This is a genomic window from Arthrobacter sp. V1I9 (genome assembly GCF_030817075.1).
Lineage (GTDB): Bacteria > Actinomycetota > Actinomycetes > Actinomycetales > Micrococcaceae > Arthrobacter.
The window spans coordinates 3,313,941-3,368,510 of record NZ_JAUSYU010000001.1 but is presented as its reverse complement, the minus strand read 5'-3'; the positions used below and the strand labels follow the sequence as shown (position 1 = coordinate 3,368,510).

55 protein-coding genes and 3 pseudogenes (2 of these 58 running past the window's edge) are annotated in these 54,570 nt (G+C 66.1%); 34 read left to right on the top strand and 24 right to left on the bottom strand.

The genetic code is table 11. The annotated features are described in order from the left end of the window. From QFZ70_RS15740 to QFZ70_RS15720, 5 genes and pseudogenes are all read left to right on the top strand, one after another. Positions 1–271: pseudogene (locus QFZ70_RS15740) on the top strand (glycerophosphodiester phosphodiesterase); it begins 630 nt to the left of the window's first position. 162 nt (positions 272–433) lie between these two features. Next, entirely contained in the window at positions 434–970 is a 537-nt protein-coding gene (locus QFZ70_RS15735) for a hypothetical protein (protein WP_307096931.1), read from the top strand. Continuing rightward, positions 967–1,791: an AzlC family ABC transporter permease gene (locus tag QFZ70_RS15730; protein WP_307097906.1), complete on the top strand. Its 825-nt coding sequence runs from the start codon at positions 967–969 to the stop codon at positions 1,789–1,791. Before QFZ70_RS15735 ends, QFZ70_RS15730 begins: the two co-directional genes overlap by 4 nt. Then, complete coding sequence (locus QFZ70_RS15725) at positions 1,788–2,099, top strand: AzlD domain-containing protein (RefSeq protein ID WP_307096930.1); 312 nt, start codon at positions 1,788–1,790, stop codon at positions 2,097–2,099. Before QFZ70_RS15730 ends, QFZ70_RS15725 begins: the two co-directional genes overlap by 4 nt. Before the next feature lie 184 nt (positions 2,100–2,283). Beyond that, positions 2,284–2,466: a hypothetical protein gene (locus tag QFZ70_RS15720; protein ID WP_307096928.1), complete on the top strand. Its 183-nt coding sequence runs from the start codon at positions 2,284–2,286 to the stop codon at positions 2,464–2,466. A 98-nt stretch (positions 2,467–2,564) separates the two neighbouring features. Here QFZ70_RS15720 and QFZ70_RS15715 read toward each other — a convergent pair whose 3' ends face one another. Then, positions 2,565–2,789, bottom strand: a complete 225-nt coding sequence (locus QFZ70_RS15715) for a hypothetical protein (protein WP_307096927.1) — start codon at positions 2,787–2,789, stop codon at positions 2,565–2,567. A 158-nt stretch (positions 2,790–2,947) separates the two neighbouring features. Continuing rightward, entirely contained in the window at positions 2,948–3,583 is a 636-nt protein-coding gene (locus QFZ70_RS15710; protein ID WP_307096926.1) for a TetR/AcrR family transcriptional regulator, read from the bottom strand. 121 nt (positions 3,584–3,704) lie between these two features. Between QFZ70_RS15710 and QFZ70_RS15705 the strand changes: the two genes are divergently transcribed. From QFZ70_RS15705 to QFZ70_RS15695, 3 genes are all read left to right on the top strand, one after another. Then, positions 3,705–4,028 carry a thiamine-binding protein gene (locus QFZ70_RS15705; RefSeq protein WP_307096925.1) on the top strand — a complete coding sequence of 108 codons (324 nt, stop codon included), beginning with the start codon at positions 3,705–3,707 and terminating at the stop codon, positions 4,026–4,028. Between the two features lie 73 nt (positions 4,029–4,101). Continuing rightward, a complete protein-coding gene (locus QFZ70_RS15700; protein ID WP_307096923.1) occupies positions 4,102–4,779 on the top strand; it encodes an O-methyltransferase in 678 nt (225 codons plus the stop codon). Positions 4,780–4,887: 108 nt separating this feature from the next. Continuing rightward, positions 4,888–5,361, top strand: a complete 474-nt coding sequence (locus QFZ70_RS15695) for a Dps family protein (RefSeq protein ID WP_307097905.1) — start codon at positions 4,888–4,890, stop codon at positions 5,359–5,361. A 72-nt stretch (positions 5,362–5,433) separates the two neighbouring features. Here the strand turns inward: QFZ70_RS15695 and QFZ70_RS15690 are convergent, their stop codons facing one another. The 6 genes from QFZ70_RS15690 to QFZ70_RS15665 all read right to left on the bottom strand — a co-directional run bounded on the left by QFZ70_RS15690 (position 5,434) and on the right by QFZ70_RS15665 (position 9,705). After that, positions 5,434–5,610, bottom strand: a complete 177-nt coding sequence (locus QFZ70_RS15690) for a CsbD family protein (RefSeq protein WP_307096921.1) — start codon at positions 5,608–5,610, stop codon at positions 5,434–5,436. 101 nt (positions 5,611–5,711) lie between these two features. After that, positions 5,712–5,969 carry a hypothetical protein gene (locus tag QFZ70_RS15685; protein ID WP_307096919.1) on the bottom strand — a complete coding sequence of 86 codons (258 nt, stop codon included), beginning with the start codon at positions 5,967–5,969 and terminating at the stop codon, positions 5,712–5,714. A gap of 355 nt (positions 5,970–6,324) precedes the next feature. Continuing rightward, positions 6,325–7,509 (bottom strand): YihY/virulence factor BrkB family protein, encoded by a 1,185-nt coding sequence (locus tag QFZ70_RS15680; protein WP_307096917.1) that lies wholly within the window; start codon positions 7,507–7,509, stop codon positions 6,325–6,327. Between the two features lie 110 nt (positions 7,510–7,619). Then, positions 7,620–8,315, bottom strand: coding sequence for a DUF3618 domain-containing protein (locus QFZ70_RS15675; protein WP_307096915.1), 696 nt, complete (start codon positions 8,313–8,315; stop codon positions 7,620–7,622). Continuing rightward, complete coding sequence (locus tag QFZ70_RS15670; RefSeq protein WP_307096914.1) at positions 8,312–8,743, bottom strand: phage holin family protein; 432 nt, start codon at positions 8,741–8,743, stop codon at positions 8,312–8,314. Before QFZ70_RS15670 ends, QFZ70_RS15675 begins: the two co-directional genes overlap by 4 nt. Then, on the bottom strand, positions 8,743–9,705 hold the full coding sequence (locus tag QFZ70_RS15665; RefSeq protein ID WP_307096912.1) for a hypothetical protein: 963 nt from the start codon (positions 9,703–9,705) through the stop codon (positions 8,743–8,745). The genes QFZ70_RS15670 and QFZ70_RS15665 overlap by 1 nt, the downstream gene beginning before the upstream one ends. A 187-nt stretch (positions 9,706–9,892) precedes the next feature. On the opposite strand from QFZ70_RS15665, the gene QFZ70_RS15660 reads away from it, so the two are divergent. Further along, on the top strand, positions 9,893–10,438 hold the full coding sequence (locus tag QFZ70_RS15660; protein WP_307096910.1) for a hypothetical protein: 546 nt from the start codon (positions 9,893–9,895) through the stop codon (positions 10,436–10,438). Positions 10,439–10,501: 63 nt separating this feature from the next. On the opposite strand, the gene QFZ70_RS15655 is transcribed toward QFZ70_RS15660, so the two are convergent. Further along, positions 10,502–11,557, bottom strand: a complete 1,056-nt coding sequence (locus tag QFZ70_RS15655) for an NAD-dependent epimerase/dehydratase family protein (protein ID WP_307096909.1) — start codon at positions 11,555–11,557, stop codon at positions 10,502–10,504. Positions 11,558–11,703: 146 nt separating this feature from the next. Here QFZ70_RS15655 and QFZ70_RS15650 point away from each other — a divergent pair, with 146 nt between their 5' ends. From QFZ70_RS15650 to QFZ70_RS15600, 11 genes are all read left to right on the top strand, one after another. Continuing rightward, positions 11,704–12,645 (top strand): sigma-70 family RNA polymerase sigma factor, encoded by a 942-nt coding sequence (locus tag QFZ70_RS15650; RefSeq protein ID WP_307096907.1) that lies wholly within the window; start codon positions 11,704–11,706, stop codon positions 12,643–12,645. A gap of 166 nt (positions 12,646–12,811) precedes the next feature. Then, positions 12,812–13,348: an HAD-IIIA family hydrolase gene (locus tag QFZ70_RS15645; RefSeq protein ID WP_307096906.1), complete on the top strand. Its 537-nt coding sequence runs from the start codon at positions 12,812–12,814 to the stop codon at positions 13,346–13,348. Continuing rightward, positions 13,348–14,436, top strand: a complete 1,089-nt coding sequence (locus tag QFZ70_RS15640; protein ID WP_307096904.1) for a glycosyltransferase family 9 protein — start codon at positions 13,348–13,350, stop codon at positions 14,434–14,436. The genes QFZ70_RS15645 and QFZ70_RS15640 overlap by 1 nt, the downstream gene beginning before the upstream one ends. Continuing rightward, positions 14,433–15,467 carry a glycosyltransferase gene (locus QFZ70_RS15635; protein ID WP_307096903.1) on the top strand — a complete coding sequence of 345 codons (1,035 nt, stop codon included), beginning with the start codon at positions 14,433–14,435 and terminating at the stop codon, positions 15,465–15,467. Before QFZ70_RS15640 ends, QFZ70_RS15635 begins: the two co-directional genes overlap by 4 nt. Further along, positions 15,464–16,717: a glycosyltransferase gene (locus QFZ70_RS15630; RefSeq protein WP_307096902.1), complete on the top strand. Its 1,254-nt coding sequence runs from the start codon at positions 15,464–15,466 to the stop codon at positions 16,715–16,717. The genes QFZ70_RS15635 and QFZ70_RS15630 overlap by 4 nt, the downstream gene beginning before the upstream one ends. After that, a complete protein-coding gene (locus QFZ70_RS15625) occupies positions 16,714–17,442 on the top strand; it encodes an SIS domain-containing protein (RefSeq protein WP_307096900.1) in 729 nt (242 codons plus the stop codon). The genes QFZ70_RS15630 and QFZ70_RS15625 overlap by 4 nt, the downstream gene beginning before the upstream one ends. After that, entirely contained in the window at positions 17,439–18,824 is a 1,386-nt protein-coding gene (locus QFZ70_RS15620; RefSeq protein WP_307096899.1) for a PfkB family carbohydrate kinase, read from the top strand. Before QFZ70_RS15625 ends, QFZ70_RS15620 begins: the two co-directional genes overlap by 4 nt. Before the next feature lie 101 nt (positions 18,825–18,925). Further along, positions 18,926–19,627 (top strand): SDR family oxidoreductase, encoded by a 702-nt coding sequence (locus QFZ70_RS15615; RefSeq protein WP_307096898.1) that lies wholly within the window; start codon positions 18,926–18,928, stop codon positions 19,625–19,627. A gap of 42 nt (positions 19,628–19,669) precedes the next feature. Then, the gene (locus tag QFZ70_RS15610) at positions 19,670–21,142 is read left to right on the top strand and encodes an aldehyde dehydrogenase (protein WP_307096896.1); all 1,473 of its coding nucleotides are present in this window, start codon (positions 19,670–19,672) and stop codon (positions 21,140–21,142) included. A 56-nt stretch (positions 21,143–21,198) separates the two neighbouring features. Further along, positions 21,199–22,734 carry a D-glycero-beta-D-manno-heptose 1-phosphate adenylyltransferase gene (gene rfaE2, locus QFZ70_RS15605; RefSeq protein WP_307097904.1) on the top strand — a complete coding sequence of 512 codons (1,536 nt, stop codon included), beginning with the start codon at positions 21,199–21,201 and terminating at the stop codon, positions 22,732–22,734. A 67-nt stretch (positions 22,735–22,801) separates the two neighbouring features. After that, entirely contained in the window at positions 22,802–23,707 is a 906-nt protein-coding gene (locus tag QFZ70_RS15600) for a spermidine synthase (protein WP_307096894.1), read from the top strand. Between the two features lies 1 nt (position 23,708). Here the strand turns inward: QFZ70_RS15600 and QFZ70_RS15595 are convergent, their stop codons facing one another. Further along, on the bottom strand, positions 23,709–24,623 hold the full coding sequence (locus QFZ70_RS15595; RefSeq protein ID WP_307096893.1) for a LysR family transcriptional regulator: 915 nt from the start codon (positions 24,621–24,623) through the stop codon (positions 23,709–23,711). Positions 24,624–24,751: 128 nt separating this feature from the next. Here QFZ70_RS15595 and QFZ70_RS15590 point away from each other — a divergent pair, with 128 nt between their 5' ends. Beyond that, positions 24,752–25,501 (top strand): 3-hydroxybutyrate dehydrogenase, encoded by a 750-nt coding sequence (locus tag QFZ70_RS15590; RefSeq protein WP_307096891.1) that lies wholly within the window; start codon positions 24,752–24,754, stop codon positions 25,499–25,501. Positions 25,502–25,546: 45 nt separating this feature from the next. Here QFZ70_RS15590 and QFZ70_RS15585 read toward each other — a convergent pair whose 3' ends face one another. Further along, on the bottom strand, positions 25,547–25,810 hold the full coding sequence (locus QFZ70_RS15585) for a hypothetical protein (RefSeq protein WP_307096890.1): 264 nt from the start codon (positions 25,808–25,810) through the stop codon (positions 25,547–25,549). A 228-nt stretch (positions 25,811–26,038) separates the two neighbouring features. Then, positions 26,039–26,431: a helix-turn-helix domain-containing protein gene (locus tag QFZ70_RS15580; protein WP_307096888.1), complete on the bottom strand. Its 393-nt coding sequence runs from the start codon at positions 26,429–26,431 to the stop codon at positions 26,039–26,041. A 98-nt stretch (positions 26,432–26,529) separates the two neighbouring features. On the opposite strand from QFZ70_RS15580, the gene QFZ70_RS15575 reads away from it, so the two are divergent. Beyond that, positions 26,530–27,393, top strand: coding sequence for an SDR family oxidoreductase (locus QFZ70_RS15575; RefSeq protein WP_307096886.1), 864 nt, complete (start codon positions 26,530–26,532; stop codon positions 27,391–27,393). A 134-nt stretch (positions 27,394–27,527) separates the two neighbouring features. Here QFZ70_RS15575 and QFZ70_RS15570 read toward each other — a convergent pair. Further along, positions 27,528–29,032: pseudogene (locus QFZ70_RS15570) on the bottom strand (amino acid permease). A 260-nt stretch (positions 29,033–29,292) separates the two neighbouring features. Here QFZ70_RS15570 and QFZ70_RS15565 point away from each other — a divergent pair. Then, positions 29,293–30,264 (top strand): NAD(P)-dependent alcohol dehydrogenase, encoded by a 972-nt coding sequence (locus QFZ70_RS15565; protein WP_307096885.1) that lies wholly within the window; start codon positions 29,293–29,295, stop codon positions 30,262–30,264. Between the two features lie 86 nt (positions 30,265–30,350). On the opposite strand, the gene QFZ70_RS15560 is transcribed toward QFZ70_RS15565, so the two are convergent. Beyond that, positions 30,351–30,923, bottom strand: coding sequence for a DinB family protein (locus QFZ70_RS15560; RefSeq protein ID WP_307096884.1), 573 nt, complete (start codon positions 30,921–30,923; stop codon positions 30,351–30,353). Positions 30,924–31,157: 234 nt separating this feature from the next. On the opposite strand from QFZ70_RS15560, the gene QFZ70_RS15555 reads away from it, so the two are divergent. The 4 genes from QFZ70_RS15555 (at position 31,158) to QFZ70_RS15540 (ending at position 36,039) form a co-directional block, all read left to right on the top strand. Beyond that, the gene (locus QFZ70_RS15555; protein WP_373461600.1) at positions 31,158–31,991 is read left to right on the top strand and encodes an IclR family transcriptional regulator; all 834 of its coding nucleotides are present in this window, start codon (positions 31,158–31,160) and stop codon (positions 31,989–31,991) included. A 205-nt stretch (positions 31,992–32,196) separates the two neighbouring features. Beyond that, complete coding sequence (hutU, locus tag QFZ70_RS15550) at positions 32,197–33,951, top strand: urocanate hydratase (protein ID WP_307096882.1); 1,755 nt, start codon at positions 32,197–32,199, stop codon at positions 33,949–33,951. A gap of 96 nt (positions 33,952–34,047) precedes the next feature. Then, positions 34,048–35,640, top strand: coding sequence for a histidine ammonia-lyase (gene hutH / locus QFZ70_RS15545; protein WP_307096879.1), 1,593 nt, complete (start codon positions 34,048–34,050; stop codon positions 35,638–35,640). 162 nt (positions 35,641–35,802) lie between these two features. Beyond that, positions 35,803–36,039 (top strand): hypothetical protein, encoded by a 237-nt coding sequence (locus tag QFZ70_RS15540; protein ID WP_307096878.1) that lies wholly within the window; start codon positions 35,803–35,805, stop codon positions 36,037–36,039. 92 nt (positions 36,040–36,131) lie between these two features. On the opposite strand, the gene QFZ70_RS15535 is transcribed toward QFZ70_RS15540, so the two are convergent. Then, positions 36,132–36,392 (bottom strand): hypothetical protein, encoded by a 261-nt coding sequence (locus tag QFZ70_RS15535; protein WP_307096876.1) that lies wholly within the window; start codon positions 36,390–36,392, stop codon positions 36,132–36,134. Positions 36,393–36,612: 220 nt separating this feature from the next. On the opposite strand from QFZ70_RS15535, the gene QFZ70_RS15530 reads away from it, so the two are divergent. Further along, positions 36,613–37,476, top strand: coding sequence for a fumarylacetoacetate hydrolase family protein (locus QFZ70_RS15530; protein WP_307096875.1), 864 nt, complete (start codon positions 36,613–36,615; stop codon positions 37,474–37,476). Between the two features lie 43 nt (positions 37,477–37,519). On the opposite strand, the gene QFZ70_RS15525 is transcribed toward QFZ70_RS15530, so the two are convergent. The 4 genes from QFZ70_RS15525 to QFZ70_RS15510 are packed head-to-tail and all read right to left on the bottom strand — an operon-like array spanning position 37,520 to position 41,099. Further along, positions 37,520–37,912: a universal stress protein gene (locus tag QFZ70_RS15525; RefSeq protein WP_307096873.1), complete on the bottom strand. Its 393-nt coding sequence runs from the start codon at positions 37,910–37,912 to the stop codon at positions 37,520–37,522. A gap of 51 nt (positions 37,913–37,963) precedes the next feature. Further along, entirely contained in the window at positions 37,964–39,589 is a 1,626-nt protein-coding gene (locus QFZ70_RS15520) for a tripartite tricarboxylate transporter permease (protein WP_307096872.1), read from the bottom strand. After that, positions 39,589–40,092: a tripartite tricarboxylate transporter TctB family protein gene (locus QFZ70_RS15515; protein WP_307096871.1), complete on the bottom strand. Its 504-nt coding sequence runs from the start codon at positions 40,090–40,092 to the stop codon at positions 39,589–39,591. Before QFZ70_RS15515 ends, QFZ70_RS15520 begins: the two co-directional genes overlap by 1 nt. Then, positions 40,089–41,099 (bottom strand): tripartite tricarboxylate transporter substrate binding protein, encoded by a 1,011-nt coding sequence (locus QFZ70_RS15510; RefSeq protein WP_307096870.1) that lies wholly within the window; start codon positions 41,097–41,099, stop codon positions 40,089–40,091. The genes QFZ70_RS15515 and QFZ70_RS15510 overlap by 4 nt, the downstream gene beginning before the upstream one ends. A gap of 267 nt (positions 41,100–41,366) precedes the next feature. On the opposite strand from QFZ70_RS15510, the gene QFZ70_RS15505 reads away from it, so the two are divergent. Both QFZ70_RS15505 and QFZ70_RS15500 read left to right on the top strand, forming a co-directional pair. After that, complete coding sequence (locus tag QFZ70_RS15505) at positions 41,367–42,941, top strand: sensor histidine kinase (protein WP_307097902.1); 1,575 nt, start codon at positions 41,367–41,369, stop codon at positions 42,939–42,941. Next, positions 42,938–43,618 carry a response regulator gene (locus QFZ70_RS15500; protein WP_307096869.1) on the top strand — a complete coding sequence of 227 codons (681 nt, stop codon included), beginning with the start codon at positions 42,938–42,940 and terminating at the stop codon, positions 43,616–43,618. Before QFZ70_RS15505 ends, QFZ70_RS15500 begins: the two co-directional genes overlap by 4 nt. A gap of 16 nt (positions 43,619–43,634) precedes the next feature. Here QFZ70_RS15500 and QFZ70_RS15495 read toward each other — a convergent pair whose 3' ends face one another. From QFZ70_RS15495 to hutG, 3 genes are all read right to left on the bottom strand, one after another. After that, a complete protein-coding gene (locus QFZ70_RS15495) occupies positions 43,635–44,645 on the bottom strand; it encodes a cation transporter (protein ID WP_307096867.1) in 1,011 nt (336 codons plus the stop codon). Next, positions 44,642–45,145, bottom strand: a complete 504-nt coding sequence (locus QFZ70_RS15490) for a transporter substrate-binding domain-containing protein (RefSeq protein ID WP_307096865.1) — start codon at positions 45,143–45,145, stop codon at positions 44,642–44,644. The genes QFZ70_RS15495 and QFZ70_RS15490 overlap by 4 nt, the downstream gene beginning before the upstream one ends. A 97-nt stretch (positions 45,146–45,242) precedes the next feature. After that, positions 45,243–46,196 carry a formimidoylglutamase gene (hutG, locus tag QFZ70_RS15485; protein WP_307096864.1) on the bottom strand — a complete coding sequence of 318 codons (954 nt, stop codon included), beginning with the start codon at positions 46,194–46,196 and terminating at the stop codon, positions 45,243–45,245. A 177-nt stretch (positions 46,197–46,373) separates the two neighbouring features. Between hutG and QFZ70_RS15480 the strand changes: the two genes are divergently transcribed. Beyond that, the gene (locus QFZ70_RS15480) at positions 46,374–47,678 is read left to right on the top strand and encodes a sodium:proton antiporter (RefSeq protein WP_307097901.1); all 1,305 of its coding nucleotides are present in this window, start codon (positions 46,374–46,376) and stop codon (positions 47,676–47,678) included. Positions 47,679–47,739: 61 nt separating this feature from the next. On the opposite strand, the gene QFZ70_RS15475 is transcribed toward QFZ70_RS15480, so the two are convergent. Continuing rightward, the gene (locus QFZ70_RS15475; protein ID WP_307096863.1) at positions 47,740–49,182 is read right to left on the bottom strand and encodes an NCS2 family permease; all 1,443 of its coding nucleotides are present in this window, start codon (positions 49,180–49,182) and stop codon (positions 47,740–47,742) included. A 113-nt stretch (positions 49,183–49,295) separates the two neighbouring features. On the opposite strand from QFZ70_RS15475, the gene QFZ70_RS15470 reads away from it, so the two are divergent. After that, positions 49,296–49,901, top strand: coding sequence for a copper resistance CopC family protein (locus tag QFZ70_RS15470; RefSeq protein WP_307096862.1), 606 nt, complete (start codon positions 49,296–49,298; stop codon positions 49,899–49,901). A gap of 6 nt (positions 49,902–49,907) precedes the next feature. On the opposite strand, the gene QFZ70_RS15465 is transcribed toward QFZ70_RS15470, so the two are convergent. After that, positions 49,908–50,534, bottom strand: coding sequence for an NAD(P)-binding protein (locus QFZ70_RS15465; RefSeq protein ID WP_307097900.1), 627 nt, complete (start codon positions 50,532–50,534; stop codon positions 49,908–49,910). 423 nt (positions 50,535–50,957) lie between these two features. Here QFZ70_RS15465 and QFZ70_RS15460 point away from each other — a divergent pair. Together QFZ70_RS15460 and QFZ70_RS15455 are read left to right on the top strand one after the other, a co-directional pair. Next, positions 50,958–51,996 (top strand): annotated as a pseudogene (locus tag QFZ70_RS15460) (universal stress protein). Positions 51,997–52,125: 129 nt separating this feature from the next. Further along, on the top strand, positions 52,126–54,570 hold the 5' portion of the coding sequence (locus tag QFZ70_RS15455) for a PEP/pyruvate-binding domain-containing protein (RefSeq protein WP_307097899.1). The gene runs 228 nt beyond the window's last position; the window shows 2,445 of its 2,673 coding nt (coding positions 1–2,445); it begins with the start codon at positions 52,126–52,128; its stop codon lies beyond the right edge, outside the window.

Here is a 54,570-nt window from a genome sequence, read left to right as displayed (position 1 = left end):
TGCCAACGTGATGAAGGCGGCCCAGCTGGAAGGCGAGCGGATCCTGGACCACGGCGAAGCCGCGCTGGCCGGTCCCGGCGTCGACTACGTCCGCCAGCACCCGGCCACCATCCAGCGGTGGCTGGAGCGGGGCCGGCGCTTCCGCGTGTGGACCGTGGACTCGGAACAGGACGTGGCGCTGTGCCAGGGCATGGGCGTCCACGAGATCACCACCAACGTGCCGGCGCGCGTCCTCAGCCAGCTGAAGGTCGCCTCGCCGCAAGGAAGGTAGGCAGGCACGCGGGCAAGCCCTGGCTCTGGGTGCCGGAGGGGCTGCCGCAGCCTTGAACCTAACGGCCCGTGCCCTGCGGAAGTTCGGCTCCCGAATGGGCCTGACGGTCGGATGGCCCGTGACGGTTTCAAAGGCCGGGCGCGCGTGTGATTGAGTGGAGCCATGCCTTTTCCCCGGTCCGGCCGGGCCCGCCAGAGCCTTTCCGCTGCAGCCATGAGCGCCCTGCTTCTGGCCAGCGCCATGAAACACTTCCGCGACCCCGGCTTCTACCGCCAGGTGGTGCCTGACTACCTCTGCCTGAAAGAGACGCGACAGCAAGGAGCGGGCGACGGCGGCGCTGCAGTTGCCGGAACTGCTGCGGTCAACGGAGCTGCTGGCTTCGACGGCGGCCCGGAACCCCTCCGCCGTCGGCCGTTCGCCGTGATGACAAGGGAGGAATGGATCGCGCTCAGCGGCCTGCTGGAGCTGACGGCCGCCGTCGGACTCCTCATCCCTCTGACACGCAAGGCGACCGCAACCGCCCTCACCGCGATGTTCACCGCGTTCCTGACCGGTCATGCCGATGCCCTCCGCCGGGCCTACAGCCCGGAGGGGACCCTTGTGCAGCGCCAGGTGCACACCCTGCGCTTCCCGCTTCAGGCGCCGCTTATCCTCTGGGCCTGGAGCCTTCGGCGGCCCGCAATAGGTTCGTGGCAGTGAAACTCCTGGCTTCCCCGGCCGTGCGGGTGGGACTCTCGATCAGCGTGGCCACCGGCCTTTACGGAATATCATTTGGTGCACTCTCCGTCACGTCCGGCCTCGACTTCTGGCAGACCATGGCGCTGAGCCTGCTCCTGTTCAGCGGCGGCTCACAGTTCGCGTTTATCGGCGTAGTGGGCGGAGGCGGTTCCGGCATCGCGGCGATGAGCGCAGCCACGCTTCTGGGCATGCGCAACGGCATCTACGGCATGCAGCTCAACGCCCTGCTCCACCCCACCGGGTGGCGCAAGTACGTTGCCGCCCAAGTGACCATCGACGAATCCACCGCCACCAGCACCGGCCAGACCGATCCCGCTGAACAGCGCCGGGGTTTTTGGGCAGCCGGCATCGGCATCTATGTGCTCTGGAACCTGTTCACCGCGGTGGGCGCGCTCGCTGGGAGCGGGCTCGGGGATCCCAAGCAGTGGGGGCTGGACGGAGCGGCGGTGGCGGCATTCCTGGCGCTGCTCTGGCCCCGGCTGAAGGGCCGCGAACCGATCGCGATTGCGGTGGTGTGCGCCCTGGCCACGGTTGTGGCAGTGCCCTTCGTTCCGGCGGGCGTGCCCATCCTGGTGGCCGCCGTCGTGGCCGCAGTGTTCGGTTGGTTCGGCTACGGCCGGAGCGATGAAGGCCTTGAGCCGGACGTGGAGCCCTACCGGGAGCGCCACCACGCCGAGTCCCGCCAGCCCGGCACGGACCACCGCCAGTACGGCGCAGACGATTGCCACCACCGCGGCCACGGCCAAAAAGGCGACGGCGGCACATCGGAGGCTGAATCATGAGCCTTTGGGTGTGGCTGCTCATTGCCTGCGCCTTGGCGTATGCGTGGAAGCTGGTGGGTTACCTTGTCCCGGCCCGGCTTCTGGAAAACCCTCGGATGTCGCGGGTTGCCGGCACCATGACCATCGGGTTGCTTGCCTCCCTGACGGTGGTGAACGCGGTGGCGTCGGGGCAGTCGCTGGCAGCCGATGCGCGGCTGGGTGCGCTCGCTGCAGCGGCGATCGCACTGGCACTCAGGGCACCGTTTCTTGTGGTGGTGGTGGCCGGTGCTGGAACTGCGGCGCTGCTCCGCATGCTGGGCTGGAACTAAACCCACCACCAATAACATGACGCAAATCCCTTTTCTTGCCTGTAGGGGGTTTGTACTATGGGAGCGGCTATGCAGTTGGCCCCGACAAATCGCATGAATGGCAACGATGGAAAATCAACTGCACGCGTCCGGGGCAAGGGCCGGTAGAGCTCCCTTACACAAGAATTCCCGATGGCGCGCGGGATTGCCGGCCAAACGCTTCTTTACCCGTTTTTCCGGTATTTCCGACGTCCCTGCCGAGGATTTAGAGGCCCTTTCCCAAAGCCTTACGAGGGCGATGGACGTGGACCCGGCGTCGCCGGTTTCCGCTCTGCACGCCATGGTGCGCCGGGAAATCCGTGCCAGGGAAGCCGCCGACAGCGACTGACCCGCCGAGCACCAGGCAGCCCGGGCCGGACATCGGAAACGTCCCGGCACCAGCGGGAGTACCGGCGTCGTGAGTGGAAAATCGTGAGGGGAAAGTGGTCAGGCGACCCCGTGCGCGGCGCCGTCAGGTACTGCTGACCGGCGCGAGCTCTCTTCAACCGCCATCTCATACCAGGCCTGGGCGCCGAACTCGGGTTCGGGAGTGTCAAGGTTCTGGTAGAGGGCATCCAACAGTTTTGCCAGTTCCTCTGCCGGCAAGGTGGGAAGAATTTCCTCTGGGCCGCGCGGATCGTTGATGTAGTGGAAAAGCCTGGAACTGTTCATCGCGCTGCGGTCGTGTGCCGGAGGTGCAGGAACTGTGGCATGGGTGGCTCCATCTGGAAGGAACAGAGGCTGTCTGCGTAACCCACTTGAAGTGTATTGCACCGGCACGAGGCCCACAATGGGGAGGACTGTGCGCCCGGCGGGCAGGATTCCTGCTGCTAGATGGGCTGCTGGCCCGCCAGGGAAGCGGCCGGCAGCGGCACATGGACGGGAAGAGGCCGGCTGGGCCGGACGGACCGGATGGCATCTTCAATCAAGGCCAGCGGGCGGCGCCATGCGTGGGATCCGGGCTCCATGGTGTCTACCACGCCAATGAGCATGGCAAGCAGCCGGAACATGTCCGTCATGGAGATGTCCGCCCGCAGGCTTCCCTGGCCCTGGCCCCGTACCAGCAGCACACCCATCGACTCCATCAAGGAACCGGTGATACCGGTCAGGAGCTCCCGCCGGCCGGCAACGGCTCCCAAAAGATTGGCGTCATCGCTGGCGGCGGCCATCAGGGCCTCCATGACCCGCAGCAGTCCGGCGGCGGCATCGATATCCGCCAGGGCGCCGTCCACCACCGGATCCACGGTGAGCCGCAGCTGCCTGTTGAGGGCAGCAAGCACCAGCTCTTCCTTGTCCGAAAAATTACGGAACAGGGTGGCCGGGCCCACCCCTGCTGTGGCTGCAATGGTCTGCAGCGGCACTTCCGGGCCGAACTCGCGGAAGCATTGCCGCGCCGCCGTGATGATCTTGTCCACGTTCCGTGCTGCGTCGGCGCGGAGCGGCTTGCGGGCGACTGCGAGGCTCATGCCAAAAGGTTAGCAATCGAGCCTCCGGCGTTCACCGTTACTGAAGGGTAGGGGGTTTTGTGACGGCGGCATCGGCCGCCCTGCCCTGCGGCGTGGCTGGCACCGTGGCACACTGGGCTTCATGCTGCTTGCGTTTTCTGTCGCCCCGTCCGGTACTCCCAGCGAAGGTTCGCGGCCCGGTGACGCGTCCGTTCATGACGCCGTCGCCGCCGCCGTTAAGGTTGTCCGGGAGTCGGGCCTGCCCAACAAAACGGACTCCATGTTCACCACCATCGAGGGTGAATGGGATGAGGTGTTCGACGTCGTGAAGCGCGCCACCGAGGCAGTGGGCCGCTATGGCAGCCGGGTTTCCCTGGTCATCAAAGCGGACATCAGGCCCGGCTACTCGGGTGAGCTGACCGCTAAAGTGGACCGCCTGGAAGGAGCCCTCTCCGAGGATTCCTGACCGCCGTCGTCCCGGCCGCCGTCGTCGGCTAATTTCTCTGGACCCGCGCGTGGCCGCGTGCCAAACTGTGCCCATGTTTGAGCACAAGCCCCGGCCAGAGTGGATTGCCACGGAAAAGTTCCTGTCCGACGTCGTGGTCCATCCGGATCCCGCCGTGCTCCGGGCCGTGCAATCGGCCGTCGATGCCGGTATGCCGGCCATCGAGGTGGCGCCTAACGCCGGCAAGCTCCTCAAGCTCCTGGTTCAGCTCTCGGGCGCCCGCCGCATACTGGAGATAGGCACCTTGGCCGGTTTCAGCACCATCTGGATGGGCCAGGGCCTGCCCGACGACGGCACGTTGGTCACCTGCGAATTCCTGCCAAAGCACGCTGAAGTGGCATGGGCCAACATTGACTTCGCAGGCTTGGGGCAAAAAGTAGAGATCCGCCTGGGACCAGCGTTGGAAACCCTCGCCGCCCTGGCGGAGGAGGACCGGCAACCTTTCGACTTCATCTTCATCGATGCGGACAAGGAGAACAACAGCCGCTACCTGGAATGGGCCATCCGGCTTGGGCGCCCCGGGACAACCGTGGTCCTGGACAACACCATCTGGGAAGGCGCCGTGCTGGACCCCGGAATGGACCCGGTCAACGCGCAGGGAATAGTGGATGCGCTCAGGCTGCTCGGCGGGCACCCCCGGCTCGATGCCACCGTCATCCAGACCGTGGGCTCCAAAGGCTGGGACGGCTTCGCGCTTGCGCGTATCCGGTAGCCCTCGGGGCTGTCGGGCTTCCTGGCTGCCGGCTCAGACTAATAAGTATGCTTAGAGTTATTCGCCGGTTGATCCGCAGCCGGTTGGAAAGCCGCAATGGAGGAAATGATGAAAGCGTCGCCCACCCTTGCCAGCAATCTGCAGATGGTGCTCACCGACCTCATCGAGTTGCACCTGCAGGGCAAGCAGGCCCACTGGAACCTTGTAGGCACCAATTTTCGCGACCTGCACCTTCAGTTGGACGAAATTGTTCTGGCTGCCCGCCTCTTCGCCGACCAGGTGGCAGAACGGATGAGGGCTCTGCATGCCCTTCCCGACGGCCGCAGCAGCACCGTTTCGGCAGGCAGCCGGCTGGAGGAGTTTCCGCAAGGCCTGACCACCACGAAGGACACCGTCAAACTCGTCACCACCCGGCTCGATCGGACAGTCCAGACGATGCGGGACGTCCATGACGACGTGGACGAGGAAGACCCCACCAGCGCGGATCTGCTTCATGCTGCCATCGAGCGCCTGGAACAGCTGGCCTGGATGGTCAATGCCGAGACCATGGCTGCGACGGCGCCGGTCACCGAGCCGGCCTGATTCCTGCCCGGCTGCCGGGGGAGCCAAGAAAGGGGGCTGCTGCGGTGTCCGCAGCAGCCCCCTTTTCTGGACTCAGTCTTTCTTGAAAGCGTCCTTGACTTTCTCGCCGGCCTGTTTCAGGTCCGCTTTGGCCTGATCCATTTGGCCTTCCGTGCGAAGGCCCTCGTCCTTGGTGGCCGCACCGGTAGCCTCCTTGGCCTTGCCGCCCATTTTCTCGGCGGCATTGTCGATCTTGTCATCCAAACCCATGGTGATTCTCCCTTCGGCTGGTGGCCGGCGGACGATAATACGCCGGCCATGCTCAATGCTAACCAGCCACAGGCAGCTTCAACAGGCTTGGAAAAGGAGCGTCACACCAGGTCAGGTGCGCTGGCCACGATGTAGTCGGCGGCGGCCGGGCCGGTCATGGACAAGTTGTTGCTGTCCGGGTCAATTCGCTGCGCCTGCAGTGCGTCCCAGAGGGCTTCCGGAGCCTGAAGCGGGGCCTTCTGAAGAAGGCACCAGCTGGTGTAAAGCCCGTAAAGCTCATCTCGTCCAAGGCCCAGTCCCGGTTCCCTGTCCGCGACGACTGCTTCGGCAATAAATTGTTCAAAATGGGTAGCAGGCATGTTCGCTCATTCGGGGTCGACCGTGTTGCCGCCGTATCTGCTTCAGCGGACCTGCCGGCTCCCGGGGGAGTCAAGCAGAATAATCATGAAGGTATGGCAGTGAGGCTCACTTTGTCCAGTTGAGCCGGGGCACCTTGCTGGATTCGAGGGGGCCGACGGCGACTGGGGGGACTGACCTCGGTCTCAGAAGAGGCCATCTCACCGCCGACCCCGCCTTCGCCCCGGGCCACCCTGCTGACCCGGGAAACCCAAACAGGACCTCCAAGACAATTTTCCCCCATCTTGAAGGTCCTGCCTAGTCCCCGGAAACAACGGCTACCGCCTGCCGGACGCCGTCTCCACGGTCCCGATATGGCTACTCCGGGGTGGTGCCGCGGTCACGCAGCTTGTCCCGTACCCGGTCGCGGTGCGGTTGCGTTGGCTGGCCGTTTTTCTGGTCCTCGTCACCGTTCTGGTGAGAGTCCCCGTCCTCGCCGTTTTCCGCGCTGTACTTCTCACGCAGTTCCCGTCCGTGCTGAATGTCCTCGTCCTCCTGCTTCTGCAGCTTCTCGCTCTTCTTGGTGTCACGCGGCGGCAGCTGGATGGTCTCTTCGGCCTCGATGCCTGCCTGGAGCTGGCGGCCGCGCTCCATTTCGGCGTCGAACTCAGCGCCAAAGAGCAGGGACATGTTCAGGATCCACAGCCACAGCAGCATCACGATGACGCCGCCCAGGGCGCCGTACGTCTTGTTGTAGTTTCCGAAGTTGCCGACATAGAAACCGAAGCCCAGGGATGCCAGCAGGAAAACGAACAGGGCAATGCCCGAACCGAGGCTCATCCACTTGAACTTGGGCTGCTTGACGTTGGGCGTGGCGTAATAGAGGACGGCGATGATCACGATGATGAGCGCCACCATGACAGGCCACTTGGCGATATTCCAGATGGTGAGGAAAACTCCGCTGAGCCCGATCAGGCCGCCGACAGCCTCTGCCACAGGGCCGCTAAGCACCAGCATGCCTGCCAGGATCGCGATGATGACTACCGACAGGAGGGTGACCGCCAGCATGGTGCCGCGAAGCTTGACGAATGGCCGGCCCTCATCCACTTCGTAGACGCGGTTCATGGCACGGCCGAAGGCACCAACGTAACCGGATGCGGACCACAGCGCGGTGGCGAGGCCCAGGACCAGGGTCAAACCTGCTGCCGGCGCGTTTGCCAGTTCCGAGACCGTTCCGCTGACAGTGTTGACCGTCTCAGCAGGGGCGAAACCGCTCACGATCTGAAGCAGGGCATCGGTGGTTTTTTGCGGGTCTCCGAAGATACCGATCAGTGAAACGAGTGCCAGTATGGCCGGGAACAGCGACAGCACGGCGTAATACGTCAACGAAGCAGCGAGGTCCGGACACTGGTCCTTGCTGAACTCACGCAAGGTCTTCTTGGCGATGTATTTCCAGTTCGGCTTGTCCAGGTCCTTGGGGCTGTCCGGTTTCCGGGAGTCGTTTGGATCCGGTGCCTGGCCTGCTTTGGCCGTGCTGCTCTCGGATGCGTCAGGAGTGGCCATGGGGTGTCCTCTCGATAAGGGTGCGAAAACTGAGAGACCGGCTCCGCGCGGGGGCGGGGCCGGCCTCTCAGATGGTGCTCGTGCCTTTTAGTGCCGCGTTGAGTGGCGGGTCAGGTGTTTTGGACGTTGGTTTTGGCGTCGGTGGCGCGGTCTTTGACGTCGGTGACGGCGCTTTGGCCTTCGGCTTTGACGTTTTGGGTGGCGTCGGCGGCGGTGGCTTTGACGCTTTCCATGGCTTCCTGGGCTGGTTCCTTCAGGTCCTGGACCATGTCCTTGGCCGCGTCGGTGACCTTGCCGGCGAGGGGCTCGGCGGCGGTTTTGAGTTGCTGGGCGGCTTCGCGTTCCTTTTGGCTGGCCGGGATCAGGGACGAGACGAGCATCCCGGCGCCGAACGCGATCAGGCCGGCGGCCAGGGGGTTGCCCTGGGTTTTGGCTTTGACCTGGTCCGGTGCGTGCGAGATCGCGGTGCCTGCGTCGCTGAGTTTGGCGGCGACGTTGTCCTTGGCCCCGTGGAGGGAGTCGCCGGTGCTGTGCAGGGCGTTCCCGGTGTGGCCGGTACCGGAGGAGACTTTGTCCTGGACGCCGGAGGTGGCCGAGGAGACCTTGTCCTGGACGGTGGTGCTGGCGGTGTCTGCTGCTCCCATGATTTTCTCCTTCACCCCGACGACGGCGTCTTTTACCTTGTCGGTTTGGCGGTGGACGATGTTGGAGGGGGTGACTTTGTCGGCGACCGCGTCCACGTTGGTGCCCAGGCGGGCGCGGGTTTCTTCAATGTCTGCACGGATTGCGTCCGGGTTATCGCTCATCGGTTTACCTCACCTGGTTTTAGGGTTGGGGGAATCTCGGAAAGGGTTTCGCTGGTCTGGGGGATGCCTTTGATCTGTTTGAGTTCCTTGCGGCCGATCGAGGCCAGGACCGCGGCGATGATGCCCCAGATCACGGCGACGATCACGGCGGCCCAGCCCAGCGGCATCAGCGCGCCAAGGGCGAACATGAGTGCCAGGGACAGGAAGACCAGGACGAAGTGCCCGGCGACGCCGGCGCCGGCGAGCATGCCGCCGCCTTTGCCTGCCTTGGTGGCGGACTGCTTCACTTCGGCCTTGGCCAGTTCGACTTCCTGGCGCATCAGGGTGGACAGGTCCCGGGTCACATCACCCAGCAACTCACCCAGCGACGCGTTATCCGCCTTCACATGCGCTTCACTCGGAGCAGGCTCCGGAATAGTACTACTCATCAGAGTCCGCCTGACTGCCCGCCGGCGCGGCGGTCCCGGGTGAGGGGATCGTCCGCCAGCGGATCGTCGGCAAGCCTGCGGTCGCCAAGTGGGTCATCGGCGATCTGGTTGCCGGACCAGGGCTCTTCAACCAGTTGGGGGCTGTCCAGCGGGCTGGCAGGACGTGCGGCCCCCGGGTAACCAGCGCCGGGAGCGCCGCCGTCGTAACCCGCCGTGGTGGTGGCCGGGCCGGGGAGCTGGACTGGGGGAGGCGGGACTGTTCCGCCCGCGGGGCTGTATCCCTCGGTGTACTGGTCGCCGTACGGGCTGCCGGAGTACTGGCCCGCAAGTCCTGCAGTGCCGGAGGTGGATGAGGTTGCAGTACCGCCGGTGAGGCCGCGGGTAAGCCGGCCCGCAAGGACGCCGGCGCCAGCGGCGAGAAGGAGGAAGGTGCCGGGCTTGTTGCGGGCGAACCGCTGGACTTCGGCGAGCAGATCGCCTGGCTGCTTGTTTTCAAGCCAGGAAGCTACCGATTCGCTGCGCTGGGCAGCCTGGCGGATCAGATCGCTGGCGACGCCCTGCTGGTCGGGGGCATCCGCCATGTTCTGCAACTGGCTGGAGATGGTCCGGATGCCGTCGGCGGCCTTCTGCTGCTGGGTGCCGGCCTGGCTGGAAAGCCCGGACTTCGCCTGCGACAGCAGGTCCTGGGCGGTGGACTTAGCCTCGGAAGCGACGTGGACTGCTTCTTCCTTTGCAGTCTGGGCCACATTCTGCGCGGAGCCCTTCGCGGTGCGTGCTACATCAGCTGCTTCTTCCTTCGCTGCTTCCTTTCGGGATGACCCGGAGGTATCACCGACGGGGGCATCTCCATATGGTGGAGTGGCGGCGGACGGGAATGTGGTGGCGCTTCGCTCGCCCGGAATTCCTGTAGAGGCCGGCGGAGCCGTGTAAGCGGGATCCTCGGGCCATTGGTTCTCTGTCATCTTCGCTCTCTCTTTCCAAGAAGGCCGGTTGTTGATCAAGAACCAGCGATACTGGCCCTAAAATAATAAGCATGATTACTAATAAAAGGTAAGTACGCTTGCTAAGCGAGTTGTAAACAGTTCCAAAAATGTCAGCCGGAATGGCTTCCGCCGGCCCGGTCACATCGAAGTGGAAGTGGTGGGTAATTTGGAAATAGCTCCGTGGGTTTGGGTGTTGATCGCCGTAGTTGTGGTGGTGCTGCTTGTGCTGCTGCTGCTCGCAACAGGACGGCGCCGAAAGGCAATACAGCAAAAGCGGGACGATGCGCATCGCGAGAAGGCCGCAGAAATCCGCCGTGAGGCCGAGACCAGGGAACTCGATGCCCGGGAGCGCGAAGCGAAGGCGACGCGCGCCAGGGCGGACGCCGAGCAGGCGCAGGTTGAAGCTGCCCGGCTGCGCCAGCAGGCAGACCAGCAGTCCACAGAGGCCAAGACGCTCCGCGAGGACGTGAACGAACGGACGCGGAAAGCGGATGAGCTGGACCCTGACGTCAAGCGGGACCGCGAGGGCCGCAGCCGCGATGGCGCCGACCGCGGCGCCACGAACTCCGCCCATGCGGCCCGCGACGCTGCTGACAATGCCCGCAGCGGCGCAGCCCCTGACGGAGCCCGCGATGAACGCAGCGATGGTGGCGCCAATCCTAACCAGGGCGGCTCACATGTGGATCGTGAAAATCCGCGTTCCGGCATCTAGCCGCAGGCGGGACAGCAATCTGGCTGCAGGCCGCACGGCACTGGCTGACCCGCGGCATGGCACCTAGCTCCTAAGCGGGTTGCCGCGCCTCGGCTCCAGGGCGGGGGAGGGAGCAACTCCCTCCCCCATTCCTATGCCGGCCAGGACGTCAAGAACTGCCGCTACCGATGATGTCTTCGCTTCCCACCCCAGGATCCGGCGGGCTCGGCCGGTGTCCATAACCGGGACTCCCGCCGCCATCTCCACCCAGCCGGAGTCGGTGGGTATCAGCCGGAGGCGCCAGGCCAACCCCACTGCCTTGTGGAGCAGGCCCATGGGGATGGGGAGGATTCTTCGCGCCTGAACGATCCGGGCAACTTCCTGGGGTGTGAGCACCGGCTCGGCCGCAACATTAAAGGCTCCGGAGGCCCTCTGGTCGATGACCCGCCAGTAGGCTTCAGCAACATCGTCCGCATGGACTGCCTGGAAAATCAGGTTGTCCGGAACGGGGAGCAGTGGAAGCCAGGGCCTCTTTGCCAGAAGCCGGGGAATCACCGGCCCCAGGAAGTACCTTCCGATCTCGCTCCCGGCGTCGCGCTGGAAGATGAGCGCGGGGCGAAGCCGTGCGACGGTGATCCCTGGTTCAGCTTCCGCAAACTCGTCCAGGAGTTTTTCCTGCGCCGCCTTGTGCCGGCTGTAATGCGAGCCCGCCATGCCCTGCGCCGGCCAGGACTCATCCGTGCGCCGGTCCTTGGAGGCCTTGCTGTAGGCGCCAACCGATGACGCGCAGACGATCTGCTTGACGCCGGCCTTCCGCGCGGCTTCAAGGACATTTGCTGTTCCGGTGACGTTGGTCCGGTACAGCTGGTCCAGGTCCCGGTTCGGTTGGATTTGCCAGGCAAGGTGGACCACGGAATCCACTCCTGCCAAAGCTGATTCCAACTTTGGGCGGTCGCGTTCCAACCCGACATCGAGCGTGTGCCATTCCACGCCGGCATAAGGCGCCCGCGAGGTGTCGGGCAGGCGCCTGCTGACCCCCGTCAGTTGCAGGCTTCCGGGCTTCCCGGACAGTTGGCCCTGCAGGTTCCGCAGCAGTGCTGTTCCTGCGTTTCCGCTGGCTCCGATAACGGCGATGTGCATGGAAAAGACTCCTTGGCCGGGGTGTGCGGTTCGTCTTACATGCCGAGCCTAGCGCCGCCAAGGATTGTTTTATAAGCAACCTTATGATTTCCTATGGCTAAGTCTTGCCGCAGGCTTTCGGAACCTGACCGAGGGAACCAACGACAATGCCCGAATCTTTTGCCGCGCTCGCCGTGGACCTGACACCTGTCCCTGGGCCGTGCCTTGAGCCGTGCCTGGAAACCCCGAAAGACGACCGCTCCGCCGCCAAGGCAGGGCGGCTGCGGGAGACCTTTGAAAATGACCTGGTCCTGAGCTACTTGGACCTGGCCGAGGCCCTGGCCGCCCGCTTCGAAGCCCGGGGCCGGGAACGGGCAGACCTGAACCAGGTGGCCTATCTGGGCCTGGTCAAGGCTGCCCGCGGTTTCGACCAGTCCAAGGGGGAGAGCTTCCCCGCCTACGCAGCTCCAACCATCGCCGGGGAGTTGAAGCGATACCTGCGTGACCGCACGTGGGTGGTCCGGCCGCCGCGGCACATCCAGGACCTCCGCACCAGGATGTTCCGGGTGGAACCGGAGCTGGTTCAGTCCCTGGGCAGGAATCCCAGCGTGGCCGAACTGGCCTCGGAGCTCGGGACAGATCCTTCAGACGTCCAGGAAGCCATTTCGGCGTCCAGCAGCATGCATCCGGACTCCCTGGACGCTGCAAACCCCCACAGTGACGCGCCGTCCATCGGCGACCTGCTCGCGTGCCCTGAGACGCCCCTGGAACGGCTGGAGGACCTTGCCTGCCTCCGGGAGGCGATGCAGGACCTGGACGCCGCGGACAGGGAACTGCTCTACCGCCGCTATTTCTGTGAGGAAACCCAGGTCCAGTTGGGGAAGCGGCTGGGGATGTCGCAGATGCAGGTTTCGCGGCGGTTGGCCCGGGTACTCGTCGAACTCCAGCGCCGGCTCCTGAGCAGTAGCCAGGGCGACGGTGTCCGTGCTGAACAGGAGAGTGCGACCGGTTCCACGGCGTCCGGCCGGCCAACCCGCCGAACGGCCGCCCCCGGAGTTCCCGGCAAGGTTTCTGCCCTCCCGGGCAGCTCGCGGGTCAGGAGCAGCTAGCCCTGCAATGCCCGCCTAACCGCTGCAGGAGCAGGCTTCGGACGGTGGGGGGACAGCGTCAGCAGTCCTATCTTGGCTGTTCAAGCGGCCGGGACGTCACCAGCTGAAAGGTGAGAAAACCAGCAGCCCCTGTTTAGGAGCAGCAGCAGTGGGGAACAGTGAGGGTATGGGAAGCTCCGTAACCTCCAAGCTCCGCGCTGTCCTGTTCGACCGGGACGGGACCCTGGTGGTCGATGTGCCCTACAACGGGGACCCCGGCCTGGTCACACCAATGCCCGGCGCCAAGGCAGTCCTGGATGCACTCCGCGCCGACGGGATAGCAACCGGAGTCATCAGCAACCAGTCCGGCATTGCCCGCGGCCTGATCACCGCCGACGACGTGGCGGACGTCAACGCCCGGGTTGAGGAACTGCTCGGCCCCTTCGATGTGTGGGAGGTGTGCCCGCATTCCGAGCAGGACGGCTGCGCCTGCCGCAAGCCCCAACCGGGAATGGTGCACAGTGCCTGCCGCAGGCTCGGCATCCAGGAATCGGAGGCGGCGCTCATTGGCGATATCGGTGCTGACGTCCGTGCCGCCGAAGCGGCCGGAGCAACCGGCGTCCTGGTGCCGACGCCGGTGACCCGGGCCGAGGAAGTGGCCGAGGCTCAGTTGGTGGCCCGGAACCTGGCCGAGGCCGTCTCGCTGCTGTCGGAGCAGCCCTGATGGGCCGCGTCCTGGTGGCACGCCTGGACAGCATGGGCGACGTCCTCCTGGCCGGACCCGCCGTACGGGCCGTCGCAAACGGGCGGTTTCCGGACGGCAGCCGGCCCAACCATGTGGTGATGCTCTGCGGACGGCAGGGCGAGGCAGCGGCGGGTATGTTGCCGGGCGCCGCAGAGGTCTACAGCTGGGACAGCCCGTGGATTATGAACCCCGCGCCCAAGATGACCGGCCCGCACGCTGACAGGCTGATCGAATACGTCCGGAACTCTCGAATTACCGAAGCCGTCATCCTCACCTCCTTCCACCAGTCGCCCCTGCCGCTGGCGCTGCTGCTCCGGCTCGCCGGCGTCGAACGAATCACCGGAGCCTCCACCGACTACGCAGGCTCCCTGCTTGATGTCCGGCTCAAGCCGGGCGAAGACTTCCCGGAGGACCAGCCCGAAGCGGAACGCGCGCTGGGCATCGCCGAGGCAGGAGGATTCCGCCTCCCGCAAGGCGACGACGGAAAACTCCGCCTCACGTCCGTCCCGGACGTCCGTGAACTGGTGGGGGAGGACCCCTATGTGGTGGTCCACCCGGGAGCCGCCGTGCCCGCCAGGGCCTGGCCGCCGCTGCACCATGCGGCCGCCGTCGAACTCCTCCAGGGCGCGGGCCACCGTGTTGTGGTGACCGGTGGTCCCGGGGAGACTTCGCTGACTGCCACCGTCGCAGGCCCATCCGCCCTGGACCTTGGCGGGCGCACAGACCTCCATACCCTGGCCGGAGTCATGGCGGGGGCGGACGCGGTGGTTACCGGCAACACGGGCCCCGCACACCTCGCGGCAGCCGTGGGTACACCCGTTGCGTGCCTCTTTTCCCCCGTCGTCCCTGCCATCCGCTGGGCGCCGTACGGGGTGTCTCTGGAACTGCTCGGCGACCAGAACGCCGCCTGCCGAATGACCCGTGCCCGTGTCTGCCCCGTTCCCGGCCACCCCTGCCTTGACTCCGTGTCGCCTGAGGAAGTGGTGGCGGCCGTAGAACGCCTGATCGGCGGAGTCAGCTCCTTCAGCACCCACGTCAGCACCCGTAGAAAGGCCCGCAACAGATGAGAATCCTGCTCTGGCACGTCCACGGTTCCTGGACGGACGCCTTCGTCCGCGGCCGTCACGAGTACCTCCTTCCCGTCCTGCCCGAAGGTGGTGCGTGGGGGCTTGGCCGTGCCGGCAGGGACTGGCCTGCGTCAGTGCGGGAGGTGGACCTGGCAACGCTGGATGCAGACGCCGTGGACGCCGTCGTCCTGCAACGCCCTGAGGAAATTGAGGAAGTTGCCCGGCTGCTGGGCCGCCGGCCTGGCGTTGACCTGCCCGCCGTGTACCTCGAACACAACACCCCCAAAGTGGACTTTCCTTTTGCCCGGCACCCGCTCGCGGACCAGGACCGCATCCCCCTGGTGCACGTGACCCACTTTAACAAGCTCGCCTGGGACAACGGCTCCGCCCGCAGCCTGGTGATCGAACACGGAATTCCGGACCCGGGCCGGCTCTACACCGGGGAACTGCCGGAATTGGGCGTAGTGGTGAACGAGCCCATCCGCCGCGGCCGCGTCACCGGTACCGACCTGTTGCCCGCCTTCGCCTCAGTGGCGCCGCTGCAGGTCTTCGGCATGAAGACGGACGGCCTGGCCGCCGCCGCGGGGATTGACGAGTCCCGGCTGACGGTACGCGGTGACCTGAAGACCCAACAGCTGCACCGCGAACTGGCCCGTTGCCGCGTCTATGTGCACCCCATGCGCTGGACCTCACTCGGATTGTCCCTGCTGGAGGCCATGCACCTGGGGATGCCGGTGGTTGCGCTGGCGACGACCGAAGCGCCGCGGGCGGTGCCGCCGGAGGCCGGCGCCGTTTCCGCCGATGTAGATGAGCTGCTCCGCTGCGCGCGGCGGCTCGTCGCCGATCCGGATGAAGCCCGACGGCGGGGCGTTGCCGCCCGCGAGGCGGCACTGGAACGTTACGGCCTGGGCAAGTTCCAGGACCGCTGGGATGAGCTCCTGGCGGACCTGGGCGGCCGGCCCCGGCACTCTGACAACGACCGCCGGGACGAGAAGATCCTTGTTCCGGCGCGGGAGAGGAAGACCCCATGAAGATCTCCATGATTTCCGAGCACGCCAGTCCCCTGGCGGCGTTGGGCGGGGTGGATGCCGGCGGGCAGAACGTGCACGTAGCCGCGCTGTCCGAAGCGCTGGCTAAGCGTGGCCACCACGTGACTGTTTACACGCGCAGGGATGCAAAGGAGCTTCCTGCGAGGGTCCGGGTGGGGAGCCGCCTCGAAGTGGTCCACGTGGACGCCGGCCCGGCGAGCCATGTTCCCAAGGACGACCTGCTGCCCTACATGGGAGAACTTGCCGACGGCGTGGCAAGGGACTGGAGCCACCGGCCGCCGGACGTGGTGCACGGGCACTTCTGGATGTCAGGCCTCGCCGCGCTGGATGCTGCCCGGCGGCCCGGCCAGGGCTATCGGGTGCCCGTCATCCAGACTTTCCACGCACTGGGCACCGTCAAGCGGCGGCACCAGGGCGCAGAGGACACCAGCCCGCTGGAGCGCCGCTGGCTGGAGCCCGGCGTGGGACGCTCGGCGGACCGCATCGTGGCCACCTGCTCCGATGAGGTGTTCGAACTCAAAGCCATGGGCATCAACACGGGAAAGATTTCCATCGCCCCCTGCGGCGTGGACCTCGGCTTCTTTTCCGCAGAGGGCCCCGTCGCCGCCAGGAAGCGCACCCACCGCATCCTCTCGGTGGGCCGCCTGGTGCCGCGCAAGGGCGTGGACCTGGTGATCCGGGCGCTCCCGTACCTGCGCGCTGCGGGCTTCGACGACGTCGAACTCCTGATTGTGGGTGGCGGCGGAGACTCCGGTGCGCTCCATGCCGACCCCGAAGTGCGCCGCCTGATGGACCTTGCAGCGGAGCTGGATGTTGCGGACCAGGTGAGCCTGCAGGGGCAGGTGTCCCGCGGCGAGATGCCCGGAATTTTCCGCAGCGCCGACGCCGTGGTGTGCGCGCCCTGGTACGAGCCTTTCGGCATCGTCCCGCTGGAGGCCATGGCCTGCGGCGTCCCCATGGTTGCTGCCGCTGTGGGCGGCCTGCGGGACACAGTGGTTGACCACGGAACCGGCCTGCACGTTCCGCCGCGGGACCCCGAGGCCATCGCATCCGCGCTGGCCCTGCTGCTGGAGAACCCCGCGCTGCGCGCCGAGCTTGGCAGCGCAGGCAAGAAGCGCGCCCGCACCCGGTACTCCTGGGACCGGGTGGCGGCCGAAACCGAAAAGGCCTATCAGCTCGCGGTGGCCGGCGCTGCCGCCGGCGTTGTCCCCATGGAAGGAGCGGCACTATGACTGCGGAATCGTCCGTGCGCGAAAGTGAGCTGCAAACTCTGGCAACACCTGAGGCATTGCCCGCTGTGCTGCCGGGTGCCGCCTTTGTGGGCCCGGACAGTGCGGAAGCGGTGCGCATCCACCTGGATAACGTCGTACCGGCCCTTGACTCGCTGCGGAGCCAGTCCGGCCGGCTTGCGGCATGGGGTGTCGAGCTGGCCCAGCGCCTGCTCCGCGGCCAGCGCCTTCTCGCCGCCGGCAACGGTGGCTCAGCCGCCGAAGCCCAGCACCTCACGGCGGAACTCGTGGGCAGGTTCGACGGCGAGCGGGTTCCGTTCTCCGCCATCTCGCTCCACGCGGAGTCTTCAGCGGTGACCGCCATCGCCAATGACTACGGCTATGACGATGTCTTCGCCCGCCAGGTGCGGGCCCACGGCCGGTCCGGCGACGTGCTGATTCTCCTGTCCACCAGCGGCAAGAGTCCCAACCTGCTGCGGGCAGCCGAGGTTGCCGCACGCTTGAATGTGACCACGTGGGCGCTCACCGGAGCCGGTCCCAATCCGCTGGCCGATGCCTGCGACCAGGCTGTGATGATTGACGCCCTCAACGCCAACGCCCAGGAAGGCCACCTCATCGCCCTGCACGCGATCTGCCGGGCCTTTGACCTGGAAGTGGCGCGGCACAGTTCCACCGACGCCTGGAGTCTTCAGAACCAGGGCCTGCAGCAGCGGGGTGGCCGCGCATGAGGATCGTTGTGGTGGGCGATGTGATGCTGGACGTGGACCTTTCCGGCGAAGCAACCCGGCTGAGTCCCGACGCGCCGGTGCCCGTGGTGGATGTGTCCGGCATCAAGCGCCGTGCCGGCGGGGCCGGGCTGGTGGCCCGGATGCTCGCCGAGGACAGCTGGCCCGTCACGCTGGTCACGGTCCTGGGCGATGACGACGCCGGCCGGCAGCTTGAAGCGCACCTGGCCGCGGTGCGGCTCGTGGCAGGTCCCAGCGGCCATCCTTCGCCGGTCAAGACCCGCGTCCGCGCCGGTTCGCATCCGGTGGTCCGTTTCGACCAGGGCTGTGACAAGGCCCCCGTCCCCGAGGTCAGTCCGGCCATGCTCCGCGAGGTGGAGAAGGCAGGAGTGATAATTGTTGCCGACTACGGCCGGGGACTGGCGGCGAACCCGGAGCTGCGGGAGCTCCTGGCCCGGCTTGCTGGCCACGTGCCCATCGTGTGGGACCCGCACCCCGCCGGGCCGGATCCGGTGCCGGGAGTCGCCGTGGTGACGCCCAACCTGGCTGAAGCCCAAAAGGCCGTGCAGGCGCGGAGCCGGAAAGACGCCGGAAAGACTGCCGGGAAGGATCCTGCGGCCGAAGTTGGCGGGGCTCTGCTGAAGGAGTGGGGCAGCCAGGCTGTCCTGGTCACCAAGGGCGAACAGGGCGCTGTCCTGTGCCGGCGGGACCAGAGCCCCCAGGCCATTCCGGCACCGCGGGTGGAAGCCGGTGATCCCTGTGGAGCAGGCGACCGGCTCGCAGCCAGCCTCGCCGTCCATCTTCTGGCGGGCCGGGACCTTGCCGAAGCCGCGGAACTCGCCGTCCATGACGCCGCAGACTTCCTCGCAAACGGCGGAGTGTCCGCCCTTCCCGACACCGGCGCGGAGCCTGCAGAGGCAAAGCCGCGCGTCAACGACCCCCTGCTGCTTGCCCGTGCGGTGCGGGAAAACGGCGGCAAGGTGGTGGCCACCGGCGGTTGCTTCGACCTGCTGCACGCCGGGCACGTCCGGTCCCTGGCCGCCGCCCGGGAGCTGGGCGACTGCCTGATCGTCTGCCTCAACTCGGACGACTCCGTGCGGCGGTTGAAGGGTCCGGAGCGTCCTATCATCGGCCAGCACGACAGGGCCGAACTGCTCCTCGCCATGGAATGCGTGGACGCCGTGATGGTCTTCGACGAAGACACCCCCGAGGCAGCCCTCGAACGCCTGCGTCCCGACATCTGGGTCAAAGGCGGCGACTACAAGGGCGCCAGCCTGCCGGAGGCCGCTCTCGTGGAGAGCTGGGGCGGACGCTGCCTCACCGTGCCGTACCACCCCGCCCGATCCACCACCGGCCTGGCAGATGCCCTCGCCAAGGTCAGCTGAACCGGCCAGGTCAGCCAACCCCGACAGCTGGCAACGGTGGATTGGTCCAGGTGGGCTGACCGCCGTACCCAAGTTTTGTACTCCCGATTGAAAGGAACACCATGACTGCAGATTCAAATTCGCCCGGCCGCGTGCTCGTGACCGGAGGTGCCTCCGGACTGGGGGCCGCCGTCGTCGAGGCTGTCCTGAAGGCCGGCGGCACGCCGGTGGTGCTGGACCGCGATATCAGCAACGTGTCCGGTGTGAAGGCTTTCGAAGTGGACGTCGCGGACCGGCTGGCCGTCGAGGCCGCCGTCAAGGAAGCCGCTGAATCACTCGGCGGGCTCGAGGCAGTGGTCACGGCGGCCGGCATCGACCGCTGCGGAAAGCTGGCGGACGTCGAAGCCACCGAATGGGAAAAAGTCATCGGGGTCAACCTGATGGGCACGGTTTCTGTTGTGCGTGCAGCGCTGCCTTACCTAAAGACCTCCCACGGCAGGGTGGTGACCATCGCCTCAACGCTGGGCAAGCGTGCCGTGGCTGATGCCACCGCCTACTGCGCGTCAAAGTTCGGCGTGGTGGGCTTCAGCCATGCGCTGGCGGCTGAAACCGGCGGCGAAATCGGCGTGACCACCATTATCCCGGGCGGCATGAAGACGCGCTTCTTCGACGACCGCACCGAGCAGTACAAGCCGCAGGACGATTCGCGGCTCAACGACCCCGCCAACACGGCACAGGCCATCCTGTTCGCGTTGAACCAGCCCACCGGCTGTGAGGTCCGCGAAATGCTGATCTGCCACGAGGAAGAGGGCTCCTGGCCCTAAACCAGCACAACGACCCACGCCGGAACCGACGGGAGGAACGTCATGCCCACCATTGCCACAGAAACCACTGCACGCCCGGATACCGCTGACAGCAGCGGCATTACCATCCGGAACCCCCGAACCGGTGATGTCCTTTGGACTGTGCCGGAGGCAGAACCGGAGGCGGTGTCCCACGCGGTAGAGGTGGCCCGAAGCGCTGCGCCGGATTGGGCCTCTACCGCACCGGCCCAGCGGGCTGCGGCAGTCCGTGCCGCGGCTAAAGCGCTCGCTGCGGCAGCCCAGGAGCTCGCGGAACTCAACGCCAGCGAAACGGGCCGGCCGGTGGAGGAATCGCTCGCCGGCATCGGCGCGGGGGTTGCCACCCTGGAACAGTACGCAGAGCTGGGGCCCGTCCACCGCGGCCACAGCCTGCGCGGCAACCGGCTCGCCTCCGACTACACAGTGGCTGAGCCGCGGGGCGTGGCTGTCCTGCTGACCCCTTGGAATGACCCGGTTGCGGTGGCCTGCGGCCTGATCGGTGCTGCGCTGGCTACCGGCAATACCGTGGTGCACAAGCCGAGCGAGCGGTGCCCGCGGCTGGGCGAGGCGCTGGGCGAAGTCCTGGCACCTGCGTTTCCGCCGGGGGTGTTCCAGACGGTTTCCGGCGGCGCGGGTGTCGGTGCACTTCTGGCCCAGTCGGAGGTGGACGTCATCGCGCATGTGGGTTCCAGCGCAGCCGGCGCCCGGATCGCCCGGGCCGGGGCTCTGACCGGTGCCCACGTCATCCGTGAAAACGGCGGCAACGATCCGCTGCTGGTGGACCGTGACGTCGACCCGCTGTGGGCGGCTGAACAGGCGGCGATCGGGTCCTTCAGCAACAGCGGCCAGATCTGTGTGGCCGTTGAGCGGATTTATGTCCACGAGGACATTGCTGCCGAGTTCTGCAAGGCCCTTGAAGCGGAGGCAGCGCTCCGCAACAACAAGGGGAGCGTGGCTCCGCTCGTGGATCTCCGGATGCGGGATGAAGTCCTCGCCCAGGTGGCTGATGCGTTGCGGCAGGGCGCACGCGCGGTGGAAGGCGGAGCCCTTCCGGACGGCCCGGGCTCCTTTTACCCCGCCACGGTCCTGCTTGGCTGCACCGACTCCATGCAGATCATGGCGGAGGAAACCTTCGGGCCCGTAGCCCCCGTTCAGGTGGTGAAATCGTTCGACGACGGCCTCCGCCTCGCCTGCAGCGGCAGGTACGGCCTGGCCGCCACCGTCCTAAGCGGCAACATCGCCCACATTCAGCAGGCCGTTGCCGCCCTCCCGGTGGGTACCGTCAAGATCAATGCGGTCTTCGGCGGCGCGCCCGGAGGTGCTGCGCAGCCGCGCGGTGAAAGCGGTGCCGGTTTCGGGTACGGCCCGGAACTCCTGGACGAGTTCAGCCGGGTGAAAGTGGTGCACATTTCGGCACCGCCGGCTGCGGCCCCTGATGCCGCGGATGAAGACTCTGCAGCTGAACGCTCCGATGTTGAACAGCGGAACGAGTCATGAGCCTGTCACCCGAGAACCTTTCACCCGGCACCATGCCAGCCGGCCTGCCGGCTAACATGCCAGGCGCTCCCGACGAGGTTGACCTCTCAAGCCAACGGGCCCTGTCCGAGTGGCTGCCAGGGCGCTTGGCGGCCGAGGAGCCGGCGATCCTCGTGATCGGCGACCTGATGCTGGACGGCTGGTGGAGTGGCAGCATCGAACGGCTCTGCCGTGAGGCTCCTGCCCCGGTGGTAGACGTGCAGACCCGCGAATCCGTTCCGGGCGGGGCCGCCAATACCGCCATGAACCTGGCCGCCCTGGGGGCCCGGGTTTCCGTGGCGGGCATCATCGGAACTGACGACGCAGGCGTGGACCTGCGCAACCAGCTCGTCGCTGCAGGCATTGATGTCAGCAACCTGCAAAGCCACCCGGACATGGTGACCACCACCAAAATCCGGATCAGCAGCGGCGGGCAGGTGATGCTCCGCATCGATGACGCTGCCAAAACGGTGCCGGCCGAGGCGCTGGCGGCGCTGGCCGCTTCCGTGCGCGCGGCCGTCGAGCAGCAGGACGCGGTGCTGGTCTGCGATTACGCCAATGGCGTGCTGGCCGACCCGGTGCGCGCAAGCCTGGTGGACGCGCTCGCCGGCACGGGTTCCCGCGATGCGAGCCGTCCGCTGCTGGTGGTGGACTCCCACGACCCCCGGCCCTGGGCACCGCTCCGCCCGGACCTGGTGACCCCGAACGCGCAGGAAACAGCCCGAATGCTGGACCTGCGCCTTCCCGACGGGCAGGACAGGGCTGCCGAGGTCAGCAAGCACGCGGATGCCCTGCTGGAACTTACGGGGGCAGGGGCTGTGGTGGTCACTCTCGACCGGGACGGCACCGTCCTCTTGAGGCCCGACGGCGTGACGCACCGTACGTGGGCCCGCCCGGCTGCGGAAAAGCAGGCTTCCGGTGCCGGCGACACGTTCGTGGCGGCGTTGACGCTGGCGCGCTCCGCCGGGCTTCCGTTGACGGCGAGCCTGGACCTTGCACAGTCGGCCGCGGATGTGGTGGTGCACCAGCCGGGCACGTCCGTCTGCAGTACAGGCCAGCTGAGCCGGTACCTCAAGGCCTTTGCTGACACGGCCCTCGGTGCTGACGAACTGCAGCGGCAGTTGGAACTGCACCGGTCCCAGGGCCAGCGCATCGTGCTGACCAACGGCTGCTTTGACGTGCTGCACAGCGGCCACACCCGCTACCTCAACCAGGCAAAACAGCTGGGGGACGTCCTGGTGGTGGCGCTGAACAGCGATGACTCCGTGCGCAAGCTCAAGGGCTCCGGCCGGCCCATCAACGGGGTGGCGGACCGTGCCGCGGTGGTGGCGGCCCTGAGCTGCGTGGACTACGTGACCGTCTTCGACACTCCCACCGCAGCCCCGCTCATCACGCAGCTCCGGCCCGAGGTCTATGCCAAGGGCGGGGACTACTCTCCGGAAATGCTCGCCGAGACGCCGGCCGTGGAGGAATACGGCGGCCGGGTAGCCATCCTGGATTATGTGGCGGAGCGGTCCACCACTGCCGTGGTGAAGCGGATCCGGGAGGGCGAAGGAGCAGTGCCCACCAACTGAGGTGCGGAGCAATAGGGGCTGCTGACACCAATTAGGGTTGAAGCATGACTGAAGCGTGGCACGGGTAATGGCAAAACGCGGAAGGTCAGGTGGCCGGAACAGCCTGCGGCCGGTGGCGGGAGTGGTGGAGGTCCCGCCAGGCGCCCGGCCCAGCGGACCTGTTGAAGGCGTCTACTACATCGACACCGGGGACTGCGAGCTGATCGCGGACCAGGACAACTCCACTGGCTGGCTCCTGAAGATCAACGGCGTGATGAGTTCCCACATCGACCTTGCTGATCCGCTGTTCCTGGACTTCGAGTACATGCGCTGGATGGCCGCGCTCATCGAATCCCGTTGGCCGGCGGGCACTGCGGCAAACAAGCCCAAGCTCCGCGGCCTGCATCTCGGCGGTGGCGCCTGTTCCCTGGCCCGCTACTTCCACTCTGTGTATCCGGACGCCCGGCAGGTGGTGGTGGAGCTGGACGGCAAGCTGGCCGAATACGTGCGCGGCTGGTTTGACCTGCCCAAGGCGCCGCTGCTGCGCCTGCGGGTAGGGGAGGCCCGCGAGGTCACCGAAACGCTGACCGCCGAGACCCGGGACTTCATCATCCGGGACGTTTTCGCCGGTGCGCTGACCCCGCGCGCGTTGACCACGGCGGAGTTCAACCAGCACGTCAAGCGCGTCCTGGCGCCTGGCGGGCTTTATGTGGTGAACTCCGGCGACGCGCCGGACCTCAAGAACGCCAGGGAGGATGCCGCCACCATCGCGGCCGCCTTCAGGCACACGGTGATCATCGCCGACCCCGCCATGCTCAAAGGCCGCCGTTATGGAAACATGGTGATGGCAGGCAGCGATACTCCGTTCGGCGAGGACCCGAAGCTGGCCCGCCGGCTCCTGGGCGGAGCCGTCCCGGCGCACCTGTGGGATGACGCCCAAGTGCGCGCCTTCGCGGCAGGATCAGCGGTGCGCCACGACCCGCCTGCTGAGTAGCTCAGCCGACAGAGTCCTTCTTTCCCCGGCCCAGCAGCCACTTCCGGTGCTCAGCCATCTGTTCCCGCAGCGCGTGCACAACTGCCGCCACCGCGGGGCGCCGCAGCGAGTCCGGCCGCAGCACCATCCAATACGGCAGCAGTTCGGCGATTTCGGACGGCAGCAGCCGGACCAGGTCGTTGTGCAGGTCGCCCATAAAGCAGGGCAGGAAACCGATGCCGGCTCCTGCGCGGGTCGCCTCCACGTGGACAAAGACGTTGGTGGAGGTCAGGCCGTCGCGCATTGCGGGCACCAGTCGGCGTGGCGCGTCCAGGTCATCCACCTGCAGCATCGAATCCACGAAATAGACCAGCGGATGCTCGTTGAGTTCGGCAACGGTAGTGGGGGTTCCGTGCTCGTCAAGGTAGGCGCGCGATGCGTACATCCCCAGCATGTATTCGCCCAGCCGCACGGCCTCTGCCCGGTGCACCTGCGGTTCGCCCACCACCACTTCGATGTCCAGGCCCGAGCGCTGCTGCAGTGCCCGGCGGGTCATGGTCACCACCTCCACGCACAGCCCCGGGTGGTCGCGGCGCAGCCGTGCCACGGCGGGCGCGGCGATATACGCGCTGAACCCGTCGGTCGCCGTCATGCGGACGACGCCGGTAATCGGGTCGGGTGCCTGCCCGACGGCTCCCAGCGTGCCCATCACAGCTTCCACCTGCTCGGCGACCTGCACAGCCTGGGCTCCAAGTTCCGTCAGCTCCCAGCCTCCGGTGGCGCGGGCCAGGACCCTTCCCCCAAGTGCCTTCTCCAAGGCTGCTATCCGCCGTGAGACCGTGGTGTGGTTGAGTCCCAGGGCCTGGGCCGCCGTCGTGAATTTTGCGGCGCGGGAAACCGCAAGGAGTACCAGCAAGTCATCCGGGTTGGCTTTCATATCTGCAATTCTGCACGCACGTGGTGCTGGATTAGTCATTGTCCGGGCATGTCTGTGCAGTAATACTCAGTGAAGCCATCATTGCTGCGATCACGGCACGTGTCATCGTGGACACCAAGGAGCTTGCTATGGAAAACACTTTGAACGGACGTAAGGCCCTTGTCACTGGCGGTGCCAGCGGAATCGGCGCAGCATGCGTCAGGGAACTGGCCGCAGGGGGAGCGAAAGTGGTGGTGGCCGACGTCGATTCAGCCGGTGCCGCCGCGCTTGCCGACGAGGTGGGCGGCACCGCCTGGACCGTTGACCTGCTGGACGTGGACTCGCTTGCCACCCTGACCCTGGACTGCGACATCCTGGTGAACAATGCCGGGATCCAACGCATCAGCCCCATTGAAGATTTCGATCCGGTGGAGTTCCGCCGGATCCTCGCCCTGATGCTGGAGGCACCGTTCCTGCTGATCCGGGCTGCCTTGCCGCACATGTACACCAACGGGTTCGGCCGCATCATCAACCTGTCCTCGGTGCACGGGATCCGGGCCTCACCCTTCAAGAGCGCCTATGTTTCCGCCAAGCACGGACTGGAAGGGCTTAGCAAGGTCACCGCGTTGGAAGGCGGCGACCACGGTGTCACGTCCAACTGCATCAATCCGGGGTATGTGCGCACGCCCCTGGTGGAAAAGCAGCTCGCGGACCAGGCACAGGTGCACGGCATTCCTGAGTCGGAGGTGCTGGCCAAGGTGATGCTCACCGAGTCCGCGATTAAACGGCTGGTGGAGCCCGGGGAGGTCGCCTCACTGGTCGCCTGGCTGGCATCGGACCATGCCGGCATGGTGACCGGCGCCAGCTACACGATGGACGGTGGCTGGTCAGCCCGGTAGCCGCGCGCCTCTGCCTCTTATTAGCTGGACTGGCCGCCTCAGCGGCTAGTCCAGCTTTTTGAGCTGCCGGTGGTCGTAAAAGAACACTCCCTGGACAGTGTCCACACCCGCGGATGTACCCTGCAGGAATACCACCACACCTTCGCGGCGGCCCTTGAAGGGATCGTCGCCCACCACGGCGTCCCCGATCCTGTAGGGGGACTGCGGTGTGACGATCCTCCGTACCCGGCTCCACGCCTGTGCCGCTAACGAGGTCAGGCTTACAGGCCGGCCCATGCCGGACAGGTCCTGGACAACAGTTCTCACCATGCGTACCAACTCCTTGCGCGCGGCGATCTGCCGCTGCCTGGCGGTGCAGGTTAACCGGAACGCTCCCAGCGCGAGGGCGGCCCTCCAATTCCGGCTGGCACCTTACGCTAACGCTATGTCTTATTCACACCAGTCACACCAGTAACAAGTACTCGCATTTTTGAAGCGCCCACACTTGGCCCGCAACATGTACCTGCAGGAGCGTTTTTGCGGCCCCCGGGTTGGCCATCAGCGCCGGCCGTTGACGATGTCATCGGCGTTCTCGAACGCCCACGCCACGAGCGGAACCAGGAGTGCGCTCAATTCGTACCCGCGCTTTGTGAGGCTGTAGTCCACCCGCGGCGGAATCACGGGCTGGGCCGTCCGCGTCACCAGGCCGTCGCGCTCAAGGGTCTTGAGGGTCTGGGCCAGCATTTTCTCGCTGATGCCCTGGGCCCGCCGTCGCAACTCGCTCCATCGCTGCTCGCCCTCTGACAGGGCCAGCAGGATCAGCACGCCCCACTTGCTGGTGATGTGGTCCAAAACCGTCCGGCTGGGGCACCCGGCCGGGAAAACGCCGTCGGCAAGGGCGGCCGGAAGGGGCGCTGCGTGGTCCGTCGTACCAGCGGTACTTACTTTCATGTCAGTACCTTACCTGAAAGTGCGTACTCTCTTTCGGGAAGTTATTCGAAACCGCTGGGGTTGTGCTCCCTGACAGACACGCGAACAGAAGGAAACTCATGAGCATCGTCATCACCGGAGCAACCGGCCAGCTGGGCCGCCACGTCGTCGAGGCCCTGCTGGAGCGCAACGTTCCCGCCGGGGACATTGTGGCCGCTGGCCGGACCGTCGAAAAGATTGCGGACTTCGCGGAGCGCGGCATCCAGGTCAGGAGCATGGACTATGCGGATGCAGCTTCCGTAGCGGCAGCCTTGAAGGGCGCAACCAAAGTGCTCCTCATCTCCGGCAGCGAGGTGGGCCAGCGGGTGCAGCAGCACCGTACCGTCATCGAGGCAGCGAAGGCGGAGGGCGTCGAGCTGGTCGCATACACCAGCATCGCCAACGCGGATACTACCGGGATGAAGCTGGCCGCCGAGCACCAGGCCACGGAGGCCATTCTGCAGGAATCCGGCGTCCCATTCGTCCTGTTGCGCAACGGCTGGTACCTGGAGAACTACACCGACCAACTGCCCGGTACGCTGGCGCAGGGTGCCATCGCAGGCAGCGCCGGGGAGGGACGGGTCAGCGCAGCGTCCCGCGCGGACTATGCCCACGCGGCGGCCGCAGTGCTGGTCGCCAACGGCCAGGCTGGCCAAATCTATGAACTGGGCGGCGATGAACCGTTCACCATGGCTGAGCTCGCAGCCGAGATCAGCGCCGCGGCCGGCAAAAACATCTCCTACCAGGACCTCCCGGCGCAGGAATACGCCGGAATGCTGGCCGGCTTTGGTGTGCCCGAGGCGTTCGCGGAAATTCTCGCCGACTCCGACCTGGGGATTGCGCGCGGCGACCTCCTGGTGAGCTCCGGCGACCTGCGCAAGCTGATCGGACGTCCGGCCACTTCACTCGCGGAAGCGGTCCGTTCGGCTGCTGCCACTGTGTAACCACTGCCGTGCGTTACTCCTGGCTGCCCGGCCTCCCCGGCCGGGCAGCCAGGACGTGGTGCCCGTGACTACCAGGGTGCCGCACCGAATGCGTCCCTTGTCCTGCTTACCGGCGCATGCTTACCGGCGCCTGCCTACTGGCTCCTGCGGGATTCGGCGACAGGGGGTTCGGTGACCACCGGCAGCGGTGAGGTTTCGTCCACAAGGTCGGCCCGCCGTCGTCCGTCACCCGTGACCCACAGCCGGTAAGCAAGGACCAGGAGCGCCAACCAGGCGCCGCCCACGTAGAGCGCGATCCTTGTGTCTTCGAAGGCGCCCAGGACGGCGATGACCAGTGCCATGAAGGCGATGGTGAGCAGCGAGGCGGCAGGCCACAACGGCGATGGGAATTCCGACGCCGGCAGCCCGGTCCTTGCAATTTCCCGCTTCATCGCGACGTGGGAGGCGAGGATCATCACCCACACCCAGACGGTGGCGAACGTGGCGATCGAGGCGATGAGGACAAAGACGTTTTCCGGAATCACCGCGTTCAGGACCACGCCCACCAGGAGGATTCCGGCCATCATTACCACTGTCATCCAGGGGACGCCGTGCCGGGATACCTTGCCGAATGCCGCGGGAGCGTGGCCTTGCCGGGAGAGCCCGAAAAGGATGCGGCCGGCGCCGAAGATGTCGCTGTTGATTGCGGAGAGTGCTGCCGTGATGACCACGGCGTTCAGGATGTGAGGTGCGGCGGGGATGCCCAGCCCGCTGAAGATCTGCACGAACGGACTGCCGTTGCTGCCGATTTCGTCCCACGGGAAGAGGCTCATGAGCACTCCCAGCGTCAGGACGTAGAACAGCAGGACACGCACCGGGACGGTATTGACCGCCTTGGGGATGACCTTTTTCGGGTTTGCGGCCTCGCCGGCCGTGATGCCGAGGGTCTCGATCCCGCCGAAGGCGAACATCACCACCGCGAAGGATGCCAGCAGCCCTTCAAAGCCGAACGGGAAGAAGCCGCCATGGTCCACGAGGTTTCCGAGACCCGGCGCAACGGTTGCGCCGCCCGCCTGGAAGCCGAACACCACGATTGCTGCGCCGCCGGCGATCATGGCGATGATCGCCACTACCTTGATCAGCGAGAACCAGAACTCCAGCTCACCGAAGACCTTGACGCTGAGGAGGTTCAGCGCGGCCAGGAAAAAGATGATGGCCAGGATCCAGACCCAGCGCTCCACCTGCGGGAACCAGAAACCCATGTAGATGCTGAACGCCGTGACATCGGCGATGGCCACAATCGCCATTTCGAAAACGTAGGTCCAGCCGGTGACAAAGCCTGCCAACGGGCCAAGGTAGCGGCTCGCGTACTGGCCGAAGGAGCCGGACACGGGTGCCGCACGGCCATTTCGCCCAGCGCCCGCATCACCATGAACACGGCCGCTCCACCGATGATGTACGCCAGCAGGACGGCCGGCCCCGCCTTTTGGATTGCTGAGGCCGAACCGTAGAAGAGGCCTGTGCCGATCGCCGAGCCGAGGGCCATAAACCGGATGTGACGCACGTTTAGTCCCCGGTTAAGGACGCTTCCGACGGCGGCAGTTGCGGTTTGTTTCCCGGCCGGACTTTCGCTCTTGGCAGGGCTTGGTGCTCGTTGCATACAAATACCTTCTCGTCTTTGGGAGGGGAGCCGCTAACCAGTTGACCACTTTCGGAAGCGAGGTGATGAGCCTCACGGGGTGTTGGTGTCTTCGATTCCAGACGGAGTGTTGTTTTCTGCCTTCGGGTCTGGGGGTGCGAAACCCTTGACTCGATGCCGGCTTTTCCTTACGTTGAAGGGCCTGCTGTTGAGCCCGGCGAATGACGCAGGCGGAACTGCTCGGGGACTATTTCGGCACCAGCAGCCCAAGGAGACCGAGGATGAAAGCGATCGTGCAGGACGTCTACGGGTCAGCAGCCGTGCTCGAGGTGCGGGACATCGAGCGGCCGGTCCCCGGTGCCGGCGAAGTGCTGATCCGGGTACGGGCAGCCGGCGTTGACCAGGGTGTGTGGCACCTGATGACCGGGCTGCCGTATCTGGTGCGGCTCTTCGGGTATGGCCTGAAGAAGCCCAAGGTTCCTGTGCGGGGCAGGGAGGTGGCCGGCGTAGTGCAGGCTGTGGGAGGCGGAGTAACCCGCTTCTCTGCTGGTGACGAAGTGTTTGGGACCTGCGAGGGTTCCTTCGCGGAATACGTCTGCGCGAAGGAGGGCAAGATAGCGCGGAAGCCTGCCAACCTCTCGTTCGAGGAAGCGGCCGCTTCACCTATCTCCGCCGTCACCGCCCTTCAGGCCGTGCGGGACGCTGGCGGGATAACCGTGGGCCAGAAGGTGCTTATTATCGGAGCGGGCGGGGGAGTTGGCTCCTTTGCGGTTCAACTGGCCAAGGCCTTTGGCGCAGAGGTCACTGGAGTCTGCAGTACCGGCAAGGTTGAGCTGGTACGGTCCCTCGGAGCGGATGCAGTTATTGATTACACCAAGTCGGATATTGCAGGCAGCGGGGTGCTGTACGACGTCATACTCGATACTGCCGGCAACCGGCCGTTGTCCGTCCTGCGGCGCCTGCTCGCGCCCAAAGGCACCCTGGTCCTCATCGGAGGCGAAGGGGGTGGCAAACTCACCGGCGGGATCGAACGGTCACTGGGTGCGCCGCTGGCTTCGCTTTTCTCCGGCCAGAGATTCAAGGGGCTGGTTGCTAAGGAAACACATCTGGATCTCGAAGCCCTAACGGTTTTGCTGGAGGCTGGCAGTGTGAAACCCGCTGTGGACAAGGTGTTCTCCCTGCCTGAGGCACCGGCCGCCATTACGTACCTGCACGAGGGGCGGAGCCGCGGCAAGGTAGTGGTCACGGTCTGAGCCCGGCAGGTTATCCACATCGGCGGCCACTTCAAGACTCGCCAAGCGGGGGCGGATCCCTATCTGCGCAGCATCTTCCAAGGTACTCATGCTTGCCTCGCCGCCGCTTCGATTGCGGCACGGTGTGCCGCCCACTCTTCCGGACTGCGCGGAGTCAGGTTGTGATCCCCGGGGCGTTGCCCCGCGCTCCCGTCAATCAGTTCGCGCAGGATGTCCGCGTGGCCCAGGTGGTGTGCGCGCTCTGCAACCATATGGACCAGAATCTGGTGCAGCGTGACCTTGCGCCGTTCCTCCGGCCACCATGGAACGCTGCCAACAGCGTCAGCCGGCATGGCCTCGATGGTTGCGTCGCTGTGGGCGGCGGCGAAGTGGTGCAGTTCGATGATGTCGTACCGGGATTCCTTCGCCGTCACCCACATATCTGCATCGGGGCTTGCCTCGGCGTCCAGCCAAGGGAGGTGACGCCCGCTCGGACGTCCAAAGACCTCCCCGAAGTAGCCAAGCTCCACGCTGGCCACGTGCTTGACCAAACCCAGCAAGTTGGTGCCGGTGGGCGTGAGGGGCCGGCGGACGTCGTACTCACTGAGGCCATCCAGCTTGCCCAGGAGGTTGTCCCGCCTTACGCGCAAATAGTGATGGAGGATCTCTTTGTCGTCCATAACGGGACTCTACCCAACGGCCAGAGTTCGGACGGACCGGCAGCCCACGGAACAAGGCTCCGAAGGGCGCGCAGCTCCCCGTCCTCCGCAGGAGCTCGCCGAACCGAAGCAGCGTCTGGTATCACAGACAGCAGGATGGGTTAGGCCGCCAAATGGGCGCCGGTACGGGCACAAGCTTAAGTACGGGATCCCGGATAGCGCCGGGATAACGAAGCGGAAACGAAGGAGGACGTGGTGTTGGCTACGGAAGCGGGGCCGCAGGCCGGCAGCGAAGCAAGAGGCGCTGCGAAGGTGGCGTCGAAGGTGCCCGCTGCTGAAAACACCTTGCGGATCCTCAAACTGCTGGCCTCCCGGCGGGGTCCGATGGCGGCGTCGCAAATTGCCTCTTCCCTGGGCCTGCCCCGGTCCAGTGTGTACCACTTGCTCGGCGTGATGGAGGCAAACGGTTTTGTGCTCCACCTCCATGAGGAGCAGCGGTACGGGCTCGGCATTAGCGCCTTCGAGCTCAGTTCCGCGTATTCGCGCCAGGAACCGTTATCCCGGCTGGGCCGGCCACTGCTCGCCTCCTTGGTGGATGTACTCGGCGAAAGCGCCCACCTCGCAGTGCTTCACGGACGGGACGTGCTTTACATTGTGGAGGAGCGGGCCAAGAATCGTCCGTCGCTGGTGACCGACGTCGGCGTCCGCCTCCCGAGCCACCTCACCGCCAGCGGGCGGGCCATCCTCGCGGCCCTGCCCAAGTCGCAGGTTCGGGCGCTGTACCCGAACGCCGCCGCCTTTACCGCTCGGCATGAGGTGGAAGGCGCCATCATGAAGTACTCAGCGCTGTCCTCCCATCTCGACCAGGTGAGGCAGCGCGGTTACGCCACCGAGCACGGGGAAGTTACTCCGGGCTTCGGCTCCATTGCCGCCGCCGTAACGGACCACACAGGATGGCCGACGGCGGCAGTCGCCGTTACGTTCCTCGAGGACAAAGTGCCCGCCCGGGAATGGCCGGTGCTGGCCGGCCGCGTCCAAAAGGCGGCTGACGAACTGTCGGTCCGGCTCCACGGCCGCCCGGGAAAGTAGCGGCCCCACCCCTCACTTGCCCTATCACTTATGGCCCCCAAAGAACGCTTTTGGCGACCAAAAGTGATAGCGCAACAGGAAGGGCGGGCAGGTCTGGAATACCGGACACCACCCGTCAGAAAGCCCTGTATAGCCCGTCCGCAAAAGGCTTTAGTTGATACAGAACCTCTTTCGCACCACAGACGCAACAAGAAAAGGAGCCACCATGGCACCCGCCGATTTCACCACCGGTGCCCGCCCGGTCAAAGCAGCCCGCGGCACCGAGCTCACCGCCAAGTCCTGGCAGACGGAAGCCCCGCTGCGCATGCTCATGAACAACCTGGACCCCGAGGTGGCCGAACGCCCCGATGACCTGGTGGTCTACGGCGGCACCGGCCGCGCCGTCCGCTCCTGGGCAGCATTCGACGCCATCACCCGCACCCTGGAAACCATGGAAAAGGACGAAACCCTCCTGGTCCAGTCCGGCAAGCCGGTGGGTGTGTTCCGCACCAACGAATGGGCCCCCCGGGTCCTGCTGGCCAACTCCAACCTCGTGGGCGACTGGGCCAACTGGCCGGAATTCCGACGGCTCGAGGCCGAGGGCCTGATGATGTACGGCCAGATGACCGCCGGATCGTGGATTTACATCGGCACGCAGGGCATCCTGCAGGGCACCTTCGAGACCTTCGCCGCGATCGCCCGCAAACTCACCGGTGACGAAAACGGCACTCTCGCCGGCACACTTACCCTCACCGGCGGCTGCGGTGGCATGGGCGGCGCCCAGCCGCTCGCCGTCACGCTTAACGACGGGGCCTGCCTGATCGTCGACGTCGACGAGACCCGCCTCCGCCGCCGCGCCGGCAAACGCTACCTCGACGAAGTGGAAACCGACCTCGACGCCGCCATCACCAAAGTGCTCAAGGCCAAGGAAGAACGCCGCGGCTGGTCCGTAGGCTACGTGGGCAACGCCGCGGAAGTGTTCCCCGAGATCCTGCGCCGCCACACGGCCGGCGAGCTGACAGTGGACATCGTCACCGACCAGACCTCCGCCCACGATCCGCTGTCCTACTTGCCCGAGGGCATCTCGGTGGGCGAGTGGCACCGCGAAGCTGAAGCCGACCCCGAAGGCTTCACCAAAAAGGCACAGGCTTCCATGGCCCGCCACGTCCAGGCGATGGTCGAGTTCCAGGACGCCGGCGCCGAGGTCTTCGACTACGGCAACTCCATCCGTGATGAAGCCCGCAAGGGTGGCTACACCCGTGCGTTCGAATTCCCCGGCTTCGTGCCGGCCTACATCCGTCCCCTGTTCTGCGAGGGCCTGGGCCCGTTCCGCTGGGTGGCACTCTCCGGTGACCCCGAAGACATCCGCGTGACCGACGAGGCCATCAAGGAACTTTTCCCGGACAACAAGCACCTGCACCGCTGGATCGACGCCGCCCAGGAGCGCGTGGAGTTCGAAGGCCTGCCGGCCCGCATCTGCTGGCTGGGCTACGGCGAGCGCGCCAAGGCCGGCCTGCTGTTCAACCAGCTCGTCAAGGAAGGCAAGGTGAAGGCGCCGATCGTCATCGGCCGCGACCACCTGGACTCCGGCTCCGTCGCCTCCCCGTACCGTGAGACCGAGGCCATGGCGGACGGCTCCGACGCCATCGCCGACTGGCCGATGCTGAACGCCCTGCTCAACACCGCCTCCGGCGCCACCTGGGTATCCCTGCACCACGGCGGCGGCGTTGGCATCGGGCGGTCCATTCACGCCGGCCAGGTCTCGGTCGCTGACGGCACCGACCTCGCCGCGCAGAAGCTCGAACGCCTCCTCACCAACGACCCCGGCATGGGCGTCATCCGCCACGCCGACGCTGGCTACGACCGCGCCCTCGACGTCGCCAAAGAACGCGGAGTCCGCGTCCCCATGCTCCCCACGGACTCCCTAACCTCGCAGGCGCGGCCAGGGAACCCCATCCGCGTGGCCCCAGAATCCCGCTAACCAGAGCCTTCAACCCGCATCGAGTGCTCCGTAGGTGCCGTTTTGATCCCCCAAAAGGGCACTTACGGAGCACTCGACGAGAAAAAGTAGGAAACAATGACCATCACCACCCACGAACCGCTGACCGTCACCCTCGGCCCCAGCGGCGTCACGCCGGAGGATGTCGTCGCCGTCGCACGCCACAACGCCACGGTGACCATCTCCCCGGAAGCGCTCGAGACGGCAGCAAAGGTCCGTGCACACATTGACGACCTCGCCGCCAGTGACGTTCCGGCCTACGGCATCTCCACCGGCTTCGGCGCCCTGGCCAACAGGCACATCCCCAACGAGCTGCGCACCCAGCTGCAGAAGAGCCTGATCCGCAGCCACGCCGCCGGGATGGGTCCGACCGTGGAACGCGAAGTGGTGCGCGGCATCATGTTCCTTCGCGCCAAGACCCTCGCGTCGGGCCGCACGGGCGTCCGGCCGGTGGTCCTGCAGACCATGGTGGAGGTGCTCAACGCCGGCATCACGCCGCTGGTCCGTGAGTTCGGTTCGCTGGGCTGCTCCGGTGACCTCGCCCCGCTGTCCCACTGCGCCCTGGTCCTGATGGGCGAGGGCGAAGCGGCCGGGCCTGACGGCGAGCTCTACGGCACAGCCGGCCGCCCCGCCGTCGCGGAACTCCTCGCCGAGCACGGCATCGAGCCGGTCACCCTCGCCGAGAAGGAAGGCCTGGCACTGGTCAACGGCACCGAGGGCATGTTGGGTATGCTCCTCATGGCTATCGCCGACCTTCGGCAGTTGCTGACGACGGCGGATATCACCGCCGCGCTGAGCGTCGAGGCCCTGCTGGGCACCGACCAGGTGTTCCTGCCAGAGCTGCACGCCGCGCTGCGTCCCCACCCGGGGCAGGCGGCAAGCGCTGACAACATGCTGCGTGTGCTGTCAGATTCACCGATCGTGGCATCCCACAGAGTGGGGGATTCGCGCGTGCAGGATGCCTACTCGCTCCGCTGCGCCCCGCAGGTAGCCGGTGCAGTCCGGGACACGCTGGACCATGCAGCCCTGGTGGCTTCCCGCGAATTGGCCGCCCAGATCGACAACCCGGTGGTACTGCCCGATGGCAGGGTCAGCTCCAACGGCAACTTCCACGGCGCCCCGGTGGCCTACGTGCTGGACTTCCTGGCCATCGCCGTCGCGGATTTGAGCTCCATCGCCGAGCGGCGTACGGACCGGATGCTCGATCCTGCCCGCTCCCACGGCCTGCCTGCCTTCCTCGCCGCAGACCCCGGCGTGGACTCCGGGCTCATGATTGCCCAGTACACCCAGGCAGGGCTGGTGTCGGACAATAAGCGGCTGGCTGTTCCTGCCTCCGTGGACTCCATCCCCAGTTCGGCCATGCAGGAAGACCACGTCTCCATGGGCTGGCACGCCGCCCGCAAGCTGCGGAAGGCAGTGGAGAACCTGCGGCGGGTGCTGGCAATCGAGCTGGTGACGTCGGCCCGCGCCCTGGACATCCGCACGCAGCTCTCCGGTGGGGTGCTGACGCCGGGACCGGCGGGCGCCGCCGTCGTTGCTGTCCTGCGCCGGGTGGTGGACGGGCCTGGAACGGACCGCTTCCTTTCCCCGGAACTCGAAGCAGCCGACCAGTTCGTCAAAGCAGGGGAGGTGCGCCGGGCGGCCGAATCTGCGGTTGGTGCGCTCGCCTGAGTACGAACAATCTTCAGCACAGGAGCCTAAAGCGTCCGCCTGATGAAATTTCCGTCGACACGGTCATCGGGCGGGCGGGGAGTGTAGTAGAACTGAAGGTGTAGTAAAAGTCACATCAAAGAGGCTGTGGCGTGGAACATATACAAAGGGGTAGAAGTTCAAATGAAAGCACGTGGGGCAGTCCTATCAAGGCGCAATGCCCATTCCGCCGCGGTTTCCGACTGGAGGACCCTCCAGGCCGGGGAACGCGTCGAGATTATCAAGCAGGCGCATGTGGTAGCCACCGGGGAGGTGGAAGAAGTGTCCCAGAGCGGGAACGTTCTGTGGCTCGTGCCGGCTGGTCCGTCCGAGAAGGAGCTCTTTTTGAAGTCCGACGGCGTGCAGGTGCGCCGCGCCTGACAGCCTTAGCAAGCGCAAAAAAGTCCCCGCCACTGCTTGACGCAGGGGCGGGGACTTTTGTTTGTGCGCGGAGAGGCATCCGTCGCAAACTGTCAGGCGGCGATGGCCTCGTAGGTCTCACCGAAAGGCACTGATTCATCCAGCGCTACCGTGTAGCGTCCCGGACGGAGCCGGGTGACCAGGATGCCGCATGCGGCGTCCTTGGCAGCTACCTCGATCAGCTCAGCGACTGCCTCTTCCAGGCCGTCGTGCATTTCGCCTGCAGTGGAAAACTCCAGGTCGATGGTCTGGCTCAGCGGCTCTTTCGTGGAGACGGAAGAGGCCGGAACGCGTTCCAGAGTGGCGGTAGACATGTACTGAACTTTCTGTGTTTTGTCCCCCAGGGCCTACCCAGTCTACCGGCTGCCCTGCCTAATGTCAGATGACTGCCCAATAGAGGGCAAGGCCCGGCTCTTGCGAAACCCGCTTCCTGGAAGGCAGCACAGTCACAAACGGTGCGGTGGCGGAAGAGCTGCCGCCTCCGCCACCATGGTGGTAATCCATCAAGAGTCTCCAAAAAGAAGGAAATACTGTATGAAGATCATGCGCTTGGGGGACAACGGCAAGGAACAGCCCGCGGTCCTGACGTCATCCGAAGACGGAGCCGAACAGTACTTCAGCTTGCTGCCCCTCACCCTGGACGTGGACGGCGCCTTCCTGGCCGCGGGAGGGTTGGGCAGGGTCCGGGCAGCGCTGGACGCAGGTACCCTGCCAATCCTGGCGGAAGCGGCGGCCCTCCGCGTCGGCGCTCCGCTGGTCCGCCCCGGAGCAGTAGTGGGCATTGGCATGAACTACGCCGCCCACGCGGCTGAATCAGGTTCCGCGCCGCCCGAGATTCCCGTGGTGTTCCTCAAACCGACCAACACCGTGACGGGACCTTACGACCCAGCTCCGGTTCCGCCGCACTCCAGCAAATATGACTGGGAGGTGGAGCTGGGCATCGTGATCGGCAGGGAAGCCAGCTACCTCCGGTCCGTTGACGAGGCTGTGGACTGCATCGCGGGCTACGTCACCGCCAATGACTTCTCTGAGCGGGAGTACCAGATCCCCGGGGCAGCCGGCCAGTGGACCAAGGGCAAGACCCTGCCCGGCTCCACACCCCTGGGACCCTGGCTTGTTCCCGCAAGCGCAGTGGACGGCGCGAACCTCCCCCTGCGCAGCTGGGTGAACGGTGATCCGCGCCAGGACTCCTCCACCGCGCAGCTCATCTTCGACGCCCCCACCCTGGTCCACCACTGCAGCCAGTACATGCGCCTGGAACCCGGGGACGTGATCCTTACCGGAACGCCCGAGGGTGTGGCGCTCAGTGGCCGCTTCCCCTACCTCCAGCCTGGAGACGTCGTCGAGGTGGAGGTAGAGGGGCTGGGCCGCCAGCGCCAGGAGCTGTTCCGCGCCTAGTCGCGGTGCGGTGCGCCGTGCCGGGTCGGGCCGGCTGCAGTCCCTAGCCGGCCTTCACCGCCAGGACCGGGCAGTCGGCCTCGAGCAGGATCCGCTGGGACACGCTGCCCATGATGAGCTTGCCCACCGGCGTGCGGCGGCGCAGCCCGATCACGATCAGCTCGGCGTTGTGCTCCTCCGCGGCGTCCAGGACCTCGGCGGCGGCATCGTGGCCACGAACCGGCTGCTTGATCACGTGCTGGATGCCTTGGGTGGCCAGGCGGTCCTCGATGCTCTGGATCTCCGGCTCCTGGGCGTAGCGGTTGTCCACCAGGGCGTCGCCCTTGGAGGAGTTGATAACCAGCAGGGTGGTGTTGCTCTTCCGGGCTTCGTGGATGGCCTGGGTCAGGGCTGCTTCGCCCTCGGGGGTCGGGACGTATCCCACCACGATGGTCATGGTGTCTCCTTCTAAAGTGGTATCAGGTGTTCGAGGGTGGGCGTCGTGGGCTCAGTCGCTGCCGCCCCCGTCGCCCCCGCCGTCCCCGCCAGCGTCTCCACTGTCTGCCCGGTGCGAGCTGTGGCTGACGCTGCCGCCAACCTCACGGGGTACGGTTGCGCCGGTGTTGGCAGGGACCATGGTGCTCGGGGCCGGCCGGTTGCGGCGGATCAGCTTGAAGAGCAGCGGCCACAGCAGGATGAGTCCCACGATGACGTAGATAACGACGGCGATCGGCTCGCTGAAGAGCCCGGCGGGGTCACCGGCGCTGAGCTGCAGGGTCTTCCGGAGCTGGCCTTCGATGCGCGGACCGAGGATCACGCCGAGGATGAGCGGCAGGACGGGCAGCCCGAACCGCCGCATCATGAAGCCGAGTGTGCCGAGGACCAGCAGGAGCACCAGGTCGAATGCCTGCAGGTTCACCGAATAGGCGCCCAGCGTGGCAAAGAAGAGGATGCCCGCGTACAGGTACGGCCTTGGCAGCTGCAGGAGCTTGGCCCACAGGGGAGCCAACGGCAGGTTGATCAGCAGGAGCAAAAGGTTGCCGATGAAGAGGCTCGCGATCAGCGCCCACACCAGGGGGCCCTGGCTTGAGAACAGCTGGGGACCGGGCTGGATGCCGTAGGAAGTAAACGCGGCCAGCATTACGGCAGCGGTGGCATTGGTGGGCAGGCCAAGGGCAAGCATCGGCGTGAGGGTGCCTGCGGCAGCTGCGTTGTTGGCAGCTTCCGGACCGGCCACACCTTCGATGGCGCCCTTACCGAATTCCTCCGGGTGCTTGGTCAGGCGCTTCTCGGTGACGTAGGACAGGAACGTGGGAATCTCGGCGCCGCCGGCGGGAAGGGCTCCGAACGGGAATCCGAAGGCGGTACCGCGCAGCCAGGGCTTCCAGGAGCGACTCCAGTCCTTCTTGCCCATCCAGGGACGGCCAACCGGAATGACGTGCAGCGGGGTGCGGCGCAGGTGGGCGGCTACCCAGAGGGCTTCACCCACGGCGAAGATGGCGACCGCCACCACAACAATGTCCAGCCCGTCTGCCAGCAGCGGCTGGCCGAAGGTCAGGCGGCGCTGGCCGGTGACGGAGTCGATTCCTACCAGGCCGATGGCCAGGCCGAGGGCCAGCGAGGCAAAGCCGCGGAGCCGGGACGACCCCAGGACCGCGGTGACGGCCAGCAGCGCCAGGACCATGATGGCGAAGTAGCTGGGGGCACCCAGACTGACGGCGAACTGGACCACGATCGGTGCGCAGACGGCAAGCAGGGCGGTGCCGATGGTGCCGGCGACGAACGAACCGATGGCCGCCGTCGCAAGAGCCTGCGCCGCCCGGCCCGCCTTGGCCATCTTATTGCCTTCGATCGCCGTCACCACTGATGACGATTCACCGGGCGTATTCAACAGGATGGAGGTGGTGGAGCCGCCGTACATGCCGCCGTAGTAGATGCCGGCAAACATAATGAAGGCGCTGGTGGGTTCCAGGGCGTAGGTGACCGGAAGCAGCAGTGCCACGGTCATGGCGGGGCCCAGGCCCGGAAGGACGCCGACGGCGGTGCCCAGGAGTACGCCGATGACGGCGTAGAGGAAGTTCATGGGGGTGAGGGCGGTGGCGAAACCGTCCATCAGTGAGGACCAGACGTCCATCAGAGGATTCCTTCCAGGAGTCCGGCGGGCAGCGCGATGCCGAGGCCGAGGTAGAAGCCGTAGAAGGTCAGCAGTGACAGTGCCACGGAGATGAGCCCGTCACGGACGTAGTGCCGGCTGCCCAGCGCCAGGACGCTGCCCCAAAAAAGGACCGTGCCGGAGATGACCCATCCGGCCCAGTCGATGAGCAGGATGTTCAGGATGAAGGCTCCCGCCAGGGGCAGGATGGTCTTCCAGTCTGCGGGATGGGTGAGGTCGACGTCTTCGCCGCCTTCCGCCTCGCCTTGGCCGCCGCGAATGACGTTAACTGCCAGCAGGGCTGCACAGGCCACCAGCAAACCGGCCACAATGTACGGAACGGTCTTGGGGCCGACCGGATCAGATTGGGAGTACGGGGTTACCAGGCGGTTGGCGTCCAGGAAGACCAGGACGCCGGCCACGCCGAGCAGGAGTGCAACTCCCAGCTCGGCGCGGCCTTTCAGGCCTGAAATCAGGGAGCTCACGCCAACCCAAGCTTCGTGAGGACGTCCGCCACCCGCTTGTCCTGCTCGGTGAGGAACGATTCGAACTCGTCGCCGGTGATGAAGGCGTCGGACCAGCTGTGCGTTTTCAGTGCTTCCTTCCAGCCCTCGGTGGCGTGCATCTTCTCAAGCGCGGCGATCAGGGATGCCTTGTCCTCGTCGCTGATGCCCGGAGGTGCCACGATGCCGCGCCAGTTGGTGAACACCAGGTCGATGTTGGATTCCTTCAGCGTGGGGGCGTCCACACCTTCAAGCCGCTTCTCGCCACTGGTTGCCAGGACGCGGACTTCGCCGGACTGGATCTGCTGCAGGAACTCGCCGGCACCGGAGGCGGCAAAGCCAAGCTTGTTGCCGAGGATCGCCGGCAGGAGGTCGCCACCGCCGTCGTAGGAAACGAAGTTGACCTTGGTCGCGTCGATGCCCACGGCACCCGCAAGCTGCATGGGCAGGAGGTGGTCAGGGCCGCCGGGGGAGGAGCCGCCGCCCACGGCGATGGAAGCGGGGTCGGCCTTCCAGGCCTTCACGAGGTCGTCGATGGTCTTGTAGGGGGAATCCTTGCTGACCATGATGGCGCCCGGTTCTTCGATCAGGCGGGCCAGCGGGGTGGTCTCGGTCAGCTTCGACTCGGACTTGTTGGTGTAGCTGGCGCCAACGACGCCCAGGCCCATGAGCATGGCGAGGTCGCCGTTGCCCTTTTCGTTGACCACGCGGGCCAGGCCCACGGTGCCGCCGGCGCCGGCAAGGTTGAAGACCTCGGTGTTGGTGGAGATCTTCTCGTCGTCGAGGACCTTGGCTGCTGCGCGGGCGGTGGTGTCGTAACCGCCACCGGGGGTGTTGGGGACCATGATCTGCAGTCCGGTAATGGGGCCGGCAGCGGCGCCGGAGCTTTCCGAACCGGTGGAGCTCTTGCCGGTGGCACCGCAACCGGTGGCCATCAGGGCGATGCCGGCGGCGACGGCGGCGACTCGCAATGCGCGGATCTGGCGCATGGTGTTCCTCTTCTCAGTGATGCATGCTCTACGGGGATGATCAGTCGAACCTGACCTTGTGTTTCGATGCTAGGTCCATCCGTGACGGCCATCACTCTTGTGTACGCAGAGAAAGTTAAGTTCATTGCGTTCACGTTTGCGGTGCCGCACACAGCTGGCTGAACCGGCATCAAGGCGCCATAGGTGGGATATAGTTCCCGGTACTGCCGCGGTCCGGTGCCGGCATCAGAAACAAAAGGAATCCACGCGGTGACTCGACGAAGAGGAATGTCCCTCGCCGGGCAGTATCTTGTGCTGCAGTTGCTGATTGTCCTGGCCGTCCTGGTGGCCGTGGTAGCCATTTCCCTGGCCCAGTCCGCCGTCGCGTTCGAGCGGATCGAAGGCCGGCGTGCGCTGTCCGCCGCCGAAGCCCTGGGCAACAACCCCGCCGTGCGGCAGTTGCTTCCCACCGCCGAGCCCCGGACCGGCGCGGCGCTTTCCGCGGTGGCGGAGTCGGTCCGCACGGTTTCCGGATCCGCCCAGGTGGCGCTCGCCAGGTTGGACCGCACGGTGGTTGCCGCATCGGACCCCGGACTCCTTGGGCAGAAGCTTGAACTGGGGGAAAGCCGGGTCCTGGACGGCCGGGCATGGACCGGGGTGATGGCCGGCAATGGCAGCACGGTCCTGTCCGCCCACGTTCCCGTCCTCGATGACTCCGGCAAAGTGATCGGTATCGCGTCCATCAGCAGGAACTACCCCACCACGCTCGAACGCCTTGGTGACGCCGTTCCCAACCTGCTCACATACGTTGGCGTGGCCAGTGTCCTGGGTGTCGCGGGGTCCTTCCTGCTGTCCCGCCGCGTCAAACGGCAGACTCTGGGCATGGAACCCAGTGAAATCACCGGACTGGTGGAGAACCGCGAAGCCATGCTGCAAGGCCTCAAGGAAGGAGTAGTGGCGCTGGATCCGCATGAGCGCATCACAGTAGCCAATGACAGCGCACGGAAACTCCTGGGACTGCCGCCGGACTGCGTTGGCAGGAGGCTCGGTTCCCTTCCCCTGGATCCCGCGCTGAAGGCGGTGCTGACCCACGAGCAGCAGGACCCGGACCAGCTGGTGCTGGTAGGGGAGCGCCTGGTGGTGGCGAACCGGGTCCCCATCCGCTCCCGCGGACGGGACATTGGCTCGGTCACCACCCTGCGGGACCGGACCGAGCTGTCTTCGCTGGAACGTGAGCTGGGCGCCACCCGCACTGCCACGGACACGCTGCGGGCCCAGGCCCATGAGTTCGCCAATCAGCTGCACGTCATTTCAGGCCTGATCCAGATCGGTGAATACGATTCCGTGGTGCAGTTCGTCAACGGTGCCACGGTGGACAGGACCAGGCTGAACGATGAAGTGACCAGCCGCATCCAGGACCCTGCGCTCGCCGCACTGCTGATCGCCAAGTCCAGCCTCGCCACCGAACGCGGTGCGGCCCTTAAGCTCGATCCCGAGTCCGCCCTGCGCCAGGTCAGCGATGACCTGTCCCGGGACCTCACCACCGTAGTGGGTAACCTCGTGGATAACGCGTTCGACGCCGTCACGGGACTTCCGGGCGCAACTGTCCGGGTGCTCGTGGAGGACAGTGCGGACCATGTCACCGTCACCGTCCGCGACACTGGCCCGGGAGTCCCGGCCGAGGCCCTGGAGGAGATCTTCCGGCAGGGGTTCTCCACCAAGGAAGCAGCACCGGCGGAGGACCGAGGCTTCGGCCTGGCGCTCTCGCGGGTGGTCTGCCGACGCTCTGGCGGTGACCTCACGGTGGCCAACGACAACGGGGCAGTCTTCACCGCACGATTCAAAAGAGGTACAACGCAGTGATCAAGGTGCTCATCGTCGATGACGACTTTATGGTGGCCAAGGTCCACGCCGGGTTCATTCAGCGCACGCCCGGGTTCGGGGTGGTGGGGGTAGCCCATACCGGCGCCCAGGCCGTGCTTGAAACGGAACGGCTGCAGCCAGACCTGGTGCTGCTGGACATCCACCTTCCGGACATTAACGGGCTGGACCTCATGCACCGGCTGCGGGACGTCGCCCCGGAGCTCGACGTGCTGGTGATCAGCGCTGCCCGCGAGGTGGAAACAGTGCGCAAGGCCCTGCGGGGAGGGATTGTCCACTACCTGATCAAACCGTTTTCCCAGTCGGACCTGCAGGAGCGCCTGGAGCACTACCGGAGCGCGTACCAGGGCCTGGACTCCGCCAAGGACGTGGCAGAGCAGTCGGACGTGAACCGGGTGTTCGGCCTGGACGGCGCTGGTACCCAAGGTGGGCGGCCGCTTCCAAAGGGCTGCAGCATCGAGACGCTCAAGCTTGTGGAAGCCACGCTTAATGCCGCGGATGGTGATCTCTCCGCGGCCGAGGTGGCGGAACAGTTGGGGACGTCGCGGGTCAGCGCCCGCCGGTACCTTGAATACCTGCATGACGAAGGAACGCTGGAGGTCCGGCTCAAGTACGGGGTGGGGCGTCCGGAGCGGCGCTACGTCCTCAAGGGCCAGTAGACGGGCGTCCGGCGCCCTAACGTTCCCCGCCTGACGTCGGACCGGGAAGGAACTCTGAGGGCAGCTTTGCCACCGGGACGATCACCATGTCCTGGACTTTCCAGTCCATCTTCACGCAGGCGTCACGCGCAGCCTCAAGCTGTTTGAGGGCGGGCATAACCTTTCCGGCCGGGACCACGAAGGACTCCACGTGGAACACGTGTCCCTCGTCGCGGATCCGTGACTTGGCATCGTCGGCCCAGTCGAGGCTGCGGAGGTACTCATCCAGTTGCCGGCCCAGCGGGTGGGGTTGGCCGTCGTCATAGGTCATGGCGCGCTTGTCCATCAGGGCGGAAACGGCGGCGCGGGTGTTCTTGAAGCCGTCATGCAGGATGCTGGCCGAGATGATCAGGGCCGCAGCGTAGTCGGCCCACCAGAGCCCGATGCCTATTCCCGCCACCCCGGCCACGGCTGCTATGGCCGTCATCCAGTCGGCTTTGTTCATATCCGCATCCGCGTACAGAACTTTGTCGTGCAGCTTCTCTGCGAGCTTCATCTTGATCTTGCCAAGGACAACCGGCGGGGCGGCAGTCAGGACCATCACGCCCATCATCAGCCACCCCAGCCAGATGGTGTTGCCGAACAGCTCAATGCCGCCAATGGTGGGATGCTCGGCCTTGAGCAGTCCCAGGCCGGATTCCACCAGAATGTAGCCGCCCATCACCGTCAGCGCGACGGCAGCCACCAGGTGTGCCACCCCGGTGGACCGGTGATAGCCGTAGGGATGCGTCTCGGAGGGAGGTTTGCGGATGGCGCGCGCCGCCACAAGGAAGGCGATGGGCGGCAGGAAGGACAGCAGGTCCTCGATCCAGGCGGCCTTCATGGCCTGGGAGTTTCCGAGCACCAGGAACACCATGGTGGCGGTGACCACCAGGAAGCCTATGGTGGTCCATTCGATCCTGATGGCCTTACGCAGCGCCTCCTGCTGTTCCGGCGGCAAATCGGTGTTCCCGAAACGGACTGCATCATGACTCTTGAGGTTTGTCATTTCTGCTCCTTCGCTGCCATCAGGAACTTATCGAGCTCCAGCAGGAAGGCATTTTCGCCCAGCGGCACCAGCATGACGTGCTTGTGGAGGTTCCCACGCCCGTCACGCGATTCCACGTAAGGGCGGGTGATGCCGGCGTGCGTCACCCACGGGGTCTTGTCATCCAGTCCGCCGATCACCAGGTCCAGCCCGCCGTGCTTGATCTCTTCAGCCAAGACCTGCTCACTCCCGGCCACCCATTCGACCTCTGCACCGAGTTGCGCCGCGAAGTCCCGCACCAGTTCCGCCTCCGTGCCCTGGACGTCGCTGTCGCGGACCTGTCCGCCCGTCTCCGCGGAGATTCGAACCCAGTCGCCGTTCATGCTCGCGCCCACACGGAGGGTTCCGCCCTGCGCCTTCTTGAGGGTCCCCTGGGGATCGGCGGGAAAGGTGCCTGCGCAGCCGGTGAGCATCAGCAGGACAACCAGCAGCAGCGCTGCCACAATTCCTCGGCGCCGCATTCCGCTTACTCCCTTCCGTCAGTAGAAAGTCCAATATTGGACAGCCTACTTACTTTTTTGGTGAATGGCGCATGGTGGGAGGCCCGCCAGGGAACGATCAGCGCAGCAGCGTGTTGATCAGGCGCGCGGCGGCTTTTGCGGTCCTGCCATCGATATCAAACCCGGGGTTCAGCTCCGCGACGTCCAGGTGCAGCAGCTTCCCGGACTGGGCCACCTGCCGGCACACGGCACTGATGACTGCCAGTGGTACGCCGTACGCTGCGGGTGCACTGACGCCGGGCGCCACCGCTGCCGGCAGCACGTCGAGGTCGATCGTCAGGTACAGGACGTCGACGTCGGCCAGGAATCCTGCCACGAACTCCCGCACGCGCTCCGCGCCGCAGTCCTCGTCCAGCAGGTACCGCACGCCCAGTTTCTGCGCGGTGTCGAAAAGGGCGCGTGTGTTGTTGGGTTCGGAGATTCCGACGACGGCGTACCGGAAGTCGCGGCCGGCGGCGGCTTCTGCCCGGGCCATCTGGAGGAACGGCGTGCCGGAGCTGGCTTCGGGCTCGTCGCGCAGGTCGAAGTGGGCGTCGAGGTTCAGGACGCCCAGCCGTCGGCCGCCCTGTACAGCGGCAGATCCGGCCACACCCAGGTAGCTGGCGTAGGCGGTTTCGTGGCCTCCGCCCAGCACTACGGGGAGGCACCCGCCGTCGAGCATCGCCGCAACTGCCTGGCCGGCGCGCTCCTGGCCGGCCTCGAGACCGGTGCCGGAAACCACCACATCCCCGGCGTCGGCAACCGGGCGGTCCAGGTGGAACGCCAGTGGGCCGAGGGCTGTGCGCAGTGCAGCGGGAGCGCCAGCCGCTCCCGCCCGGCCCTTGTTCCGCCGGACGCCCTCGTCGCTGCAGAAGCCGAGCAGGACGGCCGTCTTGGGGGGCGCGGTTGCTGCAAGTCCGGCGTCGTACGGCGTTACTGCCTGCCACCAGCGGCGGTGCTCGGCGCCATCGCCGTCAAACCTTCCGGTCCAGGGCTTCGGCGGGACGTCGACGGCAGGGAGGAAGGCAGGCATGCTCCAAGCTCACCGCATGCCCGTGGCGAAAACCAGCAACGCCGCCGCCCTGATGTCTGGGATTCAAGAATCCGGACGGAGAACTGAAGGGGTTATGGTGGATCAATCCCTTCCCGGGACTGACATGCCATCTTGCCGCGCCAGCAGGGCGCAACGATCCAGGCCGGAGAACAGAACGTGTTTGAAGCTCCCAACATCCTGTTTGCGGCCGCGGGCCTTGCGGTGTTCACCGCCGCTGTGCTCCCCAAGCTGCTGCGCGATATGCCCTTTTCCATGCCAATGGTCTTTCTGGGGGCGGGGATGGGGGCGTTCGCCCTGATCCCCACCCTTCCCGACCCGGACCCGATAGCCAACAGTGACTTCGTTCTGCACCTCGCGGAAGTCTGCGTGATTATCTCCCTCATGGGCGCGGGGCTGGCCCTGGACCGGCCCGTGGGGCGCAAACGGTGGGCCACCACGTGGCGGCTGCTGGGGATCGCCATGCCCTTGTGCATCATTGCCCTGACCCTGCTGGGCCTGTGGTTCCTTGGCCTTGGCCTTGGCGCCGCTCTCCTGGTGGCCTCCAGCCTTGCACCGACGGACCCGGTCCTGGCGTCCGAGGTGCAGGTGGGCGAGCCGGCAGACCAGGACGACGCCGCGAACAAGGAGGACGAGGTGCGTTTTGGCCTCACCTCCGAAGCCGGCCTCAATGACGGCCTGGCCTTCCCCTTCGTCTACCTCGCGATTGCCATCAGCGTCGCCGGGTCATCTCCATCGGCCTGGTTCCCGGAATGGTTCGGGGTGGATGTGCTGTGGCGGCTCGCCATCGGGCTCCTCCTGGGTTTCCTCACCGGCAAGGTGCTGGCCAGGCTTTTCTTTTCTGCCCGCGCCGAAAGCCTGCGGCTGTCCAACCACTCTGAAGGGTTCGTTGCGCTCGCGGCCACGTTCCTGGCCTATGGGGTCACCGAAATGATCGAGGGCTACGGGTTCATCGCTGTGTTTGTCTGCGCCGTGACCATCCGCGCCGCTGAACGCACGCACGGCTACCACCGGGTGCTGCACTCTTATGTGGAGCAGCTGGAGCGGCTGCTGACAGTGGTGATCCTGGTCCTGCTGGGCGGCGCAATTGCCCGCGGGCTGCTCGAGGGCATTGGTTGGGCGGAGGTGCTGGTTGCCCTGGCGTTCCTGCTGGTGGTCCGGCCGCTGGCAGGGTGGCTGGGGCTGCTGGGCGGCAAAACCGGGCCCCGCGAGCGGATCGCCCTTTCGTTCTTCGGGATCCGCGGGATCGGCTCGCTGTACTACCTCAGCTATGCACTGGGCAAGGGCAAGTTCTCGGACCAGGCGGAGTGGCTGTGGGCATTCGTGGGCTTGGTGGTGGCGCTCTCCATCGTGATCCACGGCGCCACCACCTCGCCGCTGATGAACCGGCTGGACAAGCTCCGCGAGAAAAAGGCCCGCGCGGTGTCGGGTGATGAAGGACTGGCCCCCAACACTCCCGTGTAGCCGCCCGGCACTCCGGCCAGGCCCTGGCCCGGGTTTAACCAGGGCCAGGTTGCTTGCCTGACTACATGCCGATGGCGGCCTCGATGGGGCCAATCGCGAAGAACAGCAGGAATGCCCCCGCCACCGCCCACATCAGCGGGTGGATCTCCTTGATCCGGCCCTGGACGGTGCGGATCAGCACGAAGGCGATGAAGCCGGCTCCCAGGCCGTTGGCAATGGAGTAGGTGAACGGCATCAGCGTGAAGGTCAGGAAGGCCGGAATCGCGATGCCCCAGTCCTGCCAGTCGATCTTGCCCACCTGGGACACCATCATGAAGCCCACCACCACGAGCGCCGGAGCAACAGCCTCGAACGGAACCAGGTTGATCAGCGGGGTGAAGAACATGGCTACCAGGAACAGGAGGCCGGTGACGATCGAGGCGATGCCGGTGCGGGCGCCTTCGCCGATGCCTGCGCCTGCCTCCACGTAGATCTGGTTGGAGGAGACGGAAGCTCCGCCGCCGGCGATTGCGCCGAGCGCGTCCACCTGGAGGACCCGGTCGACGTCGGGAATGTTGCCGTGCTCATCCACCGTGCCGGCCTCGTTCGCCAGGCCCACCATGGTGCCCATGGCGTCGAAGAAGATGCTCAGCAGGATCACGAAAGCCAGCAGCGTGGCCGCCACAAAGCCCAGGTGTTCGAAGGCGCCGAACGGGTTGGCCTTACCGATCAGTGACAGATCGGGGGCCGCCCATTCGGAGAACGTCGGAGCCACCAGGGACCAGCCCTGCGGGTTGAAGGGTTTGCCTGGCTGGACGCTGGGGCCGATGTGCAGCGTCATTTCCAGGATCACGGCAATGACGGTAGACGTGATGATGCCGATCAGGATGGCGCCCTTGACCTTGCGCACCACCAGGGCGATGGTCAGGATCAAACCAAAAACGAACACCGCTGTGGGCCAGCCCAGGAGCTTGCCCTCAAAGCCAAGCCCAACCGGAACAGTGGTGCCGGCCACGTCGGGGATGCGGCGGACAAAGCCGGCGTTAACCAGGCCGATCAAGGCAATGAACAACCCGATGCCCACCACGATCGCCGTCTTGAGCCCCTCGGGTACGGCCTTGAACACGGCGGTCCGGAATCCGGTAAGCACAAGGATCAGCATCGTGACGCCGGACAGGACCACCAGGCCCATCATGTCAGGCCACGTGAGGCCCGGGTTGGTGGCGACGGTGACCGCCACAAACGCGTTGACTCCCAGCCCGGTGGCCAGCGCGAAGGGATGCCTGGCCCAGGCTCCCATGAGGATGGTGAGGATGCCGGCAACAAAGGCCGTGACGGCGGCGACCGCCGGGAAGCCCAGCGTGTTGCCGCTGGAGTCCGGAACGGAGAGGATCAAGGGGTTCAGTACCACGATGTAGCTCATGGCGAAAAAGGTGGCGAAGCCGCCGCGGATCTCCCGGGAGAGATTGGAGCCGCGCTCGGTGATCATGAAATACCGGTCCAGGGCAGAGCCTTGCTTAAGCATTAGTCCTCCGGGGGAGTCTTTGGGGATACCTGAATCCTATGGGGGCTCCGGCAGGGTCACCGTCAATTTCGCCTAGTCTGTTAGGAAGCCAACACAGAGGGAGCAGTCCAAGCATGCGTTCCATCCGCCGCCACTTACTGAGCTTTGTGCTCGTGTCCTTCGTATCTGCTGCCGCTGTCCTCGGCCTGGCCGGACCGGCTGCGGCTCACGACGCCGCCGAATCCAGCACCCCTGCCGAGGGTGCATCAGTTGCGGTGCCGCCGGAGCAGGTATCGGTGACCTTCAACAACAACCCGCTGGGAATCGGCTCATCCTTCTCCATCAAGGACGCCTCGGGAGCAGAGTGGGCGGACGGGCCGGTGGAAATCGTGGACAACGTGGCCAGCCAGAAACTTAAGGCGGGCGGCCCGGCCGGGCAGTACACAGTTGCCTGGCGGGTTGTCAGTTCCGACTCGCATCCCATCGAGGGAACCTTTACGTTCACGGCTTCCGCAGCAGCGGAAGGGGCTGGTCCGGCAGCGAGTCCGACGGCGGGCGCTACAGTTCCCGGAATGGGAACCGCTGAACCCGGAGTGACAGCGGCGCCGGAGCCCACCGGTTCCGGGGAACCGTTCCAGTGGAGCATCGTAATTTTCGCCGCTGCCGCGGTAGGTTTGCTTGCCGCCCTCGCCATCCTTGCCCGCCGCAGGCTTGGAGCGGGCGCCGGTGACGAGGGCTAACCGGCGCTAGCAGGGCAGGATCGCCAGGCTTCGTGTGTACGGGGGAGCCTCGGCCTCCGGGTTGACCTTTGCGGAAATCGCATGGCCCACCGTCTTGGCCTGGCGCAGGACCTCCTTGGGGGATGGCGTGATCAGCTCTCCCACGCCCACCAAGTAAATGCCGATGGCGCGCATGGCGGCGACGAGGTTGCGGCCCACCGAGATGCCGAAGTCGTTGATCATCCGCCGCAGTTGGCTGTGGGCGCAGCGCGTGAGCACGATATTGTCGGCCACCAGGATGCCCGTGGGCGTCCGCACCTCCCACTGCGGGACGGCCGCTCCGGTGGACTTGCCGTCCACCATGGTCAATTGAACGGCCCGGGTGGTGTTGCGGACATCCACATCGTGACTGGCCGCATAGTTACGCAGGTGCCGGAGGATTTCGTTCCGTTCCTGGAGCGTTGCCGAGTCCGCCGCGTCGCAGCGCTGCAGCGAAGCTGTGTTGGCCGGCTGTGCGGCCCCCAGGATGTCCAGTCCGTCCACCACAATCGAGTCCACCCCGCGCCGGCACAACTCGGCGGCCACGGCGAGGCCGGACAAGCCGGTGCCAATAATCACAGTGGTGGTCTGCTCGGTCCCGGCATTCCCAGGCATGCTTGACACTACAGTTTCCTCCTTCGAAGCTTCGGCAGGTGCGGGCGTCCTCGCCCGCGCGCGTCCCGTTACCCCCAAAGTCCGGCCGCAGTGCGTTGCCGGGCAGCTCTGACAGGAAGAGGCAGTAGGCGTCCCGGACCAACAATGTCCTGAAGACTACAGAAGATTTGCGGCGCTGGATAGCCCAATCCAGGAAGATTCCCCTACTGGTGAACACGCTTTCCGGACCACCGCCCGGAGCCTGTGGATAACCGCCGTTTCCTGCCCTGAACAGGCTTGCTAAGCAACGGTGGACAGAGAATAGTGAGAACTGGAAGCGGGCCTTCCTGAGCAGCTTGCGGCTGCGATACGGGTGCACGGGGAACGGCCTGCTTTCTGGCAGAATAGCCGCAACATCAGGCAGTATCGCGAGGAGGCGGCCCAATGGGCGCACAGGAGTTGCATCCGGACCCGGCGCGGGACAGCGGTGGCTCTCATGCCGCCCCCGACGGGATCGTTGTTGGCGTGGACGGGTCGGACCACGGCCAGTGCGCCCTGGTCTGGGCGGCCAGGGAAGCCCAGCGCCGCCGTCGTCCACTGCATATTGTTACCGCTTACTCAGTGCCGATCTTCGCTGCGTCCGGCCTGGACGGCGGATACGCCACAGTAGATGACTCAGTGATCCGTGAAGGCGCCGAGGCTGTGGTGCAGCAGGCCCTCGAGAAGGTGTCGGCTTATGACATCGACGTCAGTGCCTCCGTGGAAAACGGAGATGCGGCCGGTGTGCTGCTGGAGATGTCCCAAACGGCAGAGCTCCTGGTCTTTGGCACCCGGGGCCGCGGCGGCTTCGTCGGGAGGCTCCTCGGTTCCGTAAGCAGCGCACTGCCTGCGCACGCGAAGTGCCCAACGGTCACGGTGCCTCTGGTCTGCTCGGACCGGCTGGGCGAAACCACCGAGGACCGGCGGGTTTAAAGCCGAGCAGGCCAAGGCCGGGCACCAGCGTGTGGAGAACGTGGTGGTGGTGGGCGTGGACGGCTCGGAGCAGGCCCGGGTTGCTGTGTTGGAAGCCGCGGACCAGGCTGTACGGCTTGGTGCATCGCTGCAGGTAATCTGCGCAGTTCCGCAATACAGCGGCTCGCTGGCGTGGGTTCCTGCTCCGATGGACCGTAAGGCGCTGTTCGCGGACATCCAGCTGACCCTGGACGCAGGCATGGCCTGGCTGCGGAGCCACTACCCCAACCTGTCCGCAGAATCCGAGCTGCTGGACGGCTCCCCGGTGGACGTTCTGGTGGACGCAAGCCGGCACGTGGAGCTGGTGGTGGTGGGGACGCGCGGCCGCGGCGGCTTCGCGGGCATGCTCCTGGGATCCACCTCGGACGGCGTCCTCCATCACGCCAAGGGCCCCGTTATGGTGGTGCCGGACCGTGAGGACCCGCGACTCGCCGACCGGGCCAGCTTCGGGCCGATCCTCGGCGCAGCCTGATCACATCCTGCCGGAGGGAGCGTCACCGTGGCCGCCTACCCACCAGGAGAGACCGGGGGCAGTTCCCGCCAGCCGGACGGGAACACCGGTCCTGCCTTGATCCTGCGCCTCAGCCATGTTGACGGCAGCATGCTTCCGCTGGTGGGAGGCAAGGCAGCCAATATTGGCGAGTTGATAGCAGCAGGGCTGCCCGTGCCAGATGGCTTCTGCCTGACCACCGAGGCCTACCGGGAAGCGGCCAGGAAGGTCCAGGACGGGGTGCTGGCAGAGCTCGGCACCCTCCAGGCCGCACTGCAACCAGGCAGCCCCAGCCGGACCACGGAACTGGCGGTGGCGGCGGGCCGGGCACGGGACGCCATCCGCGCCATTCCGGTTCCGCCCCGGATCATTGCCGCCGTGGAGCAGGCGTACGCAGCGCTGGGGAAAGCGACTCCCGTTGCGGTAAGGTCCTCGGCCACGGCCGAGGACCTTCCGTTTGCGAGCTTCGCGGGCCAGCAGGACACGTACCTGAATGTCATCGGCATCGACGCCGTCCTCGAAGCCGTGAGCAACTGCTGGGCCTCCCTCTGGACGGACCGGGCAGTAGCTTACCGCGCAGCCCTGGGCATCGCCCCGCACGAAGTAGCCCTCGCCGTCGTCATCCAGCGGATGGTTGATGCTGCGTCGGCCGGGGTGATGTTCACGGCCAACCCGCTGACCGGCAAGCGCCGGGAAGCTGTTATCGACGCCGCACCGGGGCTTGGTGAAGCGGTGGTATCCGGGGCCGTCAATCCGGACCACTTTGTGGTGGACACAGAAAAATCCCAGGTCCTTGAGCGGAAGCTGGGCGATAAGCGTGTCATGGTGCGCCCGCTTCCGGACGGTGGAACGGAGATGCAGGACCTGCCCGGCGGGGCGGAGGCTTCCAGCCTCTCAGACGCGCAAGCCGTTGAACTCGCGGCCCTCGGCGTTCAGGCCGAACGGCACTTTGGCTCGCCGCAGGACACCGAATGGGCCATCGACACCGGCGGCTCCCTCTGGCTGACCCAGTCCCGGCCCATCACCACCCTGTACCCGATCCCGGAGAGCCGCTATCCCGGCAAAGGTAACAGGGTCTACCTGTGCTTCAGCCTGGCCCAGGGCCTCACCCGCCCCCTCACGCCCATGGGCCTGGCGTCGCTTCGGCTTATTGCCTCCTCTGTAGCCAAGGCCGCCGGTTTTGCCGTCCCCGAGCCCCGGCATGGCCCCCCGCTTTTTGCCGAGGCAGCCCAGCGCATGTACTTCGACCTCACCACGCCGGTGAGGAGCAACGTTGGCCGCCGGATCCTGCCGCGGGTTTTTGACGTCATGGAAGCTCGGTCAGCCATGGTGTTGCGCCGGGTTTTTGACGACCCCCGGTTCTCGGTAACCCGCAGGACCCCGCTCGGACTGGTGCGCCATGTCCTGCCGGCAGCTGTGCGGGCCCGCGCGCCGGAGTCGATGCTCCGGGGGCTGTTCCGGCCCAAGGCTGCGCTGCGCCGCCTGGACAGCTTTGCCCGGCAATTCGCTGACGACTTGGAGCTGGGGCCGGGGGCCGGGCCGGTTGAACGGCTCGACCACGCCGAGCGGCTCCTGGGGAGCAGGCTCTTTGCGGTCGTCCCGGCCATTCTGCCCCTGCCCGCGCTGGGATTCGCAATGCTTTGGCTGGCGGGAAGACTGCTGGGAGGCACAAATCGCTGGGAGGACCTGCAGAAAGTGCTCCGGGGCCTGCCGCAGAACGTGACCACCGAGATGGACCTCGAGCTGTGGCGCCTCGCATCAGCACTGAAGGATGACCGCGAGTCGCGCACGGTTTTGGAGGCGCGGCAGCCGTCCGAACTCGCAGCGGAGTTCGACGCCGGGCGCCTGCCCCCTGTCCTGCACGCAGGCCTGGTACGGTTCCTCGAACGTTACGGGCACCGGGCAGTGGCGGAAATCGATGTGGGCATGCCCCGGTGGTCCGATGACCCCACCTACATCCTTGGTGTGCTGGCCAACTACCTGCGCCTCGCCGATCCCGCCATGGCACCGGACGTTCAGTTCAGCCGGGCAGAGGCAGAGGCAGAGGCCGAAGTGGAGCGGCTGGTAGCCGAGGCACGCCGCCGCGGCAGGGGACGTGCGCTGCTGGTGGCTGCGGCGTTGCGCCGCACAAGGTTTTTCGCCGGGCTCAGGGAGCTGCCCAAATATCAGCTGGTCCTGGGACTGGCTGAAGTGCGGGCACAGCTGGCCCATGTGGGAGCGGCGCTGGCAGAGGAAGGCCAGCTGGAGAGCCCGGACGACGTCTTTTTCCTGGACTTCGAGGAGGTCAGGCAAGCACTCGCCGGCCGGAGCGCCAACGGGGCCAGCGAACCCCGCAAGCTGCGCGAACTTGTCGTGGAGCGGCGCGCGGCCTACGCCAGCGAACTGGGCAGGCGCCATATTCCACGGGTCCTGCTCTCGGACGGCACCGAGCCTGAGGTGCTGCACGCGGCGAGTGCCGGGGTGGTCGACGGCGCGCTGTCCGGCAGCCCGGCATCAGCGGGTTCGGTCACGGCTCCTGCCCGGGTCATCCTGGATCCCGTTGGTGCCCACCTTGAA

Coding starts and splice junctions, on each gene's coding strand:
- QFZ70_RS15735 (WP_307096931.1), top strand. CDS start 434: ATGCCTTTTCCCCGGTCCGGCCGGGCCCGCCAGAGCCTTTCCGCTGCA.
- QFZ70_RS15725 (WP_307096930.1), top strand. CDS start 1,788: ATGAGCCTTTGGGTGTGGCTGCTCATTGCCTGCGCCTTGGCGTATGCG.
- QFZ70_RS15715 (WP_307096927.1), bottom strand. CDS start 2,789: ATGAACAGTTCCAGGCTTTTCCACTACATCAACGATCCGCGCGGCCCA.
- QFZ70_RS15710 (WP_307096926.1), bottom strand. CDS start 3,583: ATGAGCCTCGCAGTCGCCCGCAAGCCGCTCCGCGCCGACGCAGCACGG.
- QFZ70_RS15705 (WP_307096925.1), top strand. CDS start 3,705: ATGCTGCTTGCGTTTTCTGTCGCCCCGTCCGGTACTCCCAGCGAAGGT.
- QFZ70_RS15700 (WP_307096923.1), top strand. CDS start 4,102: ATGTTTGAGCACAAGCCCCGGCCAGAGTGGATTGCCACGGAAAAGTTC.
- QFZ70_RS15695 (WP_307097905.1), top strand. CDS start 4,888: ATGAAAGCGTCGCCCACCCTTGCCAGCAATCTGCAGATGGTGCTCACC.
- QFZ70_RS15690 (WP_307096921.1), bottom strand. CDS start 5,610: ATGGGTTTGGATGACAAGATCGACAATGCCGCCGAGAAAATGGGCGGC.
- QFZ70_RS15685 (WP_307096919.1), bottom strand. CDS start 5,969: ATGCCTGCTACCCATTTTGAACAATTTATTGCCGAAGCAGTCGTCGCG.
- QFZ70_RS15680 (WP_307096917.1), bottom strand. CDS start 7,509: ATGGCCACTCCTGACGCATCCGAGAGCAGCACGGCCAAAGCAGGCCAG.
- QFZ70_RS15675 (WP_307096915.1), bottom strand. CDS start 8,315: ATGAGCGATAACCCGGACGCAATCCGTGCAGACATTGAAGAAACCCGC.
- QFZ70_RS15670 (WP_307096914.1), bottom strand. CDS start 8,743: ATGAGTAGTACTATTCCGGAGCCTGCTCCGAGTGAAGCGCATGTGAAG.
- QFZ70_RS15665 (WP_307096912.1), bottom strand. CDS start 9,705: ATGACAGAGAACCAATGGCCCGAGGATCCCGCTTACACGGCTCCGCCG.
- QFZ70_RS15655 (WP_307096909.1), bottom strand. CDS start 11,557: ATGCACATCGCCGTTATCGGAGCCAGCGGAAACGCAGGAACAGCACTG.
- QFZ70_RS15650 (WP_307096907.1), top strand. CDS start 11,704: ATGCCCGAATCTTTTGCCGCGCTCGCCGTGGACCTGACACCTGTCCCT.
- QFZ70_RS15645 (WP_307096906.1), top strand. CDS start 12,812: ATGGGAAGCTCCGTAACCTCCAAGCTCCGCGCTGTCCTGTTCGACCGG.
- QFZ70_RS15640 (WP_307096904.1), top strand. CDS start 13,348: ATGGGCCGCGTCCTGGTGGCACGCCTGGACAGCATGGGCGACGTCCTC.
- QFZ70_RS15635 (WP_307096903.1), top strand. CDS start 14,433: ATGAGAATCCTGCTCTGGCACGTCCACGGTTCCTGGACGGACGCCTTC.
- QFZ70_RS15630 (WP_307096902.1), top strand. CDS start 15,464: ATGAAGATCTCCATGATTTCCGAGCACGCCAGTCCCCTGGCGGCGTTG.
- QFZ70_RS15625 (WP_307096900.1), top strand. CDS start 16,714: ATGACTGCGGAATCGTCCGTGCGCGAAAGTGAGCTGCAAACTCTGGCA.
- QFZ70_RS15620 (WP_307096899.1), top strand. CDS start 17,439: ATGAGGATCGTTGTGGTGGGCGATGTGATGCTGGACGTGGACCTTTCC.
- QFZ70_RS15615 (WP_307096898.1), top strand. CDS start 18,926: ATGACTGCAGATTCAAATTCGCCCGGCCGCGTGCTCGTGACCGGAGGT.
- QFZ70_RS15610 (WP_307096896.1), top strand. CDS start 19,670: ATGCCCACCATTGCCACAGAAACCACTGCACGCCCGGATACCGCTGAC.
- rfaE2 (WP_307097904.1), top strand. CDS start 21,199: ATGCCAGGCGCTCCCGACGAGGTTGACCTCTCAAGCCAACGGGCCCTG.
- QFZ70_RS15600 (WP_307096894.1), top strand. CDS start 22,802: ATGGCAAAACGCGGAAGGTCAGGTGGCCGGAACAGCCTGCGGCCGGTG.
- QFZ70_RS15595 (WP_307096893.1), bottom strand. CDS start 24,623: ATGAAAGCCAACCCGGATGACTTGCTGGTACTCCTTGCGGTTTCCCGC.
- QFZ70_RS15590 (WP_307096891.1), top strand. CDS start 24,752: ATGGAAAACACTTTGAACGGACGTAAGGCCCTTGTCACTGGCGGTGCC.
- QFZ70_RS15585 (WP_307096890.1), bottom strand. CDS start 25,810: ATGGTGAGAACTGTTGTCCAGGACCTGTCCGGCATGGGCCGGCCTGTA.
- QFZ70_RS15580 (WP_307096888.1), bottom strand. CDS start 26,431: ATGAAAGTAAGTACCGCTGGTACGACGGACCACGCAGCGCCCCTTCCG.
- QFZ70_RS15575 (WP_307096886.1), top strand. CDS start 26,530: ATGAGCATCGTCATCACCGGAGCAACCGGCCAGCTGGGCCGCCACGTC.
- QFZ70_RS15565 (WP_307096885.1), top strand. CDS start 29,293: ATGAAAGCGATCGTGCAGGACGTCTACGGGTCAGCAGCCGTGCTCGAG.
- QFZ70_RS15560 (WP_307096884.1), bottom strand. CDS start 30,923: ATGGACGACAAAGAGATCCTCCATCACTATTTGCGCGTAAGGCGGGAC.
- hutU (WP_307096882.1), top strand. CDS start 32,197: ATGGCACCCGCCGATTTCACCACCGGTGCCCGCCCGGTCAAAGCAGCC.
- hutH (WP_307096879.1), top strand. CDS start 34,048: ATGACCATCACCACCCACGAACCGCTGACCGTCACCCTCGGCCCCAGC.
- QFZ70_RS15540 (WP_307096878.1), top strand. CDS start 35,803: ATGAAAGCACGTGGGGCAGTCCTATCAAGGCGCAATGCCCATTCCGCC.
- QFZ70_RS15535 (WP_307096876.1), bottom strand. CDS start 36,392: ATGTCTACCGCCACTCTGGAACGCGTTCCGGCCTCTTCCGTCTCCACG.
- QFZ70_RS15530 (WP_307096875.1), top strand. CDS start 36,613: ATGAAGATCATGCGCTTGGGGGACAACGGCAAGGAACAGCCCGCGGTC.
- QFZ70_RS15525 (WP_307096873.1), bottom strand. CDS start 37,912: ATGACCATCGTGGTGGGATACGTCCCGACCCCCGAGGGCGAAGCAGCC.
- QFZ70_RS15520 (WP_307096872.1), bottom strand. CDS start 39,589: ATGGACGTCTGGTCCTCACTGATGGACGGTTTCGCCACCGCCCTCACC.
- QFZ70_RS15510 (WP_307096870.1), bottom strand. CDS start 41,099: ATGCGCCAGATCCGCGCATTGCGAGTCGCCGCCGTCGCCGCCGGCATC.
- QFZ70_RS15505 (WP_307097902.1), top strand. CDS start 41,367: ATGTCCCTCGCCGGGCAGTATCTTGTGCTGCAGTTGCTGATTGTCCTG.
- QFZ70_RS15495 (WP_307096867.1), bottom strand. CDS start 44,645: ATGACAAACCTCAAGAGTCATGATGCAGTCCGTTTCGGGAACACCGAT.
- QFZ70_RS15490 (WP_307096865.1), bottom strand. CDS start 45,145: ATGCGGCGCCGAGGAATTGTGGCAGCGCTGCTGCTGGTTGTCCTGCTG.
- hutG (WP_307096864.1), bottom strand. CDS start 46,196: ATGCCTGCCTTCCTCCCTGCCGTCGACGTCCCGCCGAAGCCCTGGACC.
- QFZ70_RS15475 (WP_307096863.1), bottom strand. CDS start 49,182: ATGCTTAAGCAAGGCTCTGCCCTGGACCGGTATTTCATGATCACCGAG.
- QFZ70_RS15470 (WP_307096862.1), top strand. CDS start 49,296: ATGCGTTCCATCCGCCGCCACTTACTGAGCTTTGTGCTCGTGTCCTTC.
- QFZ70_RS15465 (WP_307097900.1), bottom strand. CDS start 50,534: ATGCCTGGGAATGCCGGGACCGAGCAGACCACCACTGTGATTATTGGC.